The following is a 57,490-nucleotide window of genomic DNA, read 5'->3' on the forward strand; positions in this document are numbered from 1 at the left end:
CCAGTTCTACCGGGGCTCCGCTCTTCATGTCCGGCCAAACCCTCACCTACAGGCCCCTGGACAACACCGCGAGACCCGTTAACTTCACGGCCTTGCGGCTAGCCCGCCGCGGCTATCGTCCCGGCCGTCCTTGCCGCCTTCTTCAACTCCAGGTCCCGGCGGCGCCTTCGGGCGAGCACCACTCGCCGTTCCGCCGCGGTCAGGCCGCCCCAGACGCCGTACGGCTCCGGTTGCAGGAGTGCGTGTTCCCGGCACTCGACCATGACGGGACAGCGGGCGCAGACACGCTTGGCGGCCTCCTCGCGGGAGAGCCGGGCCGCGGTGGGTTCCTTGGAGGGGGCGAAGAACAGCCCGGCCTCGTCACGCCGGCACACGGCCTCCGTGTGCCACGGGGCGTCCTGATCCCTGTCTCGCACTGGCACCCGCTGGGGCGGAACGGCAGCGACCTGCAGGGACGAATGCGGCGGTTGCAGCACGGTCTACTCCTGACGACGGCTTCGCGAGCGAGAGACGATGCAGCAAGGCCTACCCGCTGTGCGCGGGCCTATGCACTGAGTCCCCAACCGCCGGAATCCGGCGCTCTCACCGGGCTGTCACAAGCGGACCGAACCCCTTCGGGAACGGTCCGGGAGCGATCGGATTCACAGGCGTCAACGGTCAAGATGTTTGCGCAAACTGCCGTCGACCTTGCGGGCGACATGATCGGTCACGCGGCCGAGGAGATCGGCGATCATCCTGCCGCGCCTGGGCCTCGCCTCGACGCTGCCCAGTACGGCGAAGCCGTCCACATAGACCACGGGCGCGTCCGGCTCACCGGAATCCAGGTTGTCCACCTCGAAGGCGCCGAGGACACCGCCTCCGCTGCCGCGCAGGGAGACGTTCTCCGGGACGCGGATCTCCACGCTGCCGAAGAGGGAGACGGCCCTGATCATCACCTGGCGGTGCTCGAAGAGTGCCTCGCTGAGGTCTATCTCGACACTGCCGAAGACGGCGTACGCGTGGATGCGGCGGCCCGCACGCCAGCGGCCCTTGCGGACCGAGGAGCTGAAGACCGCGAGCAGACGCTCGTCCGCGTCGATCGGGATGGAGCCGGGCGTGGGGCGGTTGGGCACGGAGGACGGCGGCGCGTACGCCGACGGCTTGTGCGCGGCGGGCAGGTCCCGGATGAACACGTCCAGTTCGCCGACCGTCTTGGCGGCCAGCACGCCCTCGACCCGCTCGGAGTGCTCCTCGGCGGTGAGGCGCCCCTCGGCGAGGGCGTCACGAAGGATGTCGGTGATGCGGTCACGGTCGGCGTCCGAGGCACGCAACTCGGCGGCGGCGACGCGCGTCCCGGTCTGCTTCTGAAGGTCCACGGCAGCAGCGTACCGACACACGATAGATCGCGATAGACCCCCTGGGAGTGGAACTGAGCCTTACCTCACAGACCCGCCGTCGGCGCCAGGTTCTACGCTGGTGGACGCCGCCGATGGAGGCCGGCCGCCGGTGTGAGCCACAGACCTCGGCGCCCCCGGAGGCGAGCCGCGTCTGAGCGCGTCTGAGAATCAGCCTGTCTAGTGAGGAATGGGCACCGATGCCTGAGTTCGAGTACACCGATCTGCTCCCCATGGGAGAGGACACCACTCCGTACCGGCTGGTGACCTCCGAGGGTGTCTCCACCTTCGAGGCCGACGGGCGCACCTTCCTCAAGGTGGAGCCGGAGGCGCTGCGCAAGCTGGCCGCCGAGGCCATCCACGACATCCAGCACTATCTGCGCCCGGCCCACCTGGCGCAGCTGCGCCGGATCATCGACGACCCCGAGGCGTCGGGCAACGACAAGTTCGTCGCGCTCGACCTGCTGAAGAACGCGAACATCGCGGCGGCGGGCGTCCTGCCCATGTGCCAGGACACCGGCACGGCGATCGTCATGGGCAAGCGCGGCCAGAACGTCCTCACCGAGGGCGGGGACGAGAAGGCGCTCTCCCAGGGCATCTACGACGCGTACACCAAGCTCAACCTGCGCTACTCGCAGATGGCTCCGCTCACCATGTGGGAGGAGAAGAACACCGGCTCCAACCTCCCGGCCCAGATCGAGCTGTACGCGACGGACGGCGGAGCGTACAAGTTCCTGTTCATGGCCAAGGGCGGCGGCTCCGCCAACAAGTCGTTCCTCTACCAGGAGACGAAGGCCGTCCTGAACGAGGCCTCCATGATGAAGTTCCTGGAGGAGAAGATCCGTTCGCTGGGCACGGCCGCCTGCCCGCCGTACCACCTCGCGATCGTCGTGGGCGGTACGTCCGCCGAGTACGCGCTCAAGACCGCCAAGTACGCCTCCGCGCACTACCTGGACGAGATCCCGTCCGAGGGTTCTCCGCTCGGCCACGGCTTCCGGGACAAGGAACTGGAGGAGAAGGTCTTCGAGCTGACGCAGAAGATCGGCATCGGCGCGCAGTTCGGCGGCAAGTACTTCTGCCACGACGTCCGGGTCGTGCGGCTCCCCCGGCACGGCGCGTCCTGCCCGGTCGCGATCGCCGTCTCCTGCTCCGCCGACCGCCAGGCCGTCGCGAAGATCACCGCCGAGGGCGTCTTCCTGGAGCAGCTGGAGACGGACCCGGCGCGGTTCCTGCCGGACACCACCGACGAGCACCTCGACGAGGCCGGCGACGTGGTGCGGATCGACCTCAACCAGCCGATGGACGACATCCTCGCCGAGCTGACCAAGTACCCGGTCAAGACCCGGCTGTCGCTGTCCGGTCCGCTGGTCGTGGCCCGCGACATCGCGCACGCCAAGATCAAGGAGCGGCTGGACGCGGGCGAGGAGATGCCGCAGTACCTGAAGGACCACCCGGTGTACTACGCAGGCCCGGCGAAGACCCCCGAGGGGTACGCCTCCGGTTCCTTCGGTCCGACGACGGCCGGCCGCATGGACTCCTACGTGGAGCAGTTCCAGGCGGCGGGCGGCTCCAAGGTGATGCTGGCCAAGGGCAACCGCTCCCAGCAGGTCACCGACGCCTGCGGCACGCACGGCGGCTTCTACCTGGGTTCCATCGGCGGCCCCGCGGCCCGCCTCGCCCAGGACTGCATCAAGAAGGTCGAGGTCGTCGAGTACGAGGAGCTCGGCATGGAGGCCGTCTGGAAGATCGAGGTCGAGGACTTCCCGGCGTTCATCGTCGTCGACGACAAGGGCAACGACTTCTTCAAGGACCCGGCGCCCGCCCCGACGTTCACCACCATCCCGGTCCGCGGCCCGGGCCTGGCCTAGTCACGGCGCGACCCCGCGCCCCTGAGGGGCGAAGCCCTCCCAGGGGCGCGGGGTACGTGACGGGCCGTCAGTCCAGCTTGGCGATCTGCGCGTCCGCGATCTCGGCCGGGAAGTCGAAGTCCTTGCCCGTGGCGAGGGACCCGATGTTCAGCGCGGTGAAGTACCCCACCGTGCCGCCCTTGCGGATCACGAGGACCTTCATCGGGACCTTGGCGCCCTCGGCCTCGGACACGACGTCCAGGGCGACGGCCTGGTCGGTGCCTTCGGGAGCCTCGGTCTTCGCGACCTTGGTGACCTGCTGGTCCGTGCCGTCGGCGGTGACCTCGAAGCCCTTGGCGCAGGCGTCCACCGACTTGGTCAGTGAGTCCAGCGCGGCCTCGGCGCCGTCGCCCTCGTAGGAGGACAGGCGGATCAGCGTGCGGGTGACGTCGAGGCTCTTGGGGTCCGCGGCGTTCGGCACACTGGCCGTCTCGCGCTGCACGGTGGCGCCGGGCCGGTCGATGACCGAGCCGATCGCCGCGTACGCCAGCGGGGCGCACGCCTCGTCCTCGGTCCTGACGTCCTTCTGCTCGACGGTCACGGTGGGGGCGGTGACCTTGTGGCCCTTGACGTCCCCGTCCTTCAGCACGACCTTCTCCAGGTCCGCGGCGGACAGGGCGGCCGGCTTCTTCTCCCCGGCGGAACCGGAGCCGCCCTTGCCCGGGTCCTTACCGCCCTCGCCGGAGTCCGAGCAGCCGGCCAGGAGGGTCAGCGACAGGACGGCGACGCCGGCCGCGCAGGACCGGCGTATGACAGCGCTTCTCAATGCACGTTCTTTCGTCGGAGTTCGTTCGACCGTCGGGTCGACGCGGCGACGCTACTGCACACCGCCGACAAGGGCCCGTGGAATTCCGCCCTCACTCGTCCGAGGGAAGCCGGGAACATCGTGACGGGCCGGGACGCTGTACCGGTCATGAGTGACTACCGCGTCGAACACGACTCCATGGGCGAGGTCCGGGTCCCCGCGGACGCCAAGTGGCGTGCGCAGACCCAGCGGGCGGTGGAGAACTTCCCGATCTCGGGGCAGCGCATCGAGCGCGCCCACATCGAGGCCCTGGCGCGGATCAAGGGCGCCGCCGCGAAGGTCAACGCCGAGCTGGGGGTGCTCGACGAGGACATCGCGCAGGCCGTCCAGGACGCGGCGGCGGAGGTCGCGGACGGCAGGTGGGACGAGCACTTCCCGGTGGACGTGTTCCAGACCGGCTCCGGGACCTCGTCGAACATGAACACCAACGAGGTCATCGCCACCCTGGCGACCGAGCGGCTCGGCCGGCCCGTCCACCCCAACGACCACGTCAACGCCTCCCAGTCGTCCAACGACGTGTTCCCCTCCTCCCTCCACATCGCCGCCACCGCCGCCGTCACCCACGATCTGATCCCGGCGCTCGAACACCTCGCGACCGCGCTCTCCCGCAAGGCGGAGGAGTTCGCGGACGTCGTGAAGTCCGGCCGTACGCACCTGATGGACGCCACACCGGTCACCCTCGGCCAGGAGTTCGGCGGATACGCGGCCCAGGTCCGGTACGGCGTCGAGCGGCTGCGGGCGTCGCTGCCACGGCTCGCCGAACTGCCCCTGGGCGGTACGGCCGTGGGGACCGGCATCAACACCCCGCCCGGGTTCGCCGCCGCCGTGATCGCCGAGGTCGCACGGGTCACCGGGCTGCCGCTGACCGAGGCGCGGGACCACTTCGAGGCGCAGGGCGCGCGGGACGGCGTCGTCGAGACGTCCGGGCAGCTCCGCACGATCGCCGTGTCCCTCACCAAGATCGCCAACGATCTGCGGTGGATGGCGTCCGGGCCGCGCACCGGGCTCGCGGAGATCTCCCTGCCGGACCTCCAGCCGGGCTCCTCGATCATGCCCGGCAAGGTCAACCCCGTGATCCCGGAGGCCGTCCTCATGGTCGCCGCCCAGGTCACGGGGAACGACACGACGGTCGCCGTCGCGGGCGCCTCCGGCAACTTCGAGCTCAACGTCATGCTGCCGGTCATCGCGAAGAACGTCCTGGAGTCGATCCGCCTGCTGGCGAACGTCTCCCGGCTGCTCGCCGACCGGACCGTGGACGGGATCGTCGCCCACCGGGAGCGGGCCCGGGAGTACGCCGAGTCCTCGCCGTCGGTGGTCACCCCGCTCAACAAGTACATCGGATACGAGGAGGCGGCGAAGGTCGCCAAGAGGTCGCTGGCCGAGCGGAAGACCATCCGGGAGGTCGTGCTGGAGAGCGGGTACGTGGACCGCGGCGATCTGACGGTGGAACAGCTCGACGAGGCGCTGGATGTCCTGCGGATGACACGGCCGTGACCGGACGGCGTGGGGCGGCACGCCCGGATGACACACGGGTAACCGATTCCCGCCCAGGTGTGAACCATCACCGGTACCGCAGCGTCATATGCGCATGACACCTAATATCTGTGCATGGCGGATGGTGGAGCGGTGAGACGAGCGGAAGCGAGCGGCCCGACGGCGTTCTGGGAGCCGGGACGTCACATCCTGTGGCGCTACCGGGAGAACGCGGGCGAGCGCTTCCACATCGCGCGGCCCGTCACCGTGGTCCGTGACGACGAGGAAATGCTGGCCGTGTGGATGGCCCCCGGCACCGAGTGCGTGAAGCCCGTCCTCGCCGACGGCACCCCCCTGCACGCGGAGCCGCTCGCCACCCGCTACAAGAGGCCTCGCGAGGTCCTGCGCGACCGGTGGTTCGGCACGGGTGTGCTGAAGCTGGCCCGGCCGGGAGAGCCGTGGTCGGTGTGGCTGTTCTGGGAGCCGGGTTGGCTTTTCAAGAACTGGTACGTCAACCTGGAGACGCCGCTGTCCCGTTGGGACGGCGGCGTGGACTCCGTGGACCACTTCCTGGACATCTGTGTGTATCCGGACCGGTCCTGGGACTGGCGTGACGAGGACGAGTTCGCCCAGGCTCAGCAGGACGGGCTGATGGACGGTCACGTGGCGGAACGGGTGCGGGAGGCGGGGCGCTCGGCGGTGGAGACGATCCGCGCCTGGGGCCGGCCGTTCTCGGACGGTTGGCAGCACTGGCGCCCGAATCCCGAGTGGGGAGTACCGTCTCTCCCTGACGACTGGGACCGCACGCCCGCGCACTTGTCCTCATGAGACCCTTGATGCGCCCCCGGTCCACAACCGTAGGATCGTCCTCCGCGAGGATTCACAGGGGCAACTCCCGCAGTTCGCGCAGTGCTTGACCATACGTCACCGAGGGGCGGCAGGACGTGATCAAGGGGTACGAGGGCCACACCGGCAGAAACCGGAGAAGGCCAGACGGACGGTCGGCACTGTCGTCCGGCGGGTCCGCCGGTACCGTGTGTGGCACAGGAACTGCCTCTGACCACGCGGGAAATCCGTTCCTGGGGCACGTAATCCGGGTATCGGCCTTTCTGCGGGACGAAGTATCGGGTTTGCTGCGGGACGAACTGCGCGTAGCTCGCGCAGTCCCGGACGGATGGATTCGACACGCGTGACGGAGCACCCCACCTCCCATGAGCGCCCTCAGGGCGGCGCCGGCCCCACGGATGCCCGCGGGGCGGTCCTGCGTACCCAGGAGCCGCTGCGTGCGGCGCCCGCCGCCTTACCCGCACAGGCACGCATGGGTGACGCGCAGGCCCGTACGGGTGACGCGGCCGCCGAGCCGGGCACGGCGACCCAGTGTCCGAAGAGCGGCGACACCCCTGCGGAACATGCCCAGCCGGCGCTCTCCGAGCACTCCCAGCCCGCGGCCACCGAGCCCGACCCGCACCGCCCCCGCCCCGCACCGGAGACCATTCCGGCGCAGCCCGGCGGTGAGGGCGAGCGGTCCTCCGGCCCGGCCGGCGGTCTGGAGCGGCGCAGCGGGCAGGGTGTCCCGCCGGGTGCCCCCATGCCGATGCGGCGGGACGGCGACCGGCTGCGGTTCGTGGGTGCCGCGACCCGGCGGATCGCCCGCGGCCTCGATCTGGACGAGATCGTCATGGGGTTGTGCCGGGCGACGGTGCCGACGTTCTCCGACGCGATCCTCGTGTATCTGCGCGAGCCGCTGCCCGTCGGTGACGAGCGGCCCACCGGGCCCATGCTGCTGCGGCTGCGCCGCACCGACCGGATCCCCGAGGAGCGGGACACCGAGGGCGGCTTCACGCCCCCGCTCCAGCCCGAGCCCGTCGATCTGGCGGTCGTCACCGCCGAGCAGTGCGAGGTACGGCCCGGCGGGGCCCTCGCCGAGGTGCTGCGCGGGGTGCGGCCGGTCTTCGCGGACGCGCCCGCCGCGCACGACGCGCTGCCGGAACTGCTCGGTCCGGACGCCGAACTGACGGTGCCGACGGGACAGCGGGCGATCCTCGCCCCGCTGCGCGGCCGGCGCCGGGTGATCGGTGCGGCCGTGTTCCTGCGCCGCCCGGAGCGGATGGCGTTCGAACAGGACGATCTGCTGGTCGCCGCCCAGCTCGCCACGCACAGCGCGCTCGGCATCGACAAGGCGGTGCTGTACGGGCGTGAGGCGTACATCGCCGACGAGCTGCAGCGCACGATGCTTCCGGAGGCCCTGCCGAAGTGCACCGGCGTCCGGCTCGCGCACCGGTATCTGCCGGCCGCGGAGACGGCACGGGTCGGCGGTGACTGGTACGACGCGATTCCCCTGCCGGGGAGCCGGGTCGCGCTGGTCGTGGGCGACGTCATGGGCCACTCGATGACGTCCGCCGCGATCATGGGCCAGCTGCGGACGACCGCGCAGACGCTGGCCGGGCTGGACCTTCCTCCGCAGGAGGTGCTGCACCACCTCGACGAGCAGGCGCAGCGGCTGGGTACGGACCGGATGGCGACCTGCCTGTACGCCGTCTACGACCCGGTCTCGCACCGCATCACCATCGCCAACGCCGGGCATCCGCCGCCGGTCCTGCTGCATCTGGGCGGGCGTGCCGAGGTGCTGCGGGTGCCGCCGGGGGCGCCGATCGGTGTGGGCGGGGTGGACTTCGAGGCGGTGGAGCTGGACGCGCCGGCCGGGGGCACGCTGCTGCTGTACACCGACGGGCTGGTGGAGTCCCGGCTGAGGGACGTGTGGACCGGGATAGAGCAGCTGCGCGAGAAGCTCGCCGCGACCGCGCAGCTGACCGGGCCGGATCATCCGCCGCCGCTGGAAGCCCTGTGCGACGAGGTGCTCGACATGCTCGGTCCGGGTGACCGGGACGACGACATCGCGCTGCTCGCCGCCCGCTTCGACGGCATCGCGCCCAGTGACGTCGCGTACTGGTTCCTGGAACCGGAGGAGATGGCTCCGGGGCGGGCCCGTCGTCTCGCACGTCATGCGCTGTCCCGCTGGGGGCTGGAGGAACTGACCGACTCGGTCGAGTTGCTGATCAGTGAGGTCGTGACGAACGCGGTGCGGTACGCGACCCGGCCGGTGACCCTGCGGTTGCTGCGGACCGATGTACTGCGGTGCGAGGTGACCGATGACGTGCCGCAGCTGCCGCGGCTGAGGCAGGCGCGGGCGACCGACGAGGGCGGGCGCGGGCTCTATCTCGTCAACCGGTTGGCGAAGCGGTGGGGAGCGACGCGGTTGAGCGCGGGGAAGGTCGTCTGGTTCGAGCTGAACCAGGCGTGAGCGCTCCGCCGGGTCGATCCGGTCACAGCTCGGGGCGTCCGTTGTCTGCGGACTGCGGCTTGCGGGTGGTTGATCGCCCAGTTCCCCGCGCCCCTGAAGTACAGAGGGGGCGCCCGGTTTTCACCGGGCGCCCCCTTCTTGTGTGGCCGGCCGCCTGCCTGTGCCGTCAGCCGCCTGCCTGTGGGTCGTTGGGGTCCGGCGGCAGGTCGATCTCGCCGTCGCTCGGGGTCTCCTCGGGCGTGGTCTCGGGGGTCTCCTCGGGCGTCGTCTCGGGGGTCTCCTCCGGCGTCGTCTCGGGGGTCTCCTCCGGCGTCGTCTCGGGGGTCTCCTCCGGCGTGGTCTCCGGGGACTCCGACGGGGTCGGGCTCTGGCTCGGGGACTCCGTCGGTGCGACCGCGGCGCCCTGGGTGGTCTCCAGGTCGAACTTGGTCTTCTCGCCCATCACGCCGAAGGTGTACGTGGCCCAGATCTGGGCGGGGAACCCACCGCCGTTGACACGTTCGACGCCGGCCGCCCCGTACATCGGGACGTGCTTGCCGTTCTTGCTCATGTCCTCGCCGAAGAGGCCGACGGAGGTCACCAGGTTCGGGGTGTAACCGGTGAACCAGGCGGAGCGGTTCTCGTCGGAGGTACCCGTCTTGCCCGCGACCTGCTGGCCGTTGCGGGCGGGGTTGTCCCGGACCGAGATCTTGGCCGTACCGTCGTCGACCACGCCCGTGAGGACCGAGGTGACCGTGTCGGCCGCCTCGCGGGTGATGACCCGCTCGCCGATCGGGTCGGCGATGTCGACCGGCCCGTTCCGGTGCTTGGCCGAGGCGAGGATGGTCGGGGTGACCTTCTTGCCGTGGTTGTCGAGGGTGGCGTAGATGCCTGCCATCTCCAGCGGGCTCGCGCCCATGGAGCCGAGGGTCTGGGCGGGCACCGCCTGCATGCCCTCGGTGTCCATGCCGAGCTTTCCGGCGACCTCCATGACCTTCTCCATCCCGACGTCGACGCCCATCTGGGCGAAGACGGAGTTGATGGACTTGTTCATGGCGGTCTGCACGGTGACGTCGCCGTAGTTGACGTTGTCCTCGTTGGGCGGGGCGAAGCCGACCTTGGTGCCGTTGTCGAGGACCTGGTGCCTGCTGTCCCCGTCGTAGATGGTGTTCGCGGCGATCGGGTCGCCGTCCTGGGTCTCGGCGGCTCCGTCCACGGCGGCGGCGAGGATCACCGGCTTGAAGGTGGAGGCGGGCTGGTAGTCCCGGCGCGTGGCGTTGTTCTGGTAGTGCTTCACGTAGTCGACGCCGCCGTACATGGCGACGACCTTGCCGGACTTCGGGTCGACGGAGACGGCGCCGGCCTGGATGTGTGCGTCGACCTTGCGCTTCTTGGGGTCGAGCTTGCTGGTGAGCCGTTGCTTGACGGCCTTCTCCAGTGCGGCCTGCTTCTTGGGCTCGATGTTGAGCTTGATGGTCCAGCCGCCCTTGTCGATGAGCGCCACGGCCTGCTCACGGTTGTCCGCCCTGTTGCTGGCCACGAGCTGGCGGGCCAGCTCGCTGTTGGCGGCCTCCACCAGATAGCCCGTCTGACCGGCCATGTCGGGTGTGGCCTGCGGCGGCTTCAGCTTCGGGAACTTCATCGCCTCGCGCTCGGAAGCGTCCAGCTGCTTCATCTCGACCATGTTGTCCAGCACGTAGTTCCAGCGCGCCGTGACCAGCTTCCTTCCGGTCGGGGTGGCGACGGCCAGGTCGTACTGGCTGGGGGCCTGGAGGAGGGCGGCGAGGTACGCGCCCTCGGCGACGGTGAGTTCCTTGGCGTCCTTGCGGTAGTACGCCTGGGCCGCCGCCTGGATGCCGGAGGCGCCGCGGCCGTAGTAGCTGGTGTTGATGTAGCCCGCGAGGATGTAGTCCTTGGACCTCTCGCGCTCCAGCTTCAGGGAGATGACCAGCTCCTTGAGCTTGCGGGTCACCGTCTGGTCCGAGGTCAGGTAGAAGTTCTTGACGTACTGCTGGGTGATCGTCGAGCCGCCCTGCTTGCCCTTGCCGGACAGCGTGTTGATCACACCGCGGGTCATGCCCTTGAAGTCGACGCCCGGGTCGGAGTAGAAGGTCTTGTTCTCGGCGGCGACGAAGGTCATCCGGACCTTCGGGGGGACCTGGTCGAGTCCGACGATCTCGCGAGCGGTCGTGCCCTTGCCCGTACGCGCGAGGAGGTCACCGTTCTTGAACTGGTAGACGTTGCTTTCCTTGGTCGCGTCCGGGTTCCCCTTGGGGATGTCGATCATCATGTAGAGCACGACGAACGCGCCCATGAGGAGCAGGCACAGCCCGAAGAACGTGCCGACGATCTTCTTCCAGGTGAAGAGGCGGCGTATACCGGTCTTCTTCTTTTTCCCGCCGCCCTTGGCCGCGGCCCGGGCGGCGGCCCGTCCGCCGCCGGCGGGCGCGTCTATGACCGCGGTCGCCCCCGCCTCAGCCCCGGACGAGCGCTTGGGCGCCGCGCGGCGACCGCCGCGTTGCCGCGCTCGTCTTTCTTCCGCTCGTCCCATGGCTCCGGTCCGCTCCGCCTCTGCTCGGTCTCATACGTCACTCGGGTCAATGTCAGCTCAGCAAGCTAACACCGAGGACTGTGCCAAAGAGGAGTCGGTAGGGCCGCTTCCGGCGTGACAATGCGCACGCGCCGCGGACGGTCGCATACCTCGTCCCACCGGAACGGACGTTCCAGCAGGGGTGATGGTTGCCCCGACAGGCCCGGGCGTTGCGAGCGGCCGTGGTGACAGAACCGTGACATTCACGTGTGACCTGCGGCGGATCCACCTCTCGTCGCGACCTATACACGGCAGGTATACGTGGTGTGTATACGCGGTGTGTACAGTCGTGTCATGTCCATCGGTCACACACTCCTGGGACTCCTGGAGTCCGGGCCCCGACACGGTTACGACCTGAAGCGGGCCTTCGACGAGAAGTTCGGTCACGACCGGCCGCTGCACTACGGCCAGGTCTACTCGACGATGTCCCGACTGCTGAAGAACGGCCTGGTCGAGGTCGACGGCATCGAGCCCGGCGACGGGCCCGAGCGCAAGCGGTACGCGATCACCGAGGCGGGCATCACCGATGTCCAGCGGTGGCTCGCCACTCCGGAGAAGCCGGAGCCGTATCTGCAGTCGACCCTCTACACGAAGGTCGTGCTCGCCCTGCTCACGCACCGGGACGCGGCGGACATCCTCGACACCCAGCGCTCCGAGCACCTGCGCATGATGCGCATCCTCACCGACCGCAAGCGCAAGGGCGATCTCGCCGACCAGCTGATCTGCGACCACGCCCTGTTCCATCTGGAGGCCGACCTGCGATGGCTGGAGCTGACCGCCGCCCGACTGGGCAAGCTGGCCGAGGTGGTGACCCGATGACCCCGCCGCCCGCCGGCTCCCTGCTCGTCGCGACCGACCTGCGCAAGGCCTACGGTCCGACGACCGCGCTGGACGGCGCCGGGTTCTCCATCCACCCCGGCGAGGTCGTCGCGGTGATGGGGCCCTCCGGCTCCGGCAAGTCGACGCTGCTGCACTGTCTCGCCGGGATCGTGACGCCCGACTCCGGGTCGATCACGTACAACGGCCGCGAGATGGCCACCATGAACGACGCCCAGCGCAGCGCGCTCCGGCGCAGCGAGTTCGGGTTCGTCTTCCAGTTCGGCCAGCTGGTGCCCGAGCTGACCTGCGTGGAGAACGTGGCGCTGCCGCTCCGGCTGAACGGCACCTCCCGCAAGGAGGCCGAGCGGACCGCACTGTCCTGGATGGCGCGGCTGGAGGTCGACGACCTCGCCCGCAAGCGTCCCGGTGAGGTCTCCGGCGGTCAGGGCCAGCGGGTCGCCGTGTCCCGTGCGCTGGTCACCGGCCCGCGGGTGCTGTTCGCGGACGAGCCCACCGGCGCGCTCGACTCGCTCAACGGCGAGCGGGTGATGGAGCTGCTCACGGAGGCGGCCCGGTCCACCAACGCGGCGGTCGTCCTGGTCACGCACGAGGCGCGGGTGGCCGCGTACTCCGACCGCGAGATCGTCGTACGGGACGGGAAGTCGCGGGACATGGAGCGCGTCATATGAAGTCCGCTGTCGTCGGCCAGTGGTACCGGGACCTGGCGATGGGCGTCCGGTTCACCTTCACCGGGGGCCGTGAGGGATGGGTGCGCGCCGTGCTCACCGCGTTCGGGGTGGGCCTCGGGGTGGCGCTGCTCCTGCTCACCGCGGCCGTTCCGAATGTCATGTCCACGCGGGATGCCCGGGAGGAGGCCCGCCAGGACCGGGGGATCGGATACCTCGAGAACAACAGCGAGTCCAAGCCGACCGGCCGGAGCCTGCTCGTCGCCGACACCGACACCGAGTACCGGCACCAGGAGATCCGGGGACGGCTCCTCGAACCCGAGGGCGCCGACGCGCCACTGCCGCCGGGGGTGGCGGAGTTCCCCGCTCCGGGCGAGATGGTCGTCTCCCCCGCCCTCTCCGAGCTGCTGGGGTCCGACGCCGGGAAACTGCTGCACGACCGGCTGCCGTACAAGACGGTGGGCACCATCGGCAGGACTGGGCTCATCGGTTCGGGCGACCTCGCCTACTACGCCGGCGCCGAAGGGCTCGCCGAGCGGATCGACGGCTCGGTGGTGGCCCGGATCGACCGGTTCGGCACGTCCACGGCCGACCAGCCCGAGGAGGAGGTCGACCCGGTCCTGCTGCTGCTCATCCTGGTCGTCTTCGTGGTGCTGCTGATGCCGGTCGCCGTCTTCATCGCCACGGCCGTACGGTTCGGCGGCGAGCGGCGCGACCGCAGGCTCGCGGCGCTCCGGCTGGTCGGCTCCGACAGCCGCATGACCCGGCGGATCGCGGCGGGCGAGGCTCTCGCGGGCTCCGTCCTGGGTCTGCTCTTCGGCACCGGGTTCTTCCTGCTCGGCAGGGAGGTGGCCGGTTCGGTCGAGGTGTTCGACGTCAGCGTGTTCCCCAGCGACCTCAACCCCTCCCCCGGTCTCGCCCTGCTGGTCGCGCTCGCGGTGCCGGCCGCCGCCGTGCTCGTCACGCTGTTCGCGCTGCGCGGGGTCGTCATCGAACCCCTCGGTGTGGTCCGCACGGCCAAACCGGCCCGCCGCAGGCTCTGGTGGCGGCTGCTGCTGCCGCTCGCCGGTCTCGCCCTGCTCTACCCGATGCTCGGCCAGGGGTCGGAGAACGGGGGGTTCAACGAGTACCTGGTCATCGGCGGTGTCGTCCTGCTGCTCTTCGGCATCACCGCGTTGCTCCCCTGGGTGGTCGAGGCGTTCGTCGCCCGGCTGGGCTCCGGTGCGGTCTCCTGGCAACTGGCGGTACGCCGGCTCCAGCTGAGCAGCGGCTCGGCGGCCCGCATGGTGAACGGCATCGCGGTGGCGGTGGCCGGCGCGATCGCCCTGCAGATGCTGTTCTCCGGGGTCGAGGGCCGCTTCACGGAATCGACCGGCAAGGACACCACACGCGCCCAGATGGAGCTGACCCTCCCGCAGGACCTCCCGGTGCGCGAGGCCGGCGAGAAGCTGAAGCGGGCCAGGGGCGCGGCGGCCGCCGCGGCGCTGTCCACCGCGACGGTCTCCCGCGTGGCCAAGGACCCCGAGGTATCGACGGAGGTGACCGTCGGCGACTGCGCCGCGCTGCGCGAACTCGCGAGGATCCCCTCGTGCCGCGACGGCGACGTCTTCGTGCTGCCCGACCCGGCCGACCCGACCGTGACGAGCCTGGCCACCGCCGGCCGCACCCTGTACTTCGACCCGTCCTACAGCGGTGACGACCCGGGCGCCGAGATCGCCTGGAAGCTCCCGGCCGGGATGAAGCGGGTGTCCGCGCGTGCCGACTCGCTGCGTACCGGGACGTCGGGCCTGATGGCGACCCCGGGCGCCCTGCCCGCGAAGACCGAGACCCTGTTCTACAGCACCGTGTACGTACGGACGGACCCCGCGGTCCCGGACGCCCTCGACGAGGTGCGCAACGCGGCCGTGGCGATCGATCCGCTCATCCGGACCTGGGAGTGGGAGTCGACCAGGCGGCTGGACCAGTTCGAGGACATCCGCACCGGTCTGCTGGTCGGCGCGACCGCCGTGCTCGTCCTGATCGGCGCGAGCCTCCTCGTCTCCCAGCTGGAGCAGCTCCGGGAACGCAGGAAGCTGCTGTCCGCGCTGGTCGCGTTCGGCACCCGGCGCCGCACGCTCGGCCTGTCCGTGCTGTGGCAGACGGCGATCCCGATCACCCTGGGCCTCGTCCTCGCCATGACGGTCGGCCTGGCCCTGGGCGCCGTCCTGCTGAGGATGACGGACGTCGGCGTGGGGGTGGACTGGGTGAGCGTGCTGTCGATGACCGGCATCGGCGCCGGTGTCGTCGTCCTGGTCACGGCCCTGAGCATGCCGCCGCTGCTGCGGCTGATGCGGCCGGAGGGGCTCCGCACGGAGTAGTCCGGCTCGCCGGGCAGGCGGGCACGGCGCTGGGAGCGTCCGGCAGGCGCCCGTCCGCCAGGCGCCGTCCGCGGGAGGCGTTACAGCACCCGGACCGGCAGGGGCCGCAGCGCTTCCCTGAGCGCTGCGGCCAGTTCCTCGTACTCGGCGCCCCGCGCCGCTCCCGTCCGCATGGCCAGGGCGACACGGCGGCTCGGCGCCGGATGCGCGAAGCGCCCGGTCAGCAGCTGGGGATTCCGGCTCGTCTCCACCGTCACGGCCGTTCGCGGCAGCAGCGTCACCCCGAGACCGCCGGCGACCAGCTGGACGAGGGTGGAGAGACCGGCCGCGGTCGTGGTGACCGGGACGTCCTCACGGCCGGCCTCGCGGCAGATGTCCAGGGCCTGGTCACGCAGACAGTGCCCCTCGTCGAGCAGCAACAGGCGCAACGCGCGCAGCGCCTCGCGCGGGATGCCCTCCTGGCCGCCCAGTTCATGGCCGAGCGGGGTGACGAGGACGAAGTCCTCGTCGAACAGCGGCAGTTCGGTGACCCCGGGCACGCCCAGCGGCACCGCGAGGAGCAGCAGGTCGAGACGGCCGGTGGTGAGGCCGTCCAGCAGGTTCGCGGTCTGCTCCTCGTGGACCTGGAGGTCGAGGTCCGGGTAGCGCTCGTGGACGAGGTTGAGGACCGTCGGCAGCAGATACGGCGCCACCGTGGGGATCACCCCCAGCCGCAGCGCTCCCGTGAAGGGCGCCCGTACCGCCTCGGCCTCCTCCATCAGCGCCGCGACCTCCGCCAGCACCGCCCGCGCCCGTACGGCCAGGCGCTCACCGGCGGGTGAGAGGAGCACCTTGCGGGTCGTACGCTCCACCAGCGTCACGCCCAGGGTCTCCTCCAGCGCGGAGACGGCACCGGAGAGGGCCGGCTGGCTCATCCCTATCGCCGTCGCGGCGTCACGGAAGTGCAGATGCTCGGCGACGGCCGCGAAGGCCCGCAGCTGGGAGAGGCTGGGGCGGCGACGGACGGCGCCGTTTCCGGAAGGCCGCACCTATGACCCCGCCTTTCACTCACGGTCACTGATAACCGTCTTCGATCAACCCGACCGAGTGTAGCTATTTCATTGATCAATGCACCCTGTGCCACCATCGAGATCGTCCAACCCGTCGGAAAGCCCTGGTCCAAGGGGTGTTTTCGCGTTGCAAGGAGAGCCTGTGCTCACTGTCGGTGACAAGTTCCCCGAGTTCGATCTGATGGCCTGCGTCTCGCTGGAGAAGGGCGAGGAGTTCCAGCGGATCAACCACAAGACCTACGAGGGTCAGTGGAAGATCGTGTTCGCCTGGCCCAAGGACTTCACCTTCGTGTGTCCCACCGAGATCGCCGCGTTCGGCAAGCTGAACGACGAGTTCGCCGACCGCGACGCCCAGGTCCTCGGCTTCTCCGGCGACTCCGAGTTCGTCCACCACGCCTGGCGCAAGGACCACGACGACCTGCGCGACCTGCCGTTCCCGATGATGGCCGACTCCCGGCACGAGCTGATGCGGGACCTCGGCATCGAGGACGAGGAGGGCTTCGCCAAGCGCGCGGTCTTCATCGTGGACCCGAACAACGAGATCCAGTTCGCCATGGTGACCGCGGGGTCCGTGGGGCGTAACCCCAAGGAGGTCCTGCGGGTCCTGGACGCCCTGCAGACCGACGAGCTCTGCCCCTGCAACTGGACCAAGGGCGACGAGACACTGGACCCCGTCAAGCTGCTGGCCGGGGAGTGAGGCCGCCATGTCCCTCGACGCCCTGAAGTCCGCGATACCGGACTACGCCAAGGACCTCCGCCTCAACCTGGGGTCCGTCATCGGCAACTCCGAGCTGCCCGCGCAGCAGCTGTGGGGCACCGTGCTCGCCACGGCGATCGCCTCGCGGTCGGCCGTGGTGCTGCGGGAGCTCGCGCCCGAGGCCAAGGCGAACCTGTCGCCGGAGGCCTACACGGCGGCGAAGTCCGCGGCGGCGGTCATGGCGATGAACAACGTCTTCTACCGCACGCGGCATCTGCTCTCCGACCACGAGTACGGCAATCTGCGGGCCGGGCTGCGGATGAACGTGCTCGGGAACCCCGGGGTCGACAAGGTCGACTTCGAGCTGTGGTCGTTCGCGGTGTCCGCGATCAACGGGTGCGGGTTGTGTCTCGACTCGCACGAGCAGGTCCTGCGGAAGGCCGGGGTCGACCGGGAGACCGTGCAGGAGGCGTTCAAGATCGCGTCGGTGATCCAGGCGGTGGGGGTCACGCTGGAGGCGGAGTCGATTCTCTGCGATTAGGCCGTCGGCCGCCTTGTGGGTGAGGGGTGCGGGTGGTGTCGGCGGCTGCGGGTGCGTGGGGGTTGTTCGCGCAGTTCCCCGCGCCCCTGAAGGTGGCCCGCGGCCCCTTCAGGGGCGCAGGCCACCCGAGGCGCCGGGGCGCGGGCCCACTGAAAAAACGCTCGCATCCCGGGCGCCCCCCTCGGCAGAATCCCTGCCCATGACCGGTCTCCCCTCCCCCACCTCCCCCGCGTTCGAAGATCTCGTCGCCGAAGGCGATGCCGTGCCCACCGAGGGGTGGGACTTCTCGTGGTTCGAGGGGCGGGCCACCGAGGCACGTCCCTCGTGGGGATACGCGCGGGGGATGGCCGAGCGGCTGGGGCGGGCGTCGGCCGCGCTGGACATCCAGACCGGGGGCGGAGAGGTGCTGGATTCCGCCCCTCGGCTGCCCCGGCTGACCGTCGCCACGGAGGGCTGGCCGCCGAACGTCGCCAAGGCCACCGCCCGGCTGCACCCGCGGGGTGCGGTGGTCGTCGCCAGCCCGGAGGACGCGCCACTGCCCTTCGCGGACGAGGCCTTCGACCTGGTCACCAGCCGCCACCCGGTCCAGGCGCACTGGTCGGAGATCACCCGGGTGCTCAGGCCCGGCGGCACGTACTTCGCCCAGCACGTGGGACCCGGCAGCGTCTTCGAGCTGGTCGAGCACTTCACCGGCCCTCTGCCGGACGAGGTCCGCAACGGCCGGCACCCCGACCGGGAACGCGCCGACGCCGAGGCCGCCGGGCTGGAGATCGTGGACCTGCGGGCCGAGCGGCTGCGGATGGAGTTCTACGACATCGCCGCCGTGGTGCACTTCCTGAAGAAGGTCGTGTGGATGGTGCCCGGCTTCACGGTCGACGCGTATCTGCCCCAGCTGCGCTCCCTCCACGAGCGGATCGTGAGCGAGGGGTGTTTCGTCGCCCACAGCGCCCGCCATCTCTTCGAGGCCCGCAAGCCGACGGGCGGGTGACCGGTCAGGCGTGCGCGGCGTCGGCCCGCGGTCTTCCCTTTCGCCAACTCCGGTTGCCGCCATGGGCACTTCCGGGCTCCTCCGGCTGAGCTGTTCGGGTGAAGGGGTGCCCACCCGTCGCCCTGCGGCGACACCTCGCGACCGCCCCCGGTTTCCACATCGTTATCGCCCGCGACTTGGCTTGGACGGCCCCTCTCGCGTAGGTTCAGACCAAGGTAATTCGCGTGAGCAAAGCTGCGCGGGCGGCACCGCGCAGTGGAGGGGGCTGCGCGGTGCCGTGAACCGGTGGTCGCGTCAAGCGGGCGTTCCGGCGCCGCTTCACCCACATGAGGGCGCCCTGCCGCCGCTCCCCGAGAGTCGCACAAGAATGCGCGAACCCCATGGTTTCGCCGGGATTCCCCTTCTTTCCCTTGGAATCCGTCGCGATCAGGCCATGATCCCCACGCGATCGCACCCTGAATGAGCCCTTCCGCGCTCACCCTCACGCTGTCATCCGACTCCGCAGAGTAGTTGTGGCACGCCGATGCACGCAGCATCACTCACAAAGGGTTATGGTGGAAACCCCCCCTCGGGCCGGTCCGTCTCCCCCCCACGGACCGGCCCGTTTTTCTGCCCCTCCGCGCAGGCTCTCCGCGGACCGGGCGACAGGCCCCTGAAGGGCCCCCACCCCCAACACCCCTTGGGGGATCCGACCTCCAGCACCGGTAGGCTCTGCCAACCAAGGGGACTGCCGCGACACCGGAGGGGCTTTCACGTGAACCTGCGCGACAAACTGCGCGGCCTGCTGGTCAAGGTCTACGCACGCAGGGTCGAGGGGCACCTCGACCACGCCCAGGTGCCCAAGCACATCGGCGTCATCATGGACGGCAACCGGCGCTGGGCGAAGGCCGCGGGCTCGACCACCGCACAGGGGCACCGGGCCGGCGCCGACAAGATCGAGGAGTTCCTCGGCTGGTGCACCGAGACGGACGTCGAGGTCGTCACCCTCTGGCTGTTCTCCACCGACAACTTCGGCCGCCCCCAGGAGGAGCTGGTCCCGCTCTTCGGCATCATCGAGGACGTCGTGCGCTCCCTCGCCGCCGACGGCCGCTGGCGGGTGCACCACGTGGGCACGCTCGACCAGCTCCCCGGGCAGCTCCAGAGCGCCCTGAAGGAGTCCGAGGAGGCCACCGCGCACGTCGACGGGATACTGGTCAACGTCGCCATCGGGTACGGCGGCCGCCAGGAGATCGCCGACGCCGTACGGTCCATGCTCCTCGACGCCCAGGACAAGGGCACCTCGTTGGAGGAACTCGCCGAGAGCGTCGACGTCGACATGATCGGGCGTCATCTGTACACCGGGGACCAACCCGACCCGGATCTGGTGATCCGTACGAGCGGCGAGCAGCGGTTGTCCGGATTCATGCTCTGGCAGACGGCGCACTCCGAGTACTACTTCTGCGACGTCTTCTGGCCGGCCTTCCGGAAGGTCGACTTCCTGCGCGCCCTGCGTGACTACGCGGTGCGACACCGGCGCTACGGAGGCTGAGCCTCCGCCTTTCCCCCGCATGGCGGATGAGGCTTCTGCCGCCCCTTGCCGGGCGGAGGTAACGAGGAGTTCACCGGGGCGCCGTCGTACGGCGTGGCATGGCGGCGCGTGTTCGAGGGCATAAGCCAGTCAGGTCGACACCCGAACCACGGGTGTCGGATCTCAGCGGACGGCTCGGGGCCGTCCGCCCGGGAGGCCCTTTGCACCAGCCCGATCGTGCGGTCACAGCACGGACGAAGCAGCGGAGGGCCGGTCACCGGCCCGTGCAACGGCGCCGTCGACCGGCCCAGTTCAGACCCGTCGCTCCCCGACCTCATCCGAGGGGGTACGTCCTTCCGTGGTGACCAGCACAAAGCGCCACAAGCCAGACCGGCGCACCTACGTCCTCGACACCAGCGTCCTGCTGGCCGACCCGAACGCTTTGAGCCGCTTCGACGAGCACGAGGTCGTGCTTCCGATCGTCGTGGTGACGGAGCTGGAGGCGAAGAGGCACCATCCCGAACTCGGCTACTTCGCCCGGCAGGCCCTGCGCCTGCTCGACGAGTTCCGGGTACGGCACGGCCGCCTCGACGCCCCCATCCCGATCGGGGACCTCGGCGGGACCGTACGCGTCGAGCTCAACCACTCGGACCCCAGCGTCCTGCCGACCGGCTACCGCCTGGGGGACAACGACTCCCGCATCCTGGCGGTCGCCCGCAACCTGCAGGCCGAGGGCTACGACGTGACCGTCGTGTCGAAGGACCTGCCCCTCAGGATCAAGGCGTCCTCCGTGGGCCTCCTCGCCGAGGAGTACCGCGCGGAACTCGCCATCACGGACGCCTCCGGCTGGACCGGGATGTCCGAGGTGACCCTGCCGGGCGAACAGGTGGACATCCTCTTCGAGGAAGGGACGGTCTACGCCCCCGAGGTCAGCGGCCTCCCGGTCCACACGGGTCTGACGATCCAGTCGGAGCGCGGCAAGGCGCTGGGCCGGGTGACGCCGGACGGCAACATCCGGCTCGTCCGCGGCGACCGTGAGGCCTTCGGCATCCACGGCCGCAGCGCCGAGCAGCGCATCGCGCTGGATCTGCTGCTCGACCCGGACGTCGGGATCGTGTCGATGGGCGGCCGGGCCGGCACCGGCAAGTCCGCGCTCGCGCTCTGCGCGGGTCTGGAGGCCGTGCTCGAACGGCGCCAGCACCAGAAGGTGATGGTCTTCCGTCCGCTGTACGCGGTGGGCGGGCAGGAGCTCGGCTATCTGCCGGGCAACGAGGCCGAGAAGATGAGCCCCTGGGCTCAGGCGGTCTTCGACACGCTCTCCGCGGTCACCTCCCGCGAGGTCATCGAGGAGGTCACCGCACGCGGCATGCTGGAGGTGCTCCCCCTCACGCACATCCGCGGCCGTTCGCTCCACGACGCGTTCGTCATCGTGGACGAGGCCCAGTCACTGGAGCGGAACGTCCTGCTGACCGTTCTGTCCCGGATCGGTGCGAATTCACGGGTGGTTCTGACCCATGACGTGGCCCAGCGCGACAATCTGCGCGTCGGTCGCTACGACGGTGTCGTCGCCGTGGTGGAGAAGCTGAAGGGCCATCCGCTCTTCGCCCACGTCACGCTGACGCGGTCCGAGCGTTCCCAGATCGCGGCCCTGGTGACCGAAATGCTGGAGGACGGACAGATTTAACGGTTCTGCCGGTTCCGGGCGATCTGACCACTTTCGGTCAACTCCGGTCACCGGTGAACCCCTTGGCGCCGTCCGGCAAAGGCGATGAGCCTAGCCGGGCGGCGCCTCGGCGTGTGGGCGTTTCCTGGAATCCCTAGGGCCAAACGAGGTGTGAGCTTTCACACGCACCCGTGAATTGCCTTGCGGTGCCGGGTTACGGCAGAGTCTCACTTCTGTCAGGCCCCGCATACGACACAGCCGTACCCCCAGCGGTACGGAACCACAGCAGCACCACGGTCAACTCCATAGCGTCGTCGTATGCCGCCCGAGCACCACGCGGCGCTCCCGCAAGGGAGTTGCCCACCGGGCCCGCGCCTCCGTGACCCCGCAGTTGGGAGGCCAGCGCCAGGGGCACGATTGCGTCCGCCAGGGTCACCGAGGCGGGCGATGCTGGAAGGAAACCGTGTGAGCCGGATTTCGGTCCGGGGATTCGCAGTGGCCTCGGCCACCGCGGTCACCGCAGTCGGAAGTGTCGTCGGAGTTGCCTCGGGCAGCACCGCCCAGACCACGGACGACGCCGAGGCGGTCGCGAACGACACCACGTTGCTCGCCGACATACCTGTCGGTCAGCAGGCGCAGGTCCAGACCGCATCCCTGACTGCACAGGCCGACGCCCAGGCCATCGCCGCCGACGCGACCGCCCGCAAGGACGCCGAGGAGACCGCCCGTAAGAAGGCGGCCGAGGACGCGATCGCGAGGCAGAAGCAGGCGGAGAAGGCCGAGCAGGAGCGCAAGGCCAAGGAAGAGGCCGAGACCAAGGCCCAGGCCGCCAGTTCGCTCAGCGACGCCCCGACGCAGAGTTCCTACTCCATCGCGGAGATCCAGGCGATGGCGAAGGCGGTCGTGGCGAGCGACCAGTGGACCTGCTTCAGCAACATCGTGAACCACGAGTCCAGCTGGAACTACAAGGCCGTCAACCCGTCCTCGGGTGCCTACGGTCTCTTCCAGGCGCTCCCCGGTTCCAAGATGTCGTCCGCCGGCTCCGACTGGCAGACCAACCCGGCCACGCAGATCAAGTGGGGCCTCAACTACATGGAATCGCGCTACGGCAGCCCCTGCGAGGCGTGGTCCTTCTGGCAGGCCAACCACTGGTACTAGGCCCGCCGCACCACCGATGCCCCGCCGCAGCGCTGTCGGCGGGGTGTCGCACGCTCAACCTCCGGAAGCCCTCCACCGTCCTTTGGTGGGGGGCTTCCGCCATGTACGGTCGAAGCCCCCGAGAGTAATCGAGGCATCCGGGGGGAGTGGTGAACAGCAGGGGCGACGGGGGAAGAGGACGGATGATGTCGCGGGTGCCAGGGTGGCTCGGCCGGATCGGCTCCGGCCTGAGCGGTTGGGGCGAGCGGTTGGAGCGCCGCCGCGCGGAGATGGAGTCCGAGTCCGCTGATTCCTCCGGTTCCGCCGGTTCCGCCGATCGGGCCGGGTCCTCGGCCGAAGGGACGGGGCGGCGGACGGGAGCTGCCGGGTCGGCGGCGGGGTCCGGGACCCCGTCGACCGGGTCGGCGGCCGAAGGTGACGGCCCGAAGACCCTCGCATCCGGCTCCGCGGGCTCCCCCGGCGGCGGCCCGGCCGAGGCGCCCACCGTCGTCCTCCGCCCCCGCCCCGACCCCGCGTCCGCGGTGCCCTGGGGGATGCGGGTCGCGGCCGAGGCCGGCTGGCGGCTGCTCGTCCTCGCGGGCACCGTCTGGGTCCTGATGCGGATCATCAGCTCCGTACAGCTGCTGGTGCTGTCCTTCACGGGCGCGTTGCTCATCACCGCGGTGCTCCAGCCGACGGCGGCCAGACTGACCCGGCTCGGCGTACCGCGCGGCCTCGCCACGGCCCTGACCGCCGCCCTCGGCTTCGTCATCATGGGGCTCATCGGCTGGTTCGTCACCTGGCAGGTCATGGAGAACATCGACGACCTCTCCGACCAGATCCAGGACGGCATCGACGAGTTGCGGCGCTGGCTGCTCGCCAGCCCGTTCCATGTCACCGAGAACCAGATCAACGACATCGCGCAGAACCTCCGCGACGCCATCAGCGACAACACGGACACGATCACCTCGGCCGGGCTGGAGGGCGTGACCGTCATCGTCGAGGCGCTCACCGGCATCCTCCTGACGATCTTCTCCACACTCTTCCTGCTCTACGACGGCAGGCGGATCTGGCAGTGGTCCCTGAAGCTGGTCCCGGCGGCGGCCCGCCCCGGAGTCTCCGCGGCCGGGCCCCGCGCCTGGCGGACGCTGACGGCGTACGTACGCGGCACGGTGATAGTCGCCATGATCGACGCCATCTTCATCGGCCTCGGCATCTACTTCCTCGATGTGCCGATGGCCGTCCCGCTCGCCGTGTTCATCTTCCTGTTCGCCTTCATCCCCCTGGTCGGCGCGGTCGTCTCGGGCGCCCTGGCCGTGGTCGTGGCGCTGGTGACGCAGGGCGTGTTCACCGCCGTCATGACCCTCGTCGTGGTCCTCGCGGTCCAGCAGATCGAGGGCCACATCCTCCAGCCGTTCATCCTCGGACGTGCCGTACGCGTCCATCCGCTGGCCGTCGTCCTGTCGGTCGCCGCGGGCGGGATGGTCGCGGGGATCGGCGGCGCGGTGGTGGCGGTGCCGCTGGTCGCCGTCACGAACACGGTCGTTGGGTCGTTGCGGGCGTACTCGCAGGGCAGGGCGTACGGGGACGAGGGGACGCCTGCCCGCGAAGGGGAGCGGTCGCCGGGTGAGGGGGCGCGGGCCGGGGGCGGTGCGCGGCCCGGGGGCGGTGCGCGGGCCGGGGACGGGCCTCCGTCCGGTGAGGGACCCGGGTCCGGCGGAGGCGCGGGTTAGTTCCTGCCGTGGCGGAGCAGGACGACTCCGTTGCCGAAGGCGCGGGTCTCGATGAGGCGGAGGTCGGTCTTCGGCCGTTCCTCGGCCTGGGAGAACAGCGGCCGGCCCCGGCCGAGGATGACCGGGTGGACATAGAGCCAGTACTCGTCGATCAGGTCGTGCCGCATGAACTCCGCGGCGAGGGTGGCGCCGCCGAGGGCCAGGTCGCCGCCCTCCTGCGCCTTCAGCGCCATGATGTCCTCCACGACGACGTCCCGCACGATCGTCGTGTGCCACTCCGCGCGGTGCAGCGTCCGTGAGAACACGAGCTTCGGCTTGCTCCGCCAGATACGGGCGAAGTCCGCGACGGGCGCGGGCGCGTCGGGGTCCCGGTCGGCCGTGGGCCAGTAGTCGGCCATCAGCTCGTAGGAGACCCGGCCGTCCAGGAAGGCGCCCATGTCCCTGAGGACATCGTTGAAGTGCGTGTGCAGCTCGTCGTCGACAAGGTGCCAGTCCAGTTCGCGGTTGGGGCCCTCCATGTAGCCGTCGAGGGACACGGACATCATCAGAACGATCTTTCGCATGTGCTGGCTCCCGCGGGTTCTCGGTGTCGATGGCCGAAGCGGCCGTGGCCGATGGTCGACGGCCGCTGCCTGCCGGCCGGCGGTTGACGGTCGGCGGTTGACGGTTGACGGCCGACGGCCGACGGCCTGGGACGAGGATGGCGCGGGCAGGGCCCGGTTGCACGGACGCGGCCTTCCGGCGTGGGGCCGGATCGCCCCACCGAATGAGCGAAGTGTCCTCCGTGAGCGATGCGGAAAGGAACGTGCACACGGCTGTACGTGTCCACGGTCAGCCCTCTGACCGCACGAAACACGTCACATCGACTCCAACTGCGTTGCTGCCGCGACGATTTACAGGGGAAGATGTGTTCGACTTGATTGAACTGTCGTGGCACACGGGGGCCGGGTGGCGGGACGCCCGGCTGTGACAAGACATCAACAACGGGGGTTCGGCGCATGACAGGGTGGGACATCTCGTCGTCCGGGGTGCAGTTCGTGACCTCGCTGGTCGAGCACGCCATGGACGATCTGGCCAAGGACGTGAAGTCGTACGTCGGTGACATGGCGAGCGCGGCCAAGTCGGCCGGGACGATCAGCGGCGCCTACTGCGGGGCGCCGGAGACCGGCGCGGTCGGTTCGGCGCTCGCGCTGTTCGTCGAGGAATCCGCTCAGGACGTGCTGTTCCTCGGGGCACGCTCGGCGAAGTCGGTGAACGGGGCGCGTGAGGCCACCGGCTACTACGTGGCCGGGGCGACGGAGATGGCCGCTACTGCGCAGAGGAACGCGCTGGCCGCTCCCAAGGTGGAGCTTCCGGGTAAGGGCGGCGGCAAGTGATCGACCCGGCCGGCATACCGCAGTTCACCGGTGACTTCGAACAGTTGGAGAAGGACGTCTCGGCGCTCCGGCTGGACGCCAGTGGCATCGGCGACGCAGGCGAGAACGTGCACTCCCGCTTCCAGGCTCTTGGGGCGTACTACTCCGCGCCGGAAGCAGACGACCTGTTCGCCACCACCGAGCCGGTGATGAGCGGGGCGGCCGCTTTCGCCGGAAAGCTGGAAAAGGTCGCCGACGCACTGGAGGCGTACAGCGTCGAGGCCCGCCCTCTGGCCAAGAAGCTGGCGCAGCTCCAGCAGGACGCCTACACCTTCGTCGAGGACGTCGACGGCGATGACGAGTGGACGTACGACGAGGACAAGGTCCAGCGCCACCAAGCGCTGCTCGACGGTGTGGCCGCAGCGGAGAGCGCCTTCCGGGCGGCCGAGCGCAGCGCGGCAACCAAGATCTCGGCGCTGGTGGGCGGGCCGAAGTTCGTGACCGATGACGGCAGTCACACCGTCAACGACCGGACGGTGATGTACGGCTATGACGTCGACATGCTCAAGGGAGCCGAGGAGCTGCCCTGGGGCACCCCGGTCGAGGAGTCCCATCACGCCTGGGAGTTGGACCACTGGGGCAAGACCCTGGTCTGGGACGGCATCTACAAGGACAACATCGAACCGGCCGTGACGGGCCTGGTCGACCTGGCCACGTTCGACGGCGACGCGTGGGGCGGTGTGCGGGACGTGCTGACCGGCGTCGGTCTCTACACCATCACCCCGTACGACGCGTTCATGGACTGGGCGATCGGACCGGACGAGGAGAGCGCCGACGAGGTCCGGGGCAAACAGGCGGCCAAGGAGTTCGAAGGGGCTGGTCGCCTGGGACACGTGGGGGGAGAACCCGGTCCGGGCCTCCGGCACGGTGGTCTTCAACGTCTTGACCCTCGGCACGGGTGCCTTCGCTCGGCTGGCCAAGGGTGCGGAGGCCGGCGGCACCGTCGCGAAGGGGGCCGGGGCGGCGGCGAAGATCGGTGAGTACCTCGACCCACTCTCGGCCGCTGTCAAGGTGGGCGGCAAGACCGTGGACACCATCCCCAGGCTCTCCGACGTCACCTCCCGGATCACCGCCGGCTTCGGCGCGTCGACCGACTCCACTCGCGCGACCAGCGTCCTGGAACTCGACGACGGGTCCAAGGTGCGCATCGAGAACGGCGAGTTCATCCATGTCGACCGGCATGGCAACGTCGTCTCGGACGTACCGCCGCGGGAGCGGTCCGCCTACGAGCAGAGAAACCCCCGCCAGACTTCGTCGCACCAGCGGGATTCCGAGTTGGTGGATGTCGGCGCACGAGGATCCGAGAGTTCCGCCGCTGGAGGCAGAAACCTTCCGGCACAAGCCCGTCATGAGGCCGCAGCCAGCGGGGACGTACCTTCTCGTGGCAGCGCTGCGGAGTCACAGGGCCCGTCAAGCAGTGATCAACGGGGACGGCCAAGCGACCCCTCCGGTGGCACCTCACATTCCGACGGCAGAGGTTTCGCCTCCGACGACGGCACCATGCGAAGGCCTGGCGCAGGAGCTGGAACGGGTAACACCGCCCATGGCTCCCTGGGCAGTGGAGATCCCGGAGGCAGAAACGGTCTCGATCTGACTCCGGCCGAGCGCAGGAAAATCGACCTGGAACAGGCATGGAAAGCAAACAATGACATTGAGTGGCGTAAGAAACACTACGATGCCATCGGCCGCCGCCTCGACACCAATGGGGTCGACGAAAATGGACACGAGCTTGTCAAGCTGACGGAAGACCAGAATGGCAAACTGATTCCTGCTGACGACCTGCCGTCGGCACCTGGCGAGAAATACCGACTTGGCGCGGTGCGCCTTTCGGAGACTACCGTCGAGCCCAGGAACATCGACGAACTCAACCGACTCGCAAACGATCGCATCAACTCGATGAAGCTGAACACGGCCGCGAAGGATTTTGCGAGCAATCCGAGCTCCGATCATGCGCGCGCACTTAAGGAGGCACAGGAGGCATTCGGTGTCGACCGGGCGAACAACACAAAGGTAGGCGAGAAACTCGGCGAGGGCGCGGCACGGCTTCATGTCATGCCACGCGAGTTCCCAGACGCCACCCGGATCGATGACCTACCTCAGACCGGAAACGGCGCAAACCAATTCGACGACCTGTACCGGCGCAAGAACGGGAATCTCATCATCGTCGAAGAGAAGGCGCCCAACGGAGAACTGGAGCGCCGTAAGGGGGCAGGCGCCGCAAAAGGATTCCAGGTCAAGCAGGGGACCTTGCCGTACGTGGAGACAATCGTGTCCGAGATGGAAAAGAGAGGGCCGCGCGACAAGCAACTCGCCGCTGAACTCCGGAGGGCCATGCGTCGAAAAACTCTTGAGTATGTCATGGTGAAGGCCACAGAAAATACAGGCGAGTATGCTGGTGCCACGCTCAAGCACTTCAAGCTTTTCTGAGGAGAGATAGAGTGGTCGTCTCCATCCCGCGCCATGACTTCCCCACTGATGACATTGCGGAAGGCCTGACAGCGCTCAAGGAGAGCCTGACCTGGGCTCTGGAAGACCTCGAAGATGTACCCAGGGCTGTCCAGGACGTGTTCAGCGTCTCGCTCACCTTGGCCGAGTCCTCTTGTGCTCTGGATCCCCAGGCCGCCCGGATCGCCACGTGGGATGGATGGGTGACGGCCATGCAGTCCGGCTCGGCGCTCTTTGCCGCCGCCCAGGCCACCAGTGGCAGGGTCCAATGCCGCATCGAGCAGAAGTCCAGGTCCATTCCTGCCAGCGGCCCGGCGTACTACACCGACGCAGGCAACTGGATCACTGCTTTCTTTCTCGCGGTCATCTGCCGCGCCAAGGATCGGATGAGCGCACTGTGCCAAGTACCCATCTCACTGCTGCGCCAGGCCGGCGCGGACTACGACGCGTACATCTACGACTGGATCGACGCTCTTCAGTCGTACTGGCTGGAGCGGCCCGGCGTCGGGGACAAACTGGTCGCAGCATTCGAGGGCACCCGGCCGGAGACGGCGCGGGCGGCCGACCCTGACCTTATGTTGAAAGTTCTCTTCCCCCCGCTCAACCTCTTCTTCCGCTTCCTGCAGGAGGACCGCGCCGAGTTCAACTCCGCGCTGGCCGATGCGCTCCGCTGGCACCAGGAATATTGGACGGCCACCCAAGAGCGGGCCAGCAACCCTGATGGATACGTGGCTCTGGGGCCATTGGCCATGGCCTGCTTCGCCCTTGACGCGGGGTTCTCGATCGAGGTCGAGTCCGACTATCTGCCGCGCCATCTCCTGCTCGGCTCCAGGCTGGGTGAGGGACAGATCTGAGCCGTATCGAACCGGAGAGACCACGAATCCCGTGACCAAGGACGTCATAGCGCTCACGCCGAAGATGCCGGATGTGCGGACCGTTCTGGCAGGTCTCCACGCAGGTGGGCCGGGCCTCGGCATCGGCACGCTGGCCGAGGGCGCTGTCATTCAGCTCTGTGCGCCGGGTGGGCGGCCGCTGGTGTCCGTGGAGGCTCCGATGCTCGTGCAGGTGCCCGGGGAGGTCTCGCGTCTTCTCGGCTGTTCGGTCGGGGACGGTCCCGTGTGGTGGACGGAGGCACGTGCCTCGACGGCGGTCGCGGAGGCGGAACCACTGGCGGGGTCCTTCGCCGGGCGGCTCGCGGCGGTGCTGGGTGGGGTGGTCTGGCCGGCCGGGGCCGCTTCCACCGATGTCGTTCCCCTCACCACCGACATCGCGGCCGTCCCCGTGCCCGACACGGGCATCCCCGCGGTCGACGTTCTCACCACCTCCACGGCGGTGGTGATCCAGGACCGCCCGGTGGTCGCCATGAGCAGTTGGCTCTCCGACGCGCTCCGTACGGCCGCCGACGCCGACCGCGCCCTGCAGATCGTCACGCCGCCGACCGCCCGGCTCACGCTGCCTACCCGCGTCGCCCTGCGCGGGCTGCCCAACCGCTGGGTCGTCCAACATCCCGACCACGGCTTCTACGACGGTCTGTCAGGCGCTCGGCTCCGGTGGGAGAACGGCACCTTCACTCCCGTACGGGACCAGGACGGCAGGGCCTGCGCCGTCGCTGAGTTCGCTGCTCCCGCAGCGGACTCCGGTGAACGTCAGCTGGTCGTGCACCTGCGCATGCGACACGAAGCCACCGAGGATCTTGTCGTGGGCCGTGCGCTGGAGACAGCCTGGGAGCTCACGGGTGCGCCGCCGGTCGGCTGGAGCACGGCCGAGCCGGTCAATCTTCCCTGGAGCACGCGGCAGTTGACCGAACTGGCCCGCGCTCGCGCGCCGCAACCGACCTGGCTCGTCGCCGTCGGCGACCCGGCTCGTCCCGCTCTCGCGACCGCCCGCGTCGCTCGTACGCCCGCCGGGGTGGAGGAGGACATCACCCTCGCCGTGGGTTACGGCCCCGACGAGTCTCCGCCCTTCGACGCCGTCGAACCTCTCGCCCGTAACCTGGCCGACGGTCAAGGGCTGGCGTCCATGCTCGTCTCGCTACGGCCCGGCGGTCGCGACCTCACCGTCCCGCCGCGCCGGGAGGCCCCGCCGATTCCCGTCTCGTTCACCGTCGGCGCAGGAGAGGTCCGAGACGTCGGACTCGCTTATGCCCGCCGTTCGCCGGGCGGCATCACTCCGGTCCAGTGCGGTCATGGAGCGGTCCCAGCTCTGCACTATCCCCTCGGGGACGGCAGTGATCCCCGTGTCTGGACGCTGTTCCGGCAGCTCGACTCCCATTTCCGGGAGGGCCGCCGGTCCTGAGGGTTCGGCGATGCTCCCCGCGCTGGGAGCCGTCTGGCAGGCGAACGGTCCCCCACACGGCGCGACAGGGCGGGCGTCAGTGCAGTGCGCTCAGCTCATCCGTCGGGGGCGGATAGTGCGGGGCGCATTCCTGGCACGCGTAGACGTTGAAACCGGGGCCGGTGGCCCCGTGGTGCTCGTGGACCAGGACAGGGTCTTGAGTGAAGCGTTGGCAGCGCGCGCACATGCGGATCGGGCGGCGTCGCGGCGGGTGGTCGTCAGGGCGACGTGTCATCGAGCGGCCCCGACGAGGGTGCGGCAGTCCGGGGTTTCGCGGGGTGCGGGTGGCTCCGAATCGAAGCCCAGGCTCGCCAGGTAGAGGGCGCGGCGACGTTCGCGCAGGCCACGGGTCGCGCGGCGGCGGACGCGTTCCTCCAGGGTGCGGGCGGGTGGTGGCGAGTGGGGGTGAGCGGCTGCGCCGGCCACGGTGTTCGCGACACCGGGCGGAGTCGGTGACGCCGTAACGCGGGAGGCCGGGGCGGGCGGTGGGATCGGGGATCCAGCGCGGTGGCGACCACGCGAGTCCGGCAACCAGATGCGCAGCACCCAGGCCAGGGCTCGGACGGTAAGGTCCAGCATTGTCGGCGCTCCTTCTCAGCGTTGACCATGCCCCGGGACGGCCCCACCGTCGCCGGGGTTCATTTCGGCAGGAACAAACTACAGGGTGGTATGGCAAGGTGTATAGCGGTTAGGTGTGCTCCATAGATTCGTACAGCTGAACGCTGTCGTACGTTGCTTGAATGACGCCTGCTCCAGACGACTCACCGATCGATCCGAGCAAGATCGCCTATGTGTACATGCAGATGGCCGACCACATCGCCGAACGCATCAGCAAGGGCGACCTGCGGCCCGGCGCCCGACTGCCCGGCGAGCGTGACCTCGCCGCGGAGTACGGGGTCGCACATCTGACGGCCCGCCGCGCGACCCGCGAACTACGTGAACGCGGTCTCGTCGTCACCCTGCCCGCCAAGGGCACCTTCGTCGCGTATCCGCCGGAGCCCGAGGCGGGCTCGGCCCCGGAGCAGTAGGCCCCCGCCGCGGCGGGGGCTGCGGCCGATCACGGGTCAGCTCTGTTCGCCTGCGGCGCCCGTCCTCGGGAAGGAGACCTCCACTCGGCGGTTCTTCTTGCGGCCCTCCTCCGTGGAGTTGTCGGCGATGGGGTAGTCCTCGCTGTATCCGCGCACCTCGAAGGTGACGTCGCCGTCGAGGTCACCGGCGAGGATGTCGTGGACGGCCTCGGCGCGCTTCTTGGAGAGCGTCAGGCCGTGGGCGTACGAGCCGAGGTCGTCGGTGAAGCCGAAGACGCGGACCTTGGTGGCGTTCTGCGCCTTGATCTCCGCCGCGATCGCCTCGATGCGGGAGCGGGCCTGGGGGTTCAGCTTCGCGCTGTCCTTCGGGAAGAGGACCTCCGCCTGGAGCGCGAACGTCACGTTCTCGTTCGTGTCCTCGCGGCGCTCCTCACCGCCGAGGTCCTCCACGACGGACTTGATGTCCAGCACCTTGGCGGGTGCGAGCGTCGCCCCCGCGGCCAGCTTCAGCCCCGGGCTGTTCGCGTCCACCTCCGGGGGCGGGGACGTGGTGACGGAGCCCGGGGGTTCGCTGGGGTCGTCGTCGGCGTGAGCCGCCGGGGTGGCGAGGGTGAGTACGGCCACGACCGCGAGGGCGGCGGCGACCCGTGGGGTGAGAGCGGCCATGGTCACTCGCCCTCGGAGAGCTCGATGGTGGCGGGGGGCATGGAGCCGACCTGGAAGTCCACGGAGGTTGTGCCTTCGGGTGGGGCGGGGAATTGGGCGAACCAGTCGGCTGTGCCGCCGGGCCTGATCTGGCCGCTGAATTTCGTACAAAGGCAGCGTCCCGAGGTATCCCGAAGAATGAGGTACTTCTTCTTGCCGCTGTTGTCGACCAGGCTGGCGCCTGATAGTGAACCGCCGTTGGACCTGAGTTCCCGCTCATCACTCGCCCATTCAGCACCGAGCCACGACCGCCTGCCGTCGTTCTTCACCGATCCCGCGACCGTAACGAAGCCCCCTGAATCGCGTACGGCAGATGTAATGGTGACCGAGATATCGCCGTCCTTGGCTGTGGCCAGCACCTCGCTCGATTCGGGGGGCTGTGACTCAGTGCCCTTCGCGTCTCCGCTGTCGCTCTTCGTCGGGGCGGATGAGGTCGTCGGCTTCTTCGCGTCGTCCTTGTCGTCCCCTCCCCCGCAGCCGGCCACCGTAAGAACCAGCCCGGTCGCGATCGCCACCGCGGTCACTGCCCTGCGGCCCTTCATGGTGCGCCGAAGGTTCATCGGTACGGCTTCCTCTCACTCGGCCAGGTAAACAGAGAACATCACGGACGCATCGGGAAGGTCGTCCGGATTGAAGTCTTGGGGATCGATATCCACGGGAAGGCCGTCGCAGTCCAGGCTCACAGGCTTCGTGGGATCCGCGGCGATATCGAAGTCGCACAGCGGTTGGATGACAGCGACCGCCTGAGCTGTGGCCGTCAAGTCTTCAGTCCCGGGAATGATCGAGTCACCGACGGTGTGGTTCGTCTGGATCCCGACTTGAAATCCGGGATTACCCTCGACCTCGGTGAGCTGGGCATCGCCCTGAAGGCTTGCTTGGTTCTGGGCCGCCAGCGCTGCCGCTGCATCGGTAACCCCCTGGACGGGCAACCCGCCCTCGGGCAGGTCTAGCCAGTCCAACCACTGATCATCACCGGCAAGGAGGGCATCCCTGATATCCAGCAACAACTCATCCCGAGCATGTTGCGCGGCGGCCAACGCCGCAGCGTCCGCCGCGGATTGAGCACCACTACGGGCGGACGCTGCTTTGGCGAACGCGAAGAAGGCCAACGCCACAAAGAGCAGAATCGCCGTCAGCCAGATATAGATCGGGAGGGTCGAACCTCTGTCGCTACGCAGTCGACCCTGTATCAGCCCCCGCCGACCACGTCGGCGACCGCGTCTCCGATCGCACCGGAGATCAACCCATCCAGACCCAACTGGTCGATCATCACGAAAATGCCCGCGACGATGATCATGATGCCCGCGTACTCCACGAAACCCGCGCCCGCGTCGCGGTGCTTGCCGCGCATGCGGGTCGTGACCGTCGTTTTCCAGGTTGCGAAGCGGTGCTTGAGGTTCATGGCGGTTGCCCTTCCGCTCTACGGGGTCTCCTGTCCGATCACCGTACGTGAAAGAGCCCGCACGGGGGGTGGGTCCAGGGGCCCAACTTGGGCGGGTGGGCGGGGTCATCGGGTCCACCCCTCGTGGGCGGTGCCGAGCCAGTGGGCGATGGCTTCGCTGCGCGTGGAGGTGTGCAGTTTCGCGAAGATGCGGTTGATGTGGTTCTTGACGGTCTTCTCGCTGATGAAGCAGGCGGCGGCGATCTGACGGTTGCTCATGCCGGACGCGATGAGGTCCATCACCTCCACCTCCCTTGAACTCAGGCCGAAGGACGGTCGGTCGGGCGGGTCGGGCGCACGGCGGTGGAGTGTCGCCGCGTACGCGGGGCGGACCCTCGACGAGGGTGCCATAGATGATTGCAGCTGCGAAGCAGGGTCATGACTTTCGTGTGAAGGTTTGTAGGAAACGCCGATGGAAGTTGAGACATCCGCAGCCGTCGTGGAGACGGAGGCAGTGGCGGAGGCGGACATCGTCAGTCGGCCCTCCCGCAACTCCCGTACCGCCGCCATCAGTTCCGCCGCCGTGAAGTCGCCGTGGACCAGGTAGCCGGACGCGCCCCGGCGGACGGCCTCCGCCACGACCTCCGGTTCCGAGCTGTACGTCAGCATCATCACGGGGGCCAGCGCCGCCAGTTCGGGGAGCGCGGTGAGGCCGTCCGTGCCGGGCATGCGGACGTCCAGGAGGACGACGTCGGGGCGGTGCAGCCGGGCGTCCCGGACCGCCTCCTCGCCGTTCGTCGCCTGGGCCACCACCTCGATGTCCGGGTGGGTGCCGAGGAGCGCGGCGAGGCCGGCGCGGACCACCGGGTTGTCGTCGGCGACCAGTACGCGGAGGCGGGGCTCGGTGGGGAGTGCCTGGTCCCGGTCATGCATGGGCGGACTCCTGTTGGGGGGTTCGAGGGGGTTGGCGGGTGCCGGTGGGGGGCTCGGGGAGCGGGAGGGTCAGGGTCACTTCCGTGCCCGGTGCGCAGGGCCGCATGTGGAGGTGCGCTCCGAGCTGTTCGGCTCGCTCCCTCATGCCCACGAGACCGAAGTGGCCGGAATCGGGTGCCTCGGCCAGGGCTGGTGCGGGTGGGAGGCCCACGCCGTCGTCCTTGATCGTGAGTCGGAGAGCGGTCGGGGTGACCGTCAGATCGATGTCCGCTCTCGTCGCGTGCGCGTGGCGGTGGGTGTTCTCCAGGGCCTCGGTGACGATCGCCAGGAGGTGGTGGATCGTCTCGGGTGGGAGGGGCGGGGGTTCCGGGCCCGTGTGGGTGAGATGGGTGGGGAGTGCGGTGCGGGAGGTGAACGTCCTTGCTTTCGTGGTCAGTTCGGTTCTCAGGTCCGCGGGTGGGGTCGTTCTCGTCAGGTCCGTGTGGCGGCGTAAATCGGTGAGGAGGTCCCGGGACTCGGCGGCGGCTCGGCGGGCCGCCTCGGCCACGAGGGTCGCCTGTTGGCGCAGCACGGCCGGGTCGGGGGCGGGTCGGTCCGCGGAGGCCGCCAGCGCGTCCGCGGCGAGGGCCAGGCCGTGGAGGGTCTTGGCCACGGAGTCGTGCAGTTCGCGGGCCAGGCGGGCGCGTTCCGACTCGACGGCCTCCGCGACGGCGAGACGGGACGTGGCCTCCGCGAGGGCCTGGGTGGCCGTGCCGAAGCGGAACATCAGATTGCGGAGGGTCACGCCGATGATGCCGGCCGCGACGCAGAAGCCGGCGATGAGGAGGGTCCCGGCGCCCGCTCCCGGGCGGTGTTCCCAGGCGCGGTGGACGGTCAGCAGGACGGTGAGTTGGAGGCCGGTGAAGACACCGGCGCCGCGCCAGCCGTAGAGGAGGCCGGAGAGGAGCGGGGTGCAGACCGTGGCGTAGGCGAGGGGGGAGACCGGGGAGGCGGTGAGGAGGAGGACCGCGCCGAGGAGGAGGTCCAGCGCCATGAGGGAGGGGTGGGCGAGGAGGCGGGGGGCGAAGCGGTCCCAGTCCCTGAGCATGGCGTAGGAGATGGTGATGCCGAGGGCCGCGACGACGAGTACGGCGTGGGTGGGGGCGCCGTCGGAGGTGTTGGCCATGGCGAAGGGCGTGCCGATGGCGAGCATGGCGAGGCGGACGGCGATGGTCTGACGGGAGAGCGCCTGAAGGGCGTTGAGCCGGAGGCGGAGGGTCGCGGGGGGTGCGGCGTCGTCCTGGAGGTAGCCGGTGACGGGGGCGGGCCGGGGCCGGGTGCGCTCGCCCGTCGGCCGTCCCCGGGTCGCCGGGGCTGCCGTGGGGCGCGTCGGCGGCAGCACGGCCTGCGGCGGGGGCGCGTGCATGGCCGCCCGAAGCCGGGCGGTGCCGGGGACCGGGTTCCGTCCGCGTGTTCTCATCAGCGGCCCAGGATCTCGCCGAAGTTGGTGCCCGAGCCGAGGAACATGCCCGTCGCGATGAGGATCATCGTCGCCGGGAGCATGAAGACCAGGGTCACCAGCGTGGCCTTGGGGATCGTCCTCGCGGCCCTGCGTCGCGCGTTCTGGGCGTCCGTGCGGCGCATGTCGGCGGCCAGTTGGATCAGGGTCTCCGCGATGGGGCTGCCCAGTTCCTCGCCCTGTTGCAACGCCGAGACGAACTGGGCGACCTGTTCGGAGGAGTTGCGCTTGCGGAGTTCGTCGAAGGCCTGGCGGCGGCTGACTCCCATGTCCATCTGGCGGAGCGTGATGCGGAGTTCGTCGGCCCAGGGGCCCTCGTACTTCTCCGCCACCCGGTCCAGGGCCTGGCGGAAGCCGAGGCCCGCCGAGACGACGACGGCGAGGACGTCCAGGAAGTCCGGGAGCGTGCGGTCGATGACGTCCTTGCGTTCACGGATGGCCTGCCAGATCGCGGCGTCGGCGGCGAAGAACCCGAAGGCGAGGGTGGCGGCGGCGAAGAGGGGGCGGTCACTGGTGAGGAAGACCAGGCCCATGAAGGCGCCGAAGAAGCCGTAGACGGCTCGGCGGGCGGCGTAGCGGTTGAGGGTGAGGCCGCCGGGGTTGCCGGCCATGTCGATGCGGCGGCGCTTGGCCTCGACCCGGCGGGGGCCCATGAGGCTCAGGACGAGCGGGGCGAAGCGCATGCCGAGGCGGTCGACCGCCGAGCCCGTCCTGGAGACGCGGGTGGCACCGACCTCCAGCGCGAGGGCCAGGTCGCTGGGGAGTTTCGCGTCGGCGCGGATCATGCGGATGCCGAGGAGGACGCCGGCGACGGCGACGGCCATCAGCAGGGCGAGGAGGAAGGGGAGCATGGATGTCGTCATGTCGGGTCACGGCTCCCTTCTCATACTTCGATCTTGCCGAGGCGGCGGATGACGAAGAAGCCGACGGTGTAGAGGCCGATCGAGATCAGGACCAGGGCCTGGCCGAGGGGCGAGCCGGTCACGCGGGCGAGGGCGCCGTCGTTCGAGGAGTTGATCAGGAGGAGGGAGCCCAGGCCCAGGAAGGGCACCGTGAACGCCGTCGCGTTGACCTCGGAGAGCATCGTGCGGACCTCGCGGCGGGTCTCCTTGCGGTCCTCCAGGGTCTGGGTGAGATTGCGGAGGGAACTGACGACGGAGCCGCCCGCCTTGTTGGACAGGACGAGGGTGGTGACGAGGACGATCAGTTCGCGGGAGGGGAGGCGTTCGGCGAGTTCGCCGAGGGCGTCGTCCACGGAACGGCCGAGGGCCAGCTGGTCGGCGACCCGGGCCAGTTCCTCGCCCGCCGGGGCCTCCAGCTCCTCCGCCGCCATCGCCAGGGCGGTGCGCAGGGCGAGGCCGGCGGCCGTGGCGTTGGCCAGCAGGCGTGCCACGTCGGGGAGTTGGTTGATGAACGCCTCGATGCGTTTCTGGCGCTGCCAGTTGAGGAAGATGGCGGCGGCCCAGATGCCGACGGCGCCGGCGATCGGGCCGAAGAACGGGGCGAGCGTGGCGGCGGCGACCAGCCACAGGGCGACCACGACCATCGCGACGTACGTGGCGAACTCGCCTGCCGTCAGGTCGAGTCCCGTCGTGGTCAGGCGCAGATGGATCGCCCGGCCGAGGCGGGTGCGGCGCAGTCGGCGGTCGACGGCCGTGAACCGTCGTACGCGACCGCTCGCCGTGCGGAGCGGGCCGCCCTTGCCGCCGGCGAGGCGGTCGACCAGGGCGCGGCGCTGGGCGCGGCCGGAGGCGTAGGTGTGGGCGCCGGCGACGGCGAGGGTGCCGCACAGGACGGTGGCGCCGAGGGCCAGCAGGGTGGCGTTGTTCACGGACCGCTCCTGTCTGTGGTCACGGACCGCTCCTGTCTGTGGTCACGGACCGCTCCTGTCTGTGGTCACGGACCGCTCCTGTCTGTGGTCACGGCCCCGCTCCTGTCTGTGGTCACGGCCCCGCTCCTGTCCGCCGTCGTGGGTGGCTTCGGTGGCCGCCGGCGTCCGTGGGCGGGATCCGCCGCCGGGCACGGGCGAGGGCCGCTGCTGGGCCGTGGTCCGCTTCGGGGGGCTCATCCGATGGCCTGCCTCGTGTGGAGTACGTCGATGGCCTCGGCCACGCCGTACGCGGGCGGCAGCGGCTCGTTGGCCACGTACAGCTTCTCCGCGACGGGGCGCGGGATCGGCAGGTGCTCGAAGCGGCCGTGGACGACGCGGTCGGCGCCGAGGGGGTCCGGGACGAAACGGGAGACCGTGGCGATGCGGAACTGTTCGCGTCCGTGCGAGACGAGCAGCGCGATCTCGGTGATCTTGCGGGAGCCGTCGGCGAAGCGGGTCAGCTGGACGACGACGTCCACCGCCGAGTTGATCTGGTCCTTGAGTGCCTCGAACGGGATGAGGACCTCGGACATGGAGCCGAGGGTCTGCAGGCGCATCAGCGCGTCCTCGGCGGAGTTGGCGTGGACCGTGGCGAGCGAGCCGTCGTGGCCCGTCGACATGGCCTGGAGCATGTCGAGGGTCTCGCCGCCGCGGACCTCGCCGACGATGATCCGGTCCGGGCGCATACGGAGGGAGTTGCGGACCAGGTCGCGGATGGTGATCTGGCCCTTGCCCTCGATGTTGGGGGGCCTCGACTCCAGGCGGATGACGTGTTCCTGCTGGAGCTGGAGTTCCGCCGAGTCCTCGATGGTGATGATGCGTTCCCGGGGCGGGATCAGACCGGAGAGGGCGTTGAGGAGGGTCGTCTTACCGGTGCCGGTACCGCCGCTGACGATCACGTTGAAGCGGGCGCGGACGAACGCGGCGAGCAGCATCAGCATCTGCTCGTCGAGGGAGCCGAGGCCGATGAGTTCCGGGAGCGTGTACGCGCGGGGGAAGCGGCGGATCGTGAGGGTCGGGCCGGTGAGGGCGAGCGGGGGGATGATCACGTTGACGCGTTCGCCGGTGGGGAGGCGGGCGTCGACCATCGGGTTCGATTCGTCGACACGGCGGTTGACCGTGGAGACGATGCGTTCGATCGTCTGCATGAGCTGGTCGGTGGAGGCGAAGCGGAGGGGGAGCTGTTCGACGCGGCCGGCTCGCTCCACGAAGATCGAGTCGGGGCCGTTGACCATGATCTCGGTGATGGACGCGTCGGCGAGGAGGGGTTCCAGGACGCCGAGGCCGAGGGCCTCGTCGACGACTCTGCGGATCAGCTGGGAGCGTTCGGCGGAGGAGAGGACCGGGCCCTCCCTGCTGATGATGTGGCCGAGTACGCGCTCCAGGCGGGCTCGGCGGTCGGCGGCCGTCAGGGCCGACATCTCGGCGAGGTCGATCTCTTCGAGGAGCTTGGCGCGGTAGACGGCCACGAGGTGTCCGTCCTCGCGGCCGGTTCCCCCCTCGTCGGGGGCGGCGATACGGGATCGCAGGCTCATCTCTTCGTCAGCTCCTCTCGGGGGCGGTCGGTCTTGGCTGCGGGCTGGGTGGAGCGGGCTCGTTCGGGGTGGGTTCGGTCGGGGTGGGTTCGGTCGGGGGCGGGGTGGGTTCGGTCGGGGGCGGTTCTCCGCTCAGTCCTCGTCCGTGTCGTTCGGCATGGTCGCGGTGCGTTCGAGGGTGACCGGGTCGAAGAGGGGGATCACGGAGGGGACCGTGACGACGACCGTCGCGGTGGTGGTGTCGGGGCCCTGGTCGGGGCTCACCTCGGGGTCGAGCCAGCCGCTCGCCGCGGCCTGTCCCGCTGCCACGCCGTCGTTTCCGAGGGACTGTGCGCGGGCGGCCGCCCTGGCTGCCGAGCCGGCCTGGCTGATGCCGTAGCCGACGAGGCCGAGTTGGACCGCCGCCATGGCCACCAGGAGGAGGATGGGGAGGAAACCGGCGAACTCCAGGATGGCCGCGCCTCGGTCGTTGGTGTGGCGGGTGCGCGGGGGTGCGGGTGGGGCGCCTTCGGGAGTGGGGTGGGTCGGGGGCGCGCCGGGGGGTGTCCGTCCTCGGAACGGCGCGGAATCGGTCTCCCGGGAAGCCGGACGGGTTGACGCGCCAACCGCTGCGGGCGGACACCCCCCGACACACCCCCTGGCGTCCGTACGCGACTGACCCGCCGCGAGGGCCTGCGCCGCCCCCGCGACATGCGCCCACTCACCCGTACGCGGCTCACCCGCCGCGAGGGCCTGCGCCCGGGTGGTGTGTGGCTGGACCTCCTTGGGGGTCATGGGGTCTGCTCCAGTGCGGCGCCTGCCTCGCCCCTTACCGTCCAGCCCGCGTCGAAGCCCGGGAAGAAGAGGGGGACGGGGGCCTGGACCTCGGCCTTCATGACCGTGCCGTTGGAGGCGCAGTCGATGGACGTGTCGCTCCAGGCGGCGGGGAGGTGCTGGGCGCCGGCGGCCTGGCAGGCGCCGGGGACGTCGCCGTCGATCGCGTGGGCGGCCGTCGCGGCGCGGGCGGCCTCGTCGGCGGCGTTGCCCGCGAGGGAGTAGGTGTAGCCGTAGAGGGCGGCCTGCCAGAGGATGGTCATGACGATCAGGAGGAGCGGGAACATCCCGGCGAATTCGAGGGTGATGGAGCCCCGGTCGCCGCCCTTGCGGCGCAGGACGAGGGCGCCCCGGTCGGACGGCTTGCGGCGGCGGCCGCCTCCGGTCTCCTGGACGGTGACCAGTTCGAGTTCGCCGGCCAGGGACCACAGGGCCTGCTTGACCGTGGAGCGGGTGTCCAGGTCCTGGAGGCGGCCCGCGTCGACGACGGACTGGAGCTCCTTGAAGGCGGCGGGGACGGCGTTGCGGGCCACCTTGGTGCCGGTGACCTTCTCGACGAGGGACGGCTGGATCTCCGTACCGCGTGAGTGGCGGTTGACGACCGTCAGGGTCTCCTCCGCCTTGCGGATCTGGAGGCGGTCCCAGAGGCGGACCATGCGTTTGGCGGCGCGGACGGCGACGACGTCCGGAGTGACGAGGAGGAGTGCCTGGTCGGCCATCTCGACGGCCGCCGCGGTCGCCGCGTTCATCTGGGAGCCGCAGTCGACGATCACCACGTCGTGACGGGAGCGCAGGGTGGCGAGGACATGGCGGGCGACGCGGTCCGTCACCTCCTCGCCGCGTTCTCCCTCGGCGGGGGCCAGGAGGAGGGAGACGCCGGTGTCGTGCGCGAAGACCGCCTCCTGGAGGACGCGGGGGTTGATGTCCGTGATCCCGGCGAGGTCGGCGACGGAGCGGCGGAACTGCACGTCGAGGTACGAGGCCACGTCGCCGGACTGGAGGTCGAGGTCGAGGAGGGCGACCGTACGGCCGGACGCCTGGGTGGCCAGGGCGAGTTGGACGGCGGTGACGGTGGCGCCCACACCGCCCTTGGCGCCGCTGACGGTGACGACGGTGCCGCCGGGGCCCGTGTACAGCTCGGGTGTCGCGCTGCCGAGGTGGCGGCGCATGCCGGTGGACCAGGCGGCGGCTGCCTGGACGCGTTCGGCGAGGGCGTCGTAGGAGAGGGGGAGGTTGACGATGCCGCGGGCGCCGGAGTCCATGGCGGCGGTGAGGACACCGGTGCTGGTGTCGGAGGTGACGAGGACGACGCCGACCGCCGGGAAGCGCAGAACAAGGTCGCGGACCAGGTCCAGTGCGGGGACCGGGCCGATGCGTTCGTGGACCAGGACGACCTCGGGCAGTTCGTCGAGGGAGTCGGCCGCGAGGCGCGCCAGGGTGTCGAGGAGGGCGGTGGAGTCGGGCACGGGCGGTGCCGGTTCGGCGTCGGCCAGCTGGCCGAGCAGGGTGGACAGGGCGCGGGCCGAGTCGATGTCCCCGACGGCGGGGAGGATGCGGATGGTCATCGGCGGTTCCCCGTTCCCGTGACGGAGCCGGCGGGCCGCGCCTCAGGGACCGCCTGTTCACTCATCAGCATGCCCAGCCGCGGGGGCGTTCGACGCACCCCCGTTCGTGGTGTCCTCGTGCGGACGTTCCGGACCGACCTCATCGCGCGGCCTCCTTCTTGTCCTCGTCGAGGGTGTACGAGCGGTCGTCCGGTACGACGACCGTGGCGTCGCCGCCCCCGACGAGGGCGAGACGGACGTGCTCCGCGAAGGACTCGGCGAACGCGACGCGCTGGGCGTCGGCGGTGTCGAGCGCGAAGGTGATCGGGACCGCCTCGGTGACCGTGCGGCGGCGTTCGCTGCTGGACTGGCCGGGTTCGAGGGGGGTGAGCGTGCCGACGTCGATGACGCGGGCGTCGGAGACCATCAACTTGGAGGTGTCCTTGCCGGAGTCGCTGTCCTTCTCCTCGAAGGTGGCGTAGATGTTGACCAGTGATCCGGGGTTGATCTTGCCGGCCACACCGGTCGACGCGTCGATCATGATCGCGATCTCCTGCTGCCCCGGCTTGAGTTCGGGGCGGTCGACGATCATGTCGGACTGGAGCAGGGAGCCCTTCTCCAGCCGGGTGACGGCGATCTTGCCGCGGATGTCGGCGAGGTCTGTTATCGCGGTGTCGGACAGCCATCGCCTCGGCATCGAGATCTTCTCGAACTGGCCCGCCGACAGCTCCTTGTACGGAGCGATGGCACCCTTCAGCCGGTATGCCGTCACCTCCGGCCCGACCTTGGAGTTCACGTCGCGGATCACCGAGAGCACGCCGGCGAAGGCGGCCAGGGCGCACAGGGCCGACAGGACCAGCAGGACGACGCCGCGGCGCTGGCGCGAGTTCACTGAATCTCACCTCGTGGGGACGTGCCGGGCACGGGAGCGGACCTGTTTGCGCAGGGGGTGGACGTCCGTCATGGGGCGCCTCGGGGAAGGGCGCGGTCCGGGGCGGGCTCGGGTTCGCGCAGCGGGGCGGCGCAGAATCCGCAGCGGTCGCCGATGAGTTCCAGGCCGCACCAGTGGCAGGTCTCCCGGCGTACGGAGGACACGAGTTGGTAGAGCACGGAGACGTCCGAGAGCCCGGCGGCGAACTCGACGAGTTTGCCGGTCCCCCACCAGCGCACGGACCCCTCCGGCAGCGGCACGGTGGCGGCGCCCTGCACGTTCCAGGCGGGCGCGAGGGTTGCGGTCACCCAGTCGGACGGCGGCTGCGGCCCCTGCGCGACCAGCAGCCGGGTGCCGAACTCGGGCCCGGACAGCGGTTCCTGGTCGGGGACGTTCAGCCGGACGAGCTGGGGGCGCGGGGTCGCGAGTACGGCGAACTGGGCCCCGGGCAACCATGACTTGGCGTGCGCCTTGAGGGTGACCGGGATGCGGTCGAGTCTGGCGACCGAGCCGAGGAGGGCCCCGGCGTAGATGTAGTGCGCGAGGAGGCGTACCGAGGAGGCGAGCACCCCCGGGCTGAAGTCGCAGGCCGACAGCTGCCGTAACTGCTGGGCGAGCAGGGCGAGTCCGAGCGGCGGCAGGTCGACGCCGAGCAGGGCGATGCGGTCGCTCTCCAGGACGGAGCGGACGGTCTGGAGCCGCCGGGTGAGGGCGAGCTCCTCCGGCGTCGCGCCGGACGCCTGGTGGAGGGCGATGACATAACCGTGCTGCTCGATGAGCGCGTGCATGCCGAGCAGGGAGCCCTCCAGCGTCTCCTGCGGCTGTACGGCTGCGGGCGGGGTCTGCCGGTCGTGCGGTGGGAGCACCAGACCGGAACTGGTGACGGCTATCGCGGTCGGCACGCTGCACACCACCCCGTTCACTGCGGCGGGGTGGTCGGACCACCGCCTCAGTCGGCCCCTGAGAGGGCGGCATGCGACTCGCCGTCCCTCCTGCATCGTCTTGCATCAGCACCATATCCACGGCATGGCCCGATCAACACCGAATCTCCTTGATCAACTCACCGAAGGTGCGGGCCGTATCCACACAGAGTGAGACGCATATGCCCCAACTCGGCGGACGAAGGCGCCGGTTGGGATACCCGTACGGGTGAAGGGTGCCCGGAGCGGAGTATTGACAACCTGATTGGTCTGGACCAACTTGTACGTCCAGCGGTGGCCACCGTCCTCATCCCACTCCCCACCGGAGGCACAAGTGGACCGCGTCCCAGGCATACCCTCACGCATACGCGGATGGGCGGCGGGAGCCGTCACCGCCGTACTGGCCGCCGCCGGCCTCACCCTCACCGGCGCGGCCCCGGCGTCCGCCGCCGACATCAACAACGTCAGGAACGCCGGCTTCGAGTCGGGTCTCGCGAACTGGACGTGCTCGGCGGGCAGCGGTACGACCGTCTCCTCCCCCGTGCACGGCGGGGCGGCCGCGCTGCGGGCCACCCCGGCCGGGCAGGACAACGCCCGCTGCGTCCAGACCGTGGCGGTGAAGCCCGGCTCGACGTACACGCTGAGCGCCTGGGTGCGGGGCGGGTACGCGTATCTGGGCGCGAGCGGCACCGGTACGACCGACGTGTCGACGTGGACCCCGGACTCGACGGCCTGGAGGCAGTTGTCCACCACCTTCACGACGGGCGCCTCGACGACCTCGGTGACGGTGTACACGCACGGCTGGTACGGGCAGGCGGCGTACCTCGCGGACGACGTGTCGGTGTTCGGCCCCGACGGCGGTGGTGGCGGCGACCAGCCGCCCACGATCCCGTCCGCCCCGACGGGTCTCACCGTCTCGGGCACCACGTCCTCGTCCGTGTCGCTGGCGTGGAACGCGGTGCCGGGCGCGACGGGCTACCACGTCCACCGGAACGGCACGAAGGTCCAGGCCGTCAGCGGCACGTCCGCCACGGTGACCGGACTCGCGGCGTCGACCTCGTACACCTTCCAGGTCACGGCGACGAACGCGGCGGGCGAGTCGGCCAGGTCGGCGACGGTGACGGGAACGACGACGGCGGCACCCGGCGGTCCCGGTACGGGGCTGCCCCGGCATGCGGTGACCGGCTACTGGCAGAACTTCGACAACGGGGCGACGGTCCAGAAGCTGTCCGACGTCCAGTCGCAGTACGACATCATCGCCGTGGCCTTCGCCGACGCCACCTCCACGCCGGGCGCGGTCACCTTCAACCTCGACTCGGCGGGCCTCGGCGGCTACACCGTCGACCAGTTCAAGGCGGACATCAGGGCCAAGCAGGCCGCGGGCAAGAAGGTCATCGTCTCGGTGGGCGGTGAGCGCGGCACGGTGGCCGTGAACGACGCCGCCTCCGCGACGAACTTCGCGAACTCCGTGTACACGCTGATGCAGACGTACGGCTTCGACGGCGTCGACATCGACCTGGAGAACGGCCTCGACGCGACGTACATGACGCAGGCGCTGCGTGCCCTGTCGGCGAAGGCGGGTCCCTCGATGGTGCTCACCATGGCCCCGCAGACCATCGACATGCAGTCGACGTCCAACGCGTACTTCCGGACGGCGCTGAACGTGAAGGACATCCTGACCGTCGTCAACATGCAGTACTACAACAGCGGTTCCATGCTGGGCTGCGACGGCAAGGTCTACAGCCAGGGCTCGGTGGACTTCCTGACCGCGCTGGCCTGCATCCAGTTGGAGGGCGGCCTCGCCCCCTCCCAGGTGGGGCTCGGCCTGCCCGCCTCGACGCGGGGCGCGGGCAGCGGCCACGTCTCGCCGGGCATCGTCAACAACGCGCTCGACTGCCTCACCCGGGGGACGAACTGCGGCTCCTTCAAGCCGCCGCGGACCTACCCCGACCTGCGCGGCGCGATGACCTGGTCGACGAACTGGGACGCGACGGCGGGCAACGCGTGGTCCAACGCGGTGGGGCCGCACGTGCACGGGCTGCCGTAGGGGCGACGGGTGACCGGTCCGCCGGCGGTGCCATCGGGTGCCGTCGGCGGACGCACCTCCGCCTGGGCACTGTGGTGCACGTCACCGGAACCCGCCTCACCCGCCGGAGAGGCAAGGGTGTGAGGTGGAAGAGGTGCATACGAGATGAGTGAGGCCGGCGACCCCTTGCGGGCGCGGATACGGGCCGGTGACCGGGAGGCGTTCTCCGAGGTCTACGACGCGTACACGCGCGCCGTCTACAACCACGCCTACCGGCTCACCGGCGACTGGTCGACGGCCGAGGAGGTGATGGCGGACACCTTCCTCGACGCCTGGCGCACCAGGGAGCAACTGGACCCGGACGGCGGTTCGCTCAAGCCGTGGCTGCTGGGCATGGCGACCAACAAGGCCCGCAACGCCAACCGGGGCATCGGCCGCCGGCTGGCCTTCCTGGCCCGCCGCCCCTCCCCCGCCCCGGTCGCGGACTTCGCCGACGAGACCGCCGGCCGCCTCGACGACGCGCGCCGGCTCGCCGCCGTACGGGAGGTGTACGGGCGGCTCCGGCGCGGCGAGCGGGAGGTGCTGGCGCTGTGCGTGTGGTCGGGGCTCGACTACACGCAGGCGGCCGAGGCGCTGGGGGTGCCGGTGGGGACGGTCCGGTCGCGGCTGTCGCGGGCGAGGGAGCGGCTGCGGCGGCTGACGGACGAGCGGCTGGGCGAACAGCGCGGGAAATCCGTCGCAAAAGGTGAGGAACCGGGGCGCCGCCGCGGAGAGGTAGAGGGTGAGGCCGCGTTCGCGGCCCTTCGACTCAAGGAGATTCAGGAGGGTTCCCGATGAACGAGGAGCTGGCCCGACTGCTGCCGCCCCCACCCGAGCGGGACGTCCCCCCTGGTCGCCTCTCCCACCACAAGGACCGCTTGATGCGACTCATCGACGAGGACCGGGCCGACGCCCCGTTCGCTCCCGCGACCACGACCGCCGTTCCCCCGGCCTCCGCCCGTGGCACGGACGGCGCCGCCCGCGGGCCGCGCCTGCGGATACGGCGCCCGGCACTGTGGATGCCCGCCGCCGCGCTGGCGCTGGCCGGGGCCCTGACGGTCGGTCTGGTCACCACCACGGACTCCGGTCTCGGCGTGCGGCCGTCCGACGGGGAGACCGCGGTCGTCCTGCTCGACCGTATCGCCGAGGTGGCCGCGAAGAAGGAGGTCACGCCCGTACGCGACGACCAGTTCGTGTACGTCAGGAGTCTGTCGGCCGGGGCGGAGGCCGAGGACGAGGACAGCGTGTTCGTGCCGGGCAAGCCGGCCGAGGTGGAGAGCTGGGTGACGCAGGAGCCCGGCCCGGTGAAGCAGCTGGGCCTGGCCTACGAGAACGGCGCCTACTTCCCGGTGCGGGAGCTGCTGCCGCCGGGGTCGCCGGGGGTGCCCGCGGGCATCGACCGTCCCACGTACAAGTGGCTGGCGTCGCTGCCGACCGACCCCGACGAACTCCTCGACCGGCTCTACGACCTGACCAGGACCTTCGAGGGGCAGGAGAAGGCGCAGGCCGTCTTCGACAAGATCGGTGAGCTGCTCGGCGCGGTCATGCCGCCGGAGACCGCCGCCGCGCTGTACGAGGCCGCGGCGAGGATCCCGGGGGTGACCCGGATCGAGGACGCGGTGGACCCGGCGGGGCGGCACGGCGTCGGCATCCGCCGGGTCGACGAGCGCGCCTCCTGGGCCACCGAGTGGATCTTCGACCGGGAAACGCTGACGTACATCGGCCGACGGAGCTATCTGACGGCCGACGGGCCGATGGGCAAGAAGGGGACGGTCATGGACGAGACGGCGGTGCTCGAGCGGGCCGTCGTCGACGAATGGCGGGAGCGGCCGGCAGCGTAGCCGGGCGAGGGCCCGCCCGCATCGGCGGGCGGGCCTGGCCGGCGCCGAACCGGGGGCGCGACCGCCCCTGGTGACACCCGCATCACCCGTGCGGGCAACGTCCGTTACGAGCACGACGCCCTCGGCCGCGGCACGCTCCGCCAGAAGACCCGCCTGCCCCGCCAACCCGGCACCTTGCGTTACGGCTTGCTCTCACGTGCGCCACTACCCCATCGGACGGTAGTGGCCCAGCACCTGGGCCAGATGGGGGAACCACGCGTGGAGGCGGGTGCGGGGCTTGGCCTCGACCCTGCACTCGAAGAAGCTGCCGTCCAGGTGGACGACGGCGACCATGAGGGCCTTGCCGTTGGGGCTCGCCTTGTAGTGGACGCTGCGGATCTCGGGCCAGGGGAAGTCGACGGAGACGCCGTGGTCCTCGAAGGCGACACCGGACGGGTCGATGACGATGGAGTTGTGGCGGTCGACTGCCAGGAACTCCGGGCCGGTGCCGTCGTGGACCGCCGGGGCCGCTGCCGCGGCGGCGGGTGGGTACGGGTGCGGCGGCTGGGGGTACGGGTGCGCCTGCGCCGCATAAGGCTGCGGGGCGTACGGCTGCGGCTGGGGTGCGTACGGCTGCGGCTGGGGTGCGTACGGCTGCGGCTGGGGTGCGTACGGCTGCGGCTGGGGTGCGTACGGCTGCTGCGGTGGGGCGTACGGCTGCGGCGCCGGCTGTGCGTAGGGCTGCGGGGGCTGCGCGTACGGCTGCGGGGCCGGGGCTGGCGGAGAGGGCGGCGTCCCGTACGGCTGCGGGGCCGGGACCTGTGGCGCGTACGGCGGGGGTGGTGGGCCGAAGCCCTGCCCGGTGCCCGGCTGTTGTCCCGGCGGAGCCTCCGGGTGGCTTGGTGGCTGGGGCGCGCCCGCGGCCCCCTCCTGCTCCCCCGGCCGGCCTCCCGGCGGCGCCCACGGCGGTGACTGCGGCGGCCGCTGCGGCTCCTGGCGCTGCTCCGGCTCCGGCTCCGGCTGCCGCCCCGGTCTCGGAGTCGGCTCGTGGCCCTGTTCCGGCTGGTCCATGGGTTTCGTCCTTCTGCCCCGTCGGTGTGACTCGTACCGCACCGTATCCCTCTGCCTCCGGTGAAACATTCCCCGGGGGCCACCGCATCAAAGGAGTGACAGGCCGACGAGCCCGGCAGGGAGAAGCCAGAGATGGTGCAGCCGGGCGGGCCGACCTCGCTGTTCGGGCCCGGCGCCGAGACCCTGCCCGACGGGACGAAGGTCGTCACTCGGCAGGGGCCCGGCGAGAAGGGCGGCGCGGGGGTCGTGATGTGGACCGTGGACACGCTCCGGCCCGACGGCACCCGTGTCGTGGTGAGCGCCTTCAACTCCGGCGCCCAGCACACCGCCGCGACCCGCGACACCCCCGCCCTCACCATGGCCCAGCTGAAGGACATCGCCACCAGCCGGGAATGGGGCAGGCTCGGGTGACGCGGTCGGCTCAGAAGAAGTCCGCCCAGTTCTGGTCCCAGATCTGCTTCACGCACAGGACCAGGAACAGCAGGCCCGCGAGCGCCAGCATCGCGTTGCTGACCATGCCGTTGCGCCATTCCCGGGGTGTACGGGAGGAGTTGAGGAGCCAGAGGAGGGTGGCGGCGAGGAAGGGCAGGAAGGCCGCGCCGAGGACGCCGTAGAGGATGATCAGGCGGAACGGCTGGCCCTGGAAGAGCAGGACGATGGGCGGGAACGTCAGCCAGAGGAGGTACGCGCGGAAGGGCCAGGACCGTTCGCGCTCACCGGAGGCGACCTCCTCGCCCTTCACCGCCCCCTTCGTCCGGTAGCGGGCCACGAAGTCGGCGAACATCAGGCTCACACCGTGCCAGACGCCGATGAGGGAGGTGTACGAGGTGGCGAAGAAGCCGATCAGGAAGAACTTGGCGGTGGCCGGGCCGTACTCGTCCTCCAGGATGTCGCCGAGCTGGATGAGGCCCTTGTCGCCGCTCGCGATGGCGACGTTCGCCGAGTGCAGCAGTTCCGCGCCGACGAAGAGCATCGCGATGACGAAGACGCCGGTCGTGACGTACGCGACCCGGTTGTCGAGGCGCATGATCCTCATCCAGCCGGCGTCGGTCCAGCCCTTGGCGTTGACCCAGTAGCCGTACGCGGCCAGTGTGATCGTGCCGCCGACGCCGCCGATCAGGCCGAGGGTGTTGAGGATCGAGTCCTTCTCGTCGGGCAGGACGGGGAGGAGGCCCGCGAAGGCCTCGGGGAGGTTCGGGGTGACCCGGATCGCGAGGTAGACCGTGACCAGGAACATGACGCCGACGAGGACCGTCATGACCTTCTCGAAGACCGCGTACTTGTTGAACCAGACGAAGACCAGACCGGACAGGCCGCAGAGGATGGCCCACCATTCGAGGTCCATGACGTCCGGGAACAGCGCTTGCAGGGGCAGGGCGCTGGACGACATGGCGGCCGCGCCGTACGCGAAGCCCCAGACGACGACGTAGACGACGAAGAACCACGTCGTCCAGCGGCCGAGGCTCGCCCAGCCGTCGAAGAGGGTGCGGCCGGTGGCCAGGTGCCAGCGGCCGGCGGCCTCGGCGAGGGAGATCTTGACGAGGCAGCCGAGGACGGCCGCCCAGAGCAGGGTGTAGCCGAAGTTGCTGCCGGCGATCAGGGTCGCCACCAGGTCGCCGGCGCCGACGCCGGTCGCGGCGACGACGATGCCGGGGCCGATGTACTTCCAACTGGACTTGCGCGGGGCCGAAGTGGCTTCCCCTGTGGCTGTGTTGTCCGTGGTGTCCGCCATGCGGATCAAGAAAGCGTAAAGCCGGGGCGGGCACAAGAGGGCGTGCGGTGAAGGAACGCGGGGGTGATTCGGGGGGTTCGGGGCTGTGGGTTCCGGGGGTCGGGGGCTGTGGGTTGGGGGGTTCGGGGGTTCGGGGCTCGGGGGCTGCGGGTTCGGGGGTGCGGGAGGGGGTCGTGGCAGGGGACGGGCCCCGGCGGCCGGGAAGCCGCCGGGGCCCGGGCTGTGGTTCCGGGGCGGCCGACGAGGCGGCTGCACGGAACTCCGCGGGCTACGCCGGCCGTCGCCGACCACAGCCGGCGGACCCGCACGTGCCGAGCTCGAACCACACGGTCTTGCCCGGCCCGTCCTGGTGGCAGCCCCAGCGCCCGGCGAGCGCATCCACCAGGAACATCCCTCTGCCGCTCTCCGATATCTCCGCGACCCGGCGCACCCGGGGCGCGCGCCCGTCGGTGTCCGACACCTCGCAGCGCAGTACGCCGTGCGCCGCGGACAGGGTCATCCTCAGACGGCTCTCCGCGTGCACCAGGGCGTTGGTGACCAGTTCGCTCACCAGCAGCTCCGCGATGTCGGTCTGGTCGAGCAGTCCCCATTCCTCCAACCGCCTGCGGACCTCCGCACGCGCCTCGGCGGCGGCGGTCGGGCGCGGGTCGTACTCGACGCTCAGATGACCCGCGCCCATGGGCGGTTGGAAGTACGAGGCGAAGTGGGGGCCGGAATCCGGAAGGGGTCCCCCGGAGAGTTGCAGCATGCTTCCAGGGTTGCCGCGCCGGGGGTGCGGCACACGGGGAGGATTACCCGTTTCCCTGAGTGCATATACCTGTTTCGCGCCCCGGTACGTCCGCAATTGACGCATTACAAGGCTGATCGGCATGTATGAACCCATGCGCGGGTAGCGTTCACGGACGCTCCGCCGCGAAGGCCCGGGTGGTGGCCCAGGCGGCGATCTGGCTGCGGTTGTGGAAGCCGAGCTTGCCGAGGATGCGCTCGACATGGCCTTCGGCGGTTCGGCGGGCGATGACCAGGCGGTCCGCGATCTGCTGGTTGGCGAGCCCTTCGGCGACGAGCAGGGCGACCTCGATCTCGCGTGCGGTGAGCGGCACCGGGGTCTCGGGCACGGCCTGCCGGGGTTCCTGCTGGAGTGCGTACGACACCAGCTCGTCGAGGCCCAGGGTGCCGCCGCGCCGGTACGCCCGCTCGAAGGGGGCCCGGCCGAGGGACCGGCGAAGGCGGTTCGCGCTGTCCCGGTGGCGGGTGCCGTCTCCGCCCCGCCGGGCCGAACTCGCCTGATCCTGAGGAAGGTTGCCGACCCGTAGACGGTCCGTGCCGCCGAGGAGGACGGCGGCGCGTTCGCGGGCGCCGAGGGCGGCGGTGATGTCGATCAGCAGGTCGAGGGCGAGGGCGATGCCGACCACGTCATGGAGGGCGAGCCCGCGGCGCAGCGCCTCGCAGGCGTGCGCCTCGGCCCGGTGCCACTGCTTCCGCGCGGTGTACGCGAGTGCCAGGGTCCGTAGGGCGGACGACCGCACCCAGTCCTCGCCGTGCCGTTCGCAGCGGCGCAGGGTCTGCTCGCAGAGGGCCTCGGCAGGGTCGGTCCGCCCCAGGAGGACGAGGGCATGGGCGAGCCGGACCTCGTTGAGGGCGGCGAGGGCGGGCAGGTGGCCGGCTGCCGGAGCGCCGGCGAGGACGGAGTCGTAGTGGGCGACGGCACCGGTGGGGTCCTCACCGGACAGCAGGATCAGCCCGAGGACGCACTCGGCGTGGGCGGCCTCGGCCGCGGCGTGCGTGGTCCGGGCCGCTGTGTCGGCGTCGGGCTCGGTGTCGGCGTCGGCGGGGGCGGTCGGGGCCGGTCGGGTGAGGCTGAGGGCGAGTTCGCGGGCCTCGGCGGCCAGTCGGCGGCTTCGGGGGATCTCCCCGCCGCCGGTGGTCAGGAGGAGGGCCGCGGCCCACAGGGCGCGGGCGCGTTCGAGGGTGGGCTCGAGGTTGGCGTCCAGGGCGCGCTCCAGCCAGTGCAGGCCCTCGCCCGGTGCCCCGCAGGCGTACCAGTGGAACCACAGGCTGCCCGCGAGCCGCAGCCCGGCCAGGGCCTCACCGGGCGTGGTGAGGCTGAACTCGAGTGCCGTACGCACATTGTCCTGATCGGCGCGGAGCCGTGCGGCGATCTCCCGCTGGCCCGGCCCGAACCACGCCCGCTCGTACGCCGCCACCCGGTGCTGCGTCCAGTCGCGGTGGCGCCGCCGGGCGTCGGCCTCCGCGCCCGGGGTGCGGCGCAGCAGGTCGAGACCGTAGTGGCGGAGGGTGTCGAGGAGGCGGTAGCGGACGGTGCCGCTCCAGTGCTCCTCACAGGTCAGCACGGACTTGTCGACGAGCCCGGCGACGGCTTCCAGCACGTCGTACGGGGTGCGGAGGGCGGAGGGGGCGTCGTCGGCGCCGGTGCCGGTGCCGGTGCCGGTGCGGACAGGGGTACCGGGGTCCTCGCCCGTGCCGGGCTCCGTCGCGGCGTCCGCGCATACGCGTTCCGCTGTCTCCAGGTCGAAGCTGCCGGTCAGGACGGACGCCCGGGCCCAGACGGACCGTTCCCCGGGGGTGCAGAGGTCATGGCTCCAGTCCACCGCCGCGCGCAGGGTCCGGTGGCGGGGGTCGACGCCTGGACCGGCGGCGGCAAGGAGGCGGTGGCGGTCGTCGAGGCGTTCGAGGAGCTGGTCGACGCCGAGGACGCGCAGACGTCCGGCGGCGAGTTCGATCGCGAGCGGGAGGCCGTCGAGACGCCGGCAGAGACGGGCCACGGAGGCACGGTTCGCGGGGGAGAGCGTGAAGCCCGGGACGACGGCGGCGGCACGGTCGGCGAACAGGGCGAGCGCCGGGTGGGCGGTGGGGTCGGCCAGGTCGCCGTCGGGATCGGGCACCGGGAGGGGGCGCACCTCCAGGAGGTGTTCCTCGGTGAGCGCCAGACGGTGACGGCTGGTGGCGAGGACCCGGACGCCGGTGGTACCGCGCAGCAGGGCGGCGACGAGGTCGGCGCAGGCGGGCAGCAGGTGTTCGCAGTTGTCGAGGACCAGGAGGAGACGGCGGTCGCCCACCCGTCGGACGATCGCGTCGAGGGGCGCGCTCGCTGTGGGCGGATCGGGCAGCCCGAGCGCTTCCACGGCCGCCGCGGGCACCAGGGCGGGGTCGTGCAGATCGGAGAGGTGTACGACGCGAACACCGTCCGGGAAGGCCCGCTCCGCGCGAGCGGCGATGCGCCATGCCAGCCGCGTCTTCCCGACACCGCCTGGTCCGGTGAGCGTGACGAGCCGACTGCGCGTCAGCAGACGCCGCCCCTCGGCGAGTTCGTGATGACGGTCGACGAATGAGGTCGTCTCGACGGGGACGGGAGCGGGAGCGGGGGCGGGCGTGTGGACAGGGACGGGCAGCCAGGCGGTCGGTGTGCGGGGCGTGATGGGCGTGGTCGGGACAGCCGCCGTACGGGACACACCGGGGGGACGGGACACACCCGGCGTACGCGACGCGCCCGGCGTAGGCGAGGCACCCGTCACCCCCGATGAGCCCGGCGCACCCGATGAGCCCGGCGCACCCGATGAGCCCGGCGCACCCGAGGAGTTCGGCTTACTCCGCGTACGTGGCGCCTTCCGTGTGGCGCCCGGAACGCCGCGTGCGTTCGGCGCGCCGGGTGCACCCGGCCCGTCGCCCTTGCTCGACACACCCGGCGTATCCGCCGCGGCGGACGTCCCCGGCGGTGTCGAGGTGGTGCGCGGCGTCGTCGGCCCGCGCGTGGATTCCCGCGCGCCCGGCGTGCCGAGGGTGCCCGGCGTGCCGAGAGTGCCCGGTGTTTCCGGCGTGCGCGGCGTGTTCCGTTCCCGGCGTGGCGCTGATCCGCCCATGATCAGCCAGTCCTCTGGAGTGAGTTGAGGGGGTTGCCGGAGTGTGGGGCTCCTACTGCGCGGCTTCCCACTGTCGCCGCGTTCGCACGGCATCACACCGAGATTCACACCTGCGGGTGCACTCTGGCGCGGCAGCGGTCGAGTCGGGCTCAACACGCGTACACTGCGCGACTTTCGACGGTGCGAGGCGGGCGGCGCGACATCGGCGCGCGGGCCCCGCGCACCCACCTGGTCGGCCACGCCCCCACCCGGCCAATTCGCGGCCCCTTCCGGCCACGCGAACCGGGTGCGCACGCCGGCCACTCTTGACCTGGTCATGCCAGAGCCGCACCATGAGCGCCACACCCGCACCAGGGCCCGACGATCACCCCCACGGTCTTCGGCGGGCCGGAGGCACGTCGCAAGGATCCACCCCCGCTCCACTCCCCACTCCGGAGACCCCGGAATTCCTGGAGAAAGTAGGAGACTTCATGCGACTCCGCATTCGCGGCAGATCAGCGGTGCCCGGCGGCCCGGGCAGGAGATCGGGCCGCCGCACGGCCGCCCTGGTCGGCCTGCTGGCGATGGCGCTCGCGGCGCCGGTCGCCGCGACCACCACGGACGCGACGGCGACCAGCGCCGAACGTCCGAAGGCCTCGGCGGACGACATCCGCCAGTACGAGGTCCACATGCACTCGGACACCGCGTCCCGTACGGCTCTCCAGAAGGCCGGTGTGTCGGTGGACGACGCCGACGACCACTCGGTCTTCGTCTCCGGCCGGGCGGACCAGATCAGGAAGCTCAAGCAGCAGGGCTACGAGGTCACCCCGCTCGGCGCCGTGCCGGACCGGTCGAACGGCGAGGACGACGTACGGCTCTTCGACTTCCCGTCCGCCGACTCCCGCTACCACAACTACGCGGAGATGACGAACGAGATCAACTCCGTGGTCGCGGCGAACAGTTCCATCGTCAGCCAGCGGGTCATCGGCACCTCGTACCAGGGCCGGAACATCGTCGCCATCAAGATCAGCGACAACGTCGGCACCGACGAGGCCGAGCCCGAGGTGCTGTTCACCCACCACCAGCACGCCCGTGAGCACCTCACCGTCGAGATGGCGCTCTACCTGCTGAACGAGCTGACCTCCGACTACGGCATCGACTCCCGTGTCACCAACATGGTGAACAACCGCGAGATCTGGATCATCCCGGACCTCAACCCGGACGGCGGCGAGTACGACATCGCCAGCGGCTCGTACCGCTCATGGCGCAAGAACCGTCAGCCCAACAGCGGTTCGTCGTACGTCGGCACGGACATGAACCGCAACTGGAACTACCGCTGGGGCTGCTGCGGCGGTTCGTCCGGCTCACCGTCCTCCGAGACCTACCGGGGTACGGCCGCGGAGTCCGCGCCCGAGGTGAAGGTCGTCGCGAACTTCGTCCGCAGCCGGGTCGTCGGTGGGGCGCAGCAGATCAAGACCGCCATCGACTTCCACACGTACAGCGAGCTGGTGCTGTGGCCCTTCGGGTACACGACCGCGGACACGACGACCGGGATGACGGCCGACGACCGCAACGCGTTCGCGACGGTCGGCGGGAAGATGGCAGCGAGCAACGGGTACACGCCCGAGCAGTCCAGTGACCTCTACATCACGGACGGGTCGATCGACGACTGGCTGTGGGGCAACCAGAAGATCTTCGGCTACACCTTCGAGATGTACCCGCGGTCCGCGGGCGGGGGCGGCTTCTACCCGCCCGACGAGGTCATCGCCCGGGAGACGGCGCGCAACCGGGACGCGGTGCTGCAGCTGCTGGAGAACTCGGACTGCATGTACCGGTCCATCGGCAAGGAGGCGCAGTACTGCTAGCGCCGGGCCGGCGCTGAGCGCGGGGAACCGTGGGCCCGTCGGGGCTGGTCGCTCGGTTCCCCGCGCCCCCTTCTAGTCGTCGCCGTCGCCGGACTCCGGCTTCGCGGCGTCCTCGGGCTCGGCCGGGTCGTCCGCCTTCGCGGGCTCGGCCGGGTCCTTCTCCTTGTCCTCGCCGTCCTCGAAGTACGCGTCCAGGACCTCGTCGATCCGGGTCTCCCACTCCGCGTGCTCGGACTTGGCCTTCGCCTCGATCTCGATGGGGTACCAGCGGCGGTCGGGAGTGTGGACCGTGACGGTGAAGCGCTTCCCGAAGCGGGGGGACTCCGTCTCGATCGCGCCGATCTCGTCCCAGCGGAACTCGCACTCCTGGTCGTCCAGCCGGAGCCGTACGCCCTTGTGGTCGGCGACGATCTTCGCGCGGCGGTCGGCGGCCTCGAAGACGGGGCCCTCGACGGCCTCCTCCTCGGCGTCCGACTCGGTGTCGGCCTTGGTCTCGGGCCGTGCATCGGCCTTGGCTTCGGGTGTCCTCGCGGCGGACCCGCCGGCCGGGGCAGCCTCGTCCGGTTCCGCGGTCTCCGCCTGCTCGGCGGATTCCGTCGGCTTGATGTCCTCCGGCTCCTCCTGCTTCTCCTTCGTCACGGACACGGGTGCCGTGAGTCCGGGGATGTGCGACGGGTCGACCGCGGCGGCGGCCAGGGGCTGGCTGTTCGAACCAATGCGCTGCTCCACAGCGGGCAGTATGGTCGACGATCCTGTGCCTCGAACAGTCGGGCCCGGCATATGTCCGCATCTGTGGCCTCCGATTCCGCGCCGGGCCAGGGCCAGGCCACGGCCACGGCTGGTCGCGTGGTGCCCCGCGCCCCCTTCGGGCCTTCTGCCCTCCGGGACGGGGTGATCGTCAGGCGTCCAGGACCGCCAGCGCGTCGATCTCGATCAGGAGGCCCTCGGGGAGGCCCACGTAGACCGTGGTGCGGGCGGGTGGGGCCGTGGTGAGGTGGGCTCCGACGTACTCGTCGTAGATCGTGTTCATCTCGGCGAAGTGGTCCACGTCCGTGAGGTAGACGCGGATCATCATCACGTCGTCCCAGGTGGCGCCGCCCTCCTCCAGTACCGCCTGGACGTT

At 70.4% G+C, this 57,490-nt stretch carries 49 protein-coding genes and 1 pseudogene (1 of these 50 cut by a window edge); 25 read left to right on the top strand and 25 right to left on the bottom strand.

All coding sequences use genetic code 11. The features are described 5' to 3' along the window. Positions 1-98: 98 nt before the first annotated feature. Positions 99-476 carry a WhiB family transcriptional regulator gene (locus tag AC067N_RS34095; RefSeq protein WP_478682803.1) on the bottom strand — a complete coding sequence of 126 codons (378 nt, stop codon included), beginning with the start codon at positions 474-476 and terminating at the stop codon, positions 99-101. Positions 477-650: 174 nt separating this feature from the next. Beyond that, positions 651-1,355: a DUF1707 SHOCT-like domain-containing protein gene (locus tag AC067N_RS34100; RefSeq protein ID WP_478682804.1), complete on the bottom strand. Its 705-nt coding sequence runs from the start codon at positions 1,353-1,355 to the stop codon at positions 651-653. A 218-nt stretch (positions 1,356-1,573) separates the two neighbouring features. Here AC067N_RS34100 and AC067N_RS34105 point away from each other — a divergent pair, with 218 nt between their 5' ends. Further along, entirely contained in the window at positions 1,574-3,241 is a 1,668-nt protein-coding gene (locus AC067N_RS34105) for a fumarate hydratase (protein ID WP_478682805.1), read from the top strand. 67 nt (positions 3,242-3,308) lie between these two features. Here AC067N_RS34105 and AC067N_RS34110 read toward each other — a convergent pair whose 3' ends face one another. Then, complete coding sequence (locus AC067N_RS34110) at positions 3,309-4,046, bottom strand: hypothetical protein (RefSeq protein ID WP_478682806.1); 738 nt, start codon at positions 4,044-4,046, stop codon at positions 3,309-3,311. Positions 4,047-4,193: 147 nt separating this feature from the next. On the opposite strand from AC067N_RS34110, the gene AC067N_RS34115 reads away from it, so the two are divergent. The 3 genes from AC067N_RS34115 to AC067N_RS34125 all read left to right on the top strand — a co-directional run bounded on the left by AC067N_RS34115 (position 4,194) and on the right by AC067N_RS34125 (position 8,859). After that, the gene (locus AC067N_RS34115; protein ID WP_478682807.1) at positions 4,194-5,579 is read left to right on the top strand and encodes a class II fumarate hydratase; all 1,386 of its coding nucleotides are present in this window, start codon (positions 4,194-4,196) and stop codon (positions 5,577-5,579) included. A gap of 114 nt (positions 5,580-5,693) precedes the next feature. Beyond that, the gene (gene fomD / locus AC067N_RS34120) at positions 5,694-6,386 is read left to right on the top strand and encodes a cytidylyl-2-hydroxypropylphosphonate hydrolase (RefSeq protein ID WP_478682808.1); all 693 of its coding nucleotides are present in this window, start codon (positions 5,694-5,696) and stop codon (positions 6,384-6,386) included. Between the two features lie 346 nt (positions 6,387-6,732). Further along, on the top strand, positions 6,733-8,859 hold the full coding sequence (locus AC067N_RS34125; protein ID WP_478682809.1) for a SpoIIE family protein phosphatase: 2,127 nt from the start codon (positions 6,733-6,735) through the stop codon (positions 8,857-8,859). A 166-nt stretch (positions 8,860-9,025) separates the two neighbouring features. On the opposite strand, the gene AC067N_RS34130 is transcribed toward AC067N_RS34125, so the two are convergent. After that, positions 9,026-11,389 (bottom strand): transglycosylase domain-containing protein, encoded by a 2,364-nt coding sequence (locus AC067N_RS34130; protein WP_478682810.1) that lies wholly within the window; start codon positions 11,387-11,389, stop codon positions 9,026-9,028. Between the two features lie 333 nt (positions 11,390-11,722). On the opposite strand from AC067N_RS34130, the gene AC067N_RS34135 reads away from it, so the two are divergent. Genes AC067N_RS34135 through AC067N_RS34145 form a run of 3 tightly spaced genes read left to right on the top strand, consistent with a single transcriptional unit; the run spans position 11,723 to position 15,290 of the window. Beyond that, a complete protein-coding gene (locus AC067N_RS34135; RefSeq protein ID WP_478682811.1) occupies positions 11,723-12,247 on the top strand; it encodes a PadR family transcriptional regulator in 525 nt (174 codons plus the stop codon). Next, a complete protein-coding gene (locus AC067N_RS34140; RefSeq protein WP_478682812.1) occupies positions 12,244-12,936 on the top strand; it encodes an ABC transporter ATP-binding protein in 693 nt (230 codons plus the stop codon). Before AC067N_RS34135 ends, AC067N_RS34140 begins: the two co-directional genes overlap by 4 nt. Next, positions 12,933-15,290, top strand: coding sequence for an ABC transporter permease (locus AC067N_RS34145; protein WP_478682813.1), 2,358 nt, complete (start codon positions 12,933-12,935; stop codon positions 15,288-15,290). The genes AC067N_RS34140 and AC067N_RS34145 overlap by 4 nt, the downstream gene beginning before the upstream one ends. Positions 15,291-15,370: 80 nt before the next feature. Here AC067N_RS34145 and AC067N_RS34150 read toward each other — a convergent pair whose 3' ends face one another. Beyond that, positions 15,371-16,318, bottom strand: a complete 948-nt coding sequence (locus AC067N_RS34150) for a LysR substrate-binding domain-containing protein (protein ID WP_478682814.1) — start codon at positions 16,316-16,318, stop codon at positions 15,371-15,373. A gap of 163 nt (positions 16,319-16,481) precedes the next feature. Between AC067N_RS34150 and AC067N_RS34155 the strand changes: the two genes are divergently transcribed. From AC067N_RS34155 to AC067N_RS34185, 7 genes are all read left to right on the top strand, one after another. Then, positions 16,482-17,036, top strand: a complete 555-nt coding sequence (locus tag AC067N_RS34155) for a peroxiredoxin (RefSeq protein WP_478682815.1) — start codon at positions 16,482-16,484, stop codon at positions 17,034-17,036. A gap of 7 nt (positions 17,037-17,043) precedes the next feature. Then, a complete protein-coding gene (locus tag AC067N_RS34160; protein ID WP_478682816.1) occupies positions 17,044-17,577 on the top strand; it encodes an alkyl hydroperoxide reductase in 534 nt (177 codons plus the stop codon). Between the two features lie 199 nt (positions 17,578-17,776). Beyond that, positions 17,777-18,565, top strand: coding sequence for a class I SAM-dependent methyltransferase (locus tag AC067N_RS34165; protein WP_478682817.1), 789 nt, complete (start codon positions 17,777-17,779; stop codon positions 18,563-18,565). Between the two features lie 754 nt (positions 18,566-19,319). Continuing rightward, on the top strand, positions 19,320-20,093 hold the full coding sequence (locus AC067N_RS34170; RefSeq protein ID WP_478682818.1) for an isoprenyl transferase: 774 nt from the start codon (positions 19,320-19,322) through the stop codon (positions 20,091-20,093). 337 nt (positions 20,094-20,430) lie between these two features. Continuing rightward, a complete protein-coding gene (locus AC067N_RS34175; protein ID WP_478682819.1) occupies positions 20,431-21,756 on the top strand; it encodes a PhoH family protein in 1,326 nt (441 codons plus the stop codon). Between the two features lie 426 nt (positions 21,757-22,182). Continuing rightward, a complete protein-coding gene (locus AC067N_RS34180; RefSeq protein ID WP_478682820.1) occupies positions 22,183-22,893 on the top strand; it encodes a cell envelope integrity TolA family protein in 711 nt (236 codons plus the stop codon). Between the two features lie 185 nt (positions 22,894-23,078). Beyond that, the gene (locus tag AC067N_RS34185) at positions 23,079-24,605 is read left to right on the top strand and encodes an AI-2E family transporter (protein WP_478682896.1); all 1,527 of its coding nucleotides are present in this window, start codon (positions 23,079-23,081) and stop codon (positions 24,603-24,605) included. Here the strand turns inward: AC067N_RS34185 and AC067N_RS34190 are convergent. Then, on the bottom strand, positions 24,602-25,168 hold the full coding sequence (locus AC067N_RS34190) for a dihydrofolate reductase family protein (RefSeq protein WP_478682821.1): 567 nt from the start codon (positions 25,166-25,168) through the stop codon (positions 24,602-24,604). The genes AC067N_RS34185 and AC067N_RS34190 overlap by 4 nt on opposite strands. Before the next feature lie 435 nt (positions 25,169-25,603). Between AC067N_RS34190 and AC067N_RS34195 the strand changes: the two genes are divergently transcribed. From AC067N_RS34195 to AC067N_RS34220, 6 genes are all read left to right on the top strand, one after another. Next, positions 25,604-25,981: a DUF6507 family protein gene (locus AC067N_RS34195; protein WP_478682822.1), complete on the top strand. Its 378-nt coding sequence runs from the start codon at positions 25,604-25,606 to the stop codon at positions 25,979-25,981. Further along, positions 25,978-27,000, top strand: coding sequence for a hypothetical protein (locus tag AC067N_RS34200; protein ID WP_478682823.1), 1,023 nt, complete (start codon positions 25,978-25,980; stop codon positions 26,998-27,000). Before AC067N_RS34195 ends, AC067N_RS34200 begins: the two co-directional genes overlap by 4 nt. After that, positions 26,903-28,447: a hypothetical protein gene (locus AC067N_RS34205; protein WP_478682824.1), complete on the top strand. Its 1,545-nt coding sequence runs from the start codon at positions 26,903-26,905 to the stop codon at positions 28,445-28,447. The genes AC067N_RS34200 and AC067N_RS34205 overlap by 98 nt, the downstream gene beginning before the upstream one ends. Before the next feature lie 11 nt (positions 28,448-28,458). Further along, complete coding sequence (locus tag AC067N_RS34210; RefSeq protein ID WP_478682825.1) at positions 28,459-29,319, top strand: immunity 49 family protein; 861 nt, start codon at positions 28,459-28,461, stop codon at positions 29,317-29,319. Positions 29,320-29,350: 31 nt separating this feature from the next. Beyond that, complete coding sequence (locus AC067N_RS34215; RefSeq protein ID WP_478682826.1) at positions 29,351-30,760, top strand: DUF6177 family protein; 1,410 nt, start codon at positions 29,351-29,353, stop codon at positions 30,758-30,760. Positions 30,761-31,539: 779 nt separating this feature from the next. Next, positions 31,540-31,827, top strand: coding sequence for a winged helix-turn-helix domain-containing protein (locus AC067N_RS34220; protein WP_478682827.1), 288 nt, complete (start codon positions 31,540-31,542; stop codon positions 31,825-31,827). A 36-nt stretch (positions 31,828-31,863) separates the two neighbouring features. Here AC067N_RS34220 and AC067N_RS34225 read toward each other — a convergent pair whose 3' ends face one another. The 13 genes from AC067N_RS34225 to AC067N_RS34285 form a co-directional block, all read right to left on the bottom strand. Continuing rightward, positions 31,864-32,493 (bottom strand): OmpA family protein, encoded by a 630-nt coding sequence (locus AC067N_RS34225; RefSeq protein WP_478682828.1) that lies wholly within the window; start codon positions 32,491-32,493, stop codon positions 31,864-31,866. A gap of 2 nt (positions 32,494-32,495) precedes the next feature. After that, a complete protein-coding gene (locus AC067N_RS34230) occupies positions 32,496-33,092 on the bottom strand; it encodes a hypothetical protein (protein ID WP_478682829.1) in 597 nt (198 codons plus the stop codon). A gap of 15 nt (positions 33,093-33,107) precedes the next feature. After that, a complete protein-coding gene (locus AC067N_RS34235; RefSeq protein WP_478682897.1) occupies positions 33,108-33,725 on the bottom strand; it encodes a pilus assembly protein TadG-related protein in 618 nt (205 codons plus the stop codon). Then, the gene (locus tag AC067N_RS34240; protein ID WP_478682830.1) at positions 33,722-33,934 is read right to left on the bottom strand and encodes a hypothetical protein; all 213 of its coding nucleotides are present in this window, start codon (positions 33,932-33,934) and stop codon (positions 33,722-33,724) included. Before AC067N_RS34240 ends, AC067N_RS34235 begins: the two co-directional genes overlap by 4 nt. A 105-nt stretch (positions 33,935-34,039) precedes the next feature. Beyond that, positions 34,040-34,846 carry a response regulator gene (locus tag AC067N_RS34245; RefSeq protein WP_478682831.1) on the bottom strand — a complete coding sequence of 269 codons (807 nt, stop codon included), beginning with the start codon at positions 34,844-34,846 and terminating at the stop codon, positions 34,040-34,042. Then, on the bottom strand, positions 34,839-36,305 hold the full coding sequence (locus tag AC067N_RS34250; RefSeq protein WP_478682832.1) for a sensor histidine kinase: 1,467 nt from the start codon (positions 36,303-36,305) through the stop codon (positions 34,839-34,841). The genes AC067N_RS34245 and AC067N_RS34250 overlap by 8 nt, the downstream gene beginning before the upstream one ends. Then, on the bottom strand, positions 36,305-37,207 hold the full coding sequence (locus tag AC067N_RS34255) for a DUF5936 domain-containing protein (RefSeq protein ID WP_478682833.1): 903 nt from the start codon (positions 37,205-37,207) through the stop codon (positions 36,305-36,307). Before AC067N_RS34255 ends, AC067N_RS34250 begins: the two co-directional genes overlap by 1 nt. Before the next feature lie 20 nt (positions 37,208-37,227). Further along, on the bottom strand, positions 37,228-38,175 hold the full coding sequence (locus AC067N_RS34260) for a type II secretion system F family protein (protein ID WP_478682834.1): 948 nt from the start codon (positions 38,173-38,175) through the stop codon (positions 37,228-37,230). Between the two features lie 233 nt (positions 38,176-38,408). Further along, a complete protein-coding gene (locus tag AC067N_RS34265) occupies positions 38,409-39,749 on the bottom strand; it encodes a CpaF family protein (protein ID WP_478682835.1) in 1,341 nt (446 codons plus the stop codon). 132 nt (positions 39,750-39,881) lie between these two features. Then, positions 39,882-40,157 (bottom strand): hypothetical protein, encoded by a 276-nt coding sequence (locus tag AC067N_RS34270; protein WP_478682898.1) that lies wholly within the window; start codon positions 40,155-40,157, stop codon positions 39,882-39,884. A gap of 362 nt (positions 40,158-40,519) precedes the next feature. Then, positions 40,520-42,127, bottom strand: coding sequence for a CpaE/TadZ family protein (locus AC067N_RS34275; protein WP_478682836.1), 1,608 nt, complete (start codon positions 42,125-42,127; stop codon positions 40,520-40,522). A 139-nt stretch (positions 42,128-42,266) separates the two neighbouring features. Continuing rightward, entirely contained in the window at positions 42,267-42,998 is a 732-nt protein-coding gene (gene cpaB / locus AC067N_RS34280; RefSeq protein WP_478682837.1) for a Flp pilus assembly protein CpaB, read from the bottom strand. A 68-nt stretch (positions 42,999-43,066) separates the two neighbouring features. Next, positions 43,067-43,939, bottom strand: coding sequence for a hypothetical protein (locus AC067N_RS34285; protein ID WP_478682838.1), 873 nt, complete (start codon positions 43,937-43,939; stop codon positions 43,067-43,069). Positions 43,940-44,291: 352 nt separating this feature from the next. On the opposite strand from AC067N_RS34285, the gene AC067N_RS34290 reads away from it, so the two are divergent. The 3 genes from AC067N_RS34290 to AC067N_RS34300 all read left to right on the top strand — a co-directional run bounded on the left by AC067N_RS34290 (position 44,292) and on the right by AC067N_RS34300 (position 47,863). Beyond that, on the top strand, positions 44,292-46,004 hold the full coding sequence (locus AC067N_RS34290; protein ID WP_478682839.1) for a chitinase: 1,713 nt from the start codon (positions 44,292-44,294) through the stop codon (positions 46,002-46,004). Between the two features lie 144 nt (positions 46,005-46,148). After that, positions 46,149-46,820: an RNA polymerase sigma factor gene (locus AC067N_RS34295; protein ID WP_478682840.1), complete on the top strand. Its 672-nt coding sequence runs from the start codon at positions 46,149-46,151 to the stop codon at positions 46,818-46,820. After that, positions 46,817-47,863, top strand: a complete 1,047-nt coding sequence (locus tag AC067N_RS34300) for a CU044_5270 family protein (protein WP_478682841.1) — start codon at positions 46,817-46,819, stop codon at positions 47,861-47,863. Before AC067N_RS34295 ends, AC067N_RS34300 begins: the two co-directional genes overlap by 4 nt. Before the next feature lie 204 nt (positions 47,864-48,067). On the opposite strand, the gene AC067N_RS34305 is transcribed toward AC067N_RS34300, so the two are convergent. Further along, the gene (locus AC067N_RS34305) at positions 48,068-48,913 is read right to left on the bottom strand and encodes a hypothetical protein (RefSeq protein ID WP_478682842.1); all 846 of its coding nucleotides are present in this window, start codon (positions 48,911-48,913) and stop codon (positions 48,068-48,070) included. Positions 48,914-49,072: 159 nt separating this feature from the next. On the opposite strand from AC067N_RS34305, the pseudogene AC067N_RS34310 reads away from it, so the two are divergent. Next, positions 49,073-49,324: pseudogene (locus AC067N_RS34310) on the top strand (hypothetical protein); the annotation flags it as partial. A gap of 10 nt (positions 49,325-49,334) precedes the next feature. On the opposite strand, the gene AC067N_RS34315 reads toward AC067N_RS34310, so the two are convergent. The 3 genes from AC067N_RS34315 to AC067N_RS34325 all read right to left on the bottom strand — a co-directional run bounded on the left by AC067N_RS34315 (position 49,335) and on the right by AC067N_RS34325 (position 54,133). Continuing rightward, the gene (locus tag AC067N_RS34315) at positions 49,335-50,645 is read right to left on the bottom strand and encodes an Nramp family divalent metal transporter (RefSeq protein WP_478682843.1); all 1,311 of its coding nucleotides are present in this window, start codon (positions 50,643-50,645) and stop codon (positions 49,335-49,337) included. 268 nt (positions 50,646-50,913) lie between these two features. After that, positions 50,914-51,324 (bottom strand): ATP-binding protein, encoded by a 411-nt coding sequence (locus AC067N_RS34320; RefSeq protein ID WP_478682899.1) that lies wholly within the window; start codon positions 51,322-51,324, stop codon positions 50,914-50,916. A 217-nt stretch (positions 51,325-51,541) separates the two neighbouring features. Beyond that, the gene (locus AC067N_RS34325) at positions 51,542-54,133 is read right to left on the bottom strand and encodes an ATP-binding protein (protein WP_478682844.1); all 2,592 of its coding nucleotides are present in this window, start codon (positions 54,131-54,133) and stop codon (positions 51,542-51,544) included. Positions 54,134-54,993: 860 nt separating this feature from the next. On the opposite strand from AC067N_RS34325, the gene AC067N_RS34330 reads away from it, so the two are divergent. After that, on the top strand, positions 54,994-56,367 hold the full coding sequence (locus AC067N_RS34330) for a M14 family metallopeptidase (RefSeq protein WP_478682845.1): 1,374 nt from the start codon (positions 54,994-54,996) through the stop codon (positions 56,365-56,367). A gap of 72 nt (positions 56,368-56,439) precedes the next feature. Here AC067N_RS34330 and AC067N_RS34335 read toward each other — a convergent pair whose 3' ends face one another. Together AC067N_RS34335 and AC067N_RS34340 are read right to left on the bottom strand one after the other, a co-directional pair. Beyond that, positions 56,440-57,096: a prolipoprotein diacylglyceryl transferase gene (locus tag AC067N_RS34335; protein WP_478682846.1), complete on the bottom strand. Its 657-nt coding sequence runs from the start codon at positions 57,094-57,096 to the stop codon at positions 56,440-56,442. A gap of 169 nt (positions 57,097-57,265) precedes the next feature. After that, positions 57,266-57,490: the 3' portion of a RidA family protein gene (locus AC067N_RS34340; RefSeq protein WP_478682847.1), read on the bottom strand. The gene runs 204 nt beyond the window's last position; 225 of the gene's 429 nt are visible here — the last part of the coding sequence; the start codon falls outside the window, past its right edge — the gene reads right to left on this strand; the stop codon is at positions 57,266-57,268.

Source organism: Streptomyces sp. NPDC042364 (assembly GCF_056437585.1).

What these genes read in the sequence shown, in the direction of transcription:
- AC067N_RS34105 (WP_478682805.1), top strand. Translation starts at nt 1,574, where the DNA reads ATGCCTGAGTTCGAGTACACCGATCTGCTCCCCATGGGAGAGGACACC.
- AC067N_RS34115 (WP_478682807.1), top strand. Translation starts at nt 4,194, where the DNA reads ATGAGTGACTACCGCGTCGAACACGACTCCATGGGCGAGGTCCGGGTC.
- fomD (WP_478682808.1), top strand. Translation starts at nt 5,694, where the DNA reads ATGGCGGATGGTGGAGCGGTGAGACGAGCGGAAGCGAGCGGCCCGACG.
- AC067N_RS34125 (WP_478682809.1), top strand. Translation starts at nt 6,733, where the DNA reads ATGGATTCGACACGCGTGACGGAGCACCCCACCTCCCATGAGCGCCCT.
- AC067N_RS34130 (WP_478682810.1), bottom strand. Translation starts at nt 11,389, where the DNA reads ATGGGACGAGCGGAAGAAAGACGAGCGCGGCAACGCGGCGGTCGCCGC.
- AC067N_RS34135 (WP_478682811.1), top strand. Translation starts at nt 11,723, where the DNA reads ATGTCCATCGGTCACACACTCCTGGGACTCCTGGAGTCCGGGCCCCGA.
- AC067N_RS34140 (WP_478682812.1), top strand. Translation starts at nt 12,244, where the DNA reads ATGACCCCGCCGCCCGCCGGCTCCCTGCTCGTCGCGACCGACCTGCGC.
- AC067N_RS34145 (WP_478682813.1), top strand. Translation starts at nt 12,933, where the DNA reads ATGAAGTCCGCTGTCGTCGGCCAGTGGTACCGGGACCTGGCGATGGGC.
- AC067N_RS34160 (WP_478682816.1), top strand. Translation starts at nt 17,044, where the DNA reads ATGTCCCTCGACGCCCTGAAGTCCGCGATACCGGACTACGCCAAGGAC.
- AC067N_RS34165 (WP_478682817.1), top strand. Translation starts at nt 17,777, where the DNA reads ATGACCGGTCTCCCCTCCCCCACCTCCCCCGCGTTCGAAGATCTCGTC.
- AC067N_RS34180 (WP_478682820.1), top strand. Translation starts at nt 22,183, where the DNA reads ATGCTGGAAGGAAACCGTGTGAGCCGGATTTCGGTCCGGGGATTCGCA.
- AC067N_RS34185 (WP_478682896.1), top strand. Translation starts at nt 23,079, where the DNA reads ATGTCGCGGGTGCCAGGGTGGCTCGGCCGGATCGGCTCCGGCCTGAGC.
- AC067N_RS34190 (WP_478682821.1), bottom strand. Translation starts at nt 25,168, where the DNA reads ATGCGAAAGATCGTTCTGATGATGTCCGTGTCCCTCGACGGCTACATG.
- AC067N_RS34195 (WP_478682822.1), top strand. Translation starts at nt 25,604, where the DNA reads ATGACAGGGTGGGACATCTCGTCGTCCGGGGTGCAGTTCGTGACCTCG.
- AC067N_RS34220 (WP_478682827.1), top strand. Translation starts at nt 31,540, where the DNA reads ATGACGCCTGCTCCAGACGACTCACCGATCGATCCGAGCAAGATCGCC.
- AC067N_RS34225 (WP_478682828.1), bottom strand. Translation starts at nt 32,493, where the DNA reads ATGGCCGCTCTCACCCCACGGGTCGCCGCCGCCCTCGCGGTCGTGGCC.
- AC067N_RS34230 (WP_478682829.1), bottom strand. Translation starts at nt 33,092, where the DNA reads ATGAACCTTCGGCGCACCATGAAGGGCCGCAGGGCAGTGACCGCGGTG.
- AC067N_RS34240 (WP_478682830.1), bottom strand. Translation starts at nt 33,934, where the DNA reads ATGAACCTCAAGCACCGCTTCGCAACCTGGAAAACGACGGTCACGACC.
- AC067N_RS34245 (WP_478682831.1), bottom strand. Translation starts at nt 34,846, where the DNA reads ATGCATGACCGGGACCAGGCACTCCCCACCGAGCCCCGCCTCCGCGTA.
- AC067N_RS34250 (WP_478682832.1), bottom strand. Translation starts at nt 36,305, where the DNA reads ATGAGAACACGCGGACGGAACCCGGTCCCCGGCACCGCCCGGCTTCGG.
- AC067N_RS34255 (WP_478682833.1), bottom strand. Translation starts at nt 37,207, where the DNA reads ATGACGACATCCATGCTCCCCTTCCTCCTCGCCCTGCTGATGGCCGTC.
- AC067N_RS34265 (WP_478682835.1), bottom strand. Translation starts at nt 39,749, where the DNA reads ATGAGCCTGCGATCCCGTATCGCCGCCCCCGACGAGGGGGGAACCGGC.
- AC067N_RS34270 (WP_478682898.1), bottom strand. Translation starts at nt 40,157, where the DNA reads ATGGCGGCGGTCCAACTCGGCCTCGTCGGCTACGGCATCAGCCAGGCC.
- AC067N_RS34275 (WP_478682836.1), bottom strand. Translation starts at nt 42,127, where the DNA reads ATGACCATCCGCATCCTCCCCGCCGTCGGGGACATCGACTCGGCCCGC.
- AC067N_RS34295 (WP_478682840.1), top strand. Translation starts at nt 46,149, where the DNA reads ATGAGTGAGGCCGGCGACCCCTTGCGGGCGCGGATACGGGCCGGTGAC.
- AC067N_RS34300 (WP_478682841.1), top strand. Translation starts at nt 46,817, where the DNA reads ATGAACGAGGAGCTGGCCCGACTGCTGCCGCCCCCACCCGAGCGGGAC.
- AC067N_RS34305 (WP_478682842.1), bottom strand. Translation starts at nt 48,913, where the DNA reads ATGGACCAGCCGGAACAGGGCCACGAGCCGACTCCGAGACCGGGGCGG.
- AC067N_RS34315 (WP_478682843.1), bottom strand. Translation starts at nt 50,645, where the DNA reads ATGGCGGACACCACGGACAACACAGCCACAGGGGAAGCCACTTCGGCC.
- AC067N_RS34320 (WP_478682899.1), bottom strand. Translation starts at nt 51,324, where the DNA reads ATGGGCGCGGGTCATCTGAGCGTCGAGTACGACCCGCGCCCGACCGCC.
- AC067N_RS34330 (WP_478682845.1), top strand. Translation starts at nt 54,994, where the DNA reads ATGCGACTCCGCATTCGCGGCAGATCAGCGGTGCCCGGCGGCCCGGGC.